The following is a 53,940-nucleotide window of genomic DNA, read 5'->3' on the forward strand; positions in this document are numbered from 1 at the left end:
GAGGTCGAGCAGCCGGCCGATCCAGGCGCCGGGGACGTAGGCATGCTCCAAGGAGACTCCTGCGCCGGTGAGGGCCGCCGGCCGGAGCCGGAAGGTCACGCCGGTGAAGATCGGCGCGTACGAGCGGACCATCCGCGTCAGAGCGGTTCGCCGAGCGGGCCGTACTCGTCTTCGAGGCTCTCGGCCCAGTGGGCGGCGAAGTCCGGCTGCCTGCCGTCGGCGTCGGTGAAGCCGTACTCGCGGTACAGGCCCCAGGTGGCCAGTGCCCGGCCGGACTTGGCCATGACGTCGGGGTCGGCGGCCAGTGCGGCCACCGCCCGCCCCAGGTAGGCCGGGGTCTCGGAGTGCGCGAAGTTCGGGTCCTGGGCGGCGCCGTCCAGCCAGTTGGCCTCGGTGACGCCGAAGTGGTCCAGCAGGGCCTCGGAGCGCAGGAAGCCGGGCGTGATCGCCACGGCTGCGACGCCGTGCGGCTTCAGCTCGGCGGCCTGCGCGAAGGCGAGGCGGATCACCGTCGACTTCGCCAGGTCGTAGAAGAACGAGCCGCGGTAGCGGGCGGTGTTGCCGTCGGTGACCTCCACGACCAGGCCGCTGCCACGGGCGACCATCAGCGGCAGTGCGAACCGGCTGGTGATCACGTGGGTCTCCACGGCCCGGCGCAGCAGCCGCAGGCCGGTCTCCAGGTCCTGCTCCCACAGCGGGTGCTCCCAGTCCGTCAGCGGATCGCCGCCCCACACGGAGTTGACCAGGACGTCGAGCCGCCCGTCCCGCTCGGCCGCGATCCGCTCGACGAGCGCCCGGACCTCGTCCGGCCGGCTGTGGTCGGTGCGGACGGGGATGCCCGTACCACCTGCCGCGGTGACCCGCCCGGCGGTCTCCTCGATGGTCTCCGGGCGGTCCAGGTCGGAGCGCCCGTCCGTGCTGCTGCGCCCGGTGACGTACACCGTGGCGCCGGCCGCGCCGAGTTCGACGGCGATGCCCCGCCCGCCGCCGCGGGTGGCTCCGGCGACCAGTGCCACCTTGCCGGCCAGGGGCCGCGGGTCGGTCGTCATGCTTCCTCCGGGTTGTCGTGGTGGGCGGTGTGCGGGGCCAGGAGGGTGGCGAGCTCGTGCGCGAGGCGCTGGGCGAGGGTGCCGTGGCGTTCCAGCGCCCAGGTGAGGCCCGCGCCTGCGGTGATCGCCTGGACGGACCCGGCCAGGGCTGCCGTGTCGGTGCCGGCCCGGAGCTCACCGGTGGCCGCGGCATCCGCCAGGAGCCGTTCGATCGCCCGGCGCTGCGCCAGGTGTGCTGCCAGGGCGTGCTCGTGGAGCTGCGGGTCGGTGAGGTCCGTGCACAGGAAGGCCAGGTGGTTGGCGAAGCGCTCGGGCGTGTCCATCGGGGCGAGCCATTCGGTGACCAGGGCCGACAGCGCGTCGAGTGCCGTCCCGTGCTCCGTGCGCGCCCGCTCGGACACGGCGTCGGCGTCCTTCACGGACTGTTCGGCGAGCGCCGCCAGGAGACCGCGCTTGGAACCGAACCGCTGGACGAGGGTGCCGGGCACCAGCCCGACCTCCCGGGCCACGGCAGCCAGCGTCAGCCCCGCAGGGCCGACCCGTCCGACCACCTCGGCGGCCGCGCGGAGGATCACCACGTCGTCGATCCCACGAGGGCGTCCGGCCATTCCCACTCCCGCCATTAATAAATGCCTGTTCATTCATTAAAGCGTCCGACCCGTGGGACGGCAAGCCGCGCCGGCTCCGGCCGGGCAGGGGGACCCCCTGGCGAGCCGTTCGCGGCCGCTCGATTATGATCAGCCGAGTACAGCGTCCCTTCGGAGGTCGCCGGGCGCCGTCCCGGTCGGCCTCGGCGGCCGGAGGCGACTCATCTCACCGGAGCGGGGCCAGTGAGAGCCTTCGGACCACTGTCATCGTCGTGTCCCGAACTTGCCGCGCTCTGCAAAGACTTGGGAAAACGATGACTTCTCTGTCCGGGCGCGGCCGCACCGCTGTCACCGCCGTCCTGTCCTCCGCCCTCCTGCTGAGCGCCTGCAGCGCAGGCAGCTCCGCGAAGGGCGAGGCGGACCTCCACGAACAGCTCCCCGAGGCCGTCAAGAAGGCCGGCGTGATCCACGTCGGCGCCTCCCTCACCGCCGCACCGGTGGTCTTCCGCGGCCCGGACGGCGGGCCGGACGGCCTGGACCCCGACCTCGCCGCCGCCATGTCCAAGGTCCTCGGCGTCAAGCTCGAGTTCCAGGACGTCGGCCCGTTCAGCAACGTGCTGCCCGGGCTGCTGGAGAAGAAGTACGACATCGCGATGTCCGGCATCACCGACAACCTCAACCGCCGCCAGGGGCTGGACAAGAGCGGCAAGCAGGTCAACGACGGGGTCGACTTCGTCGACTACTACATGGCCGGCATCGGCATCATGGTCGGCAAGGGGAACCCCGAGAAGATCGCCAAGATCGACGACCTGTGCGGACACGGCGTCGCCGTGAAGAAGGGCACCACGCACAACGACCTCGCCGTCCGGCAGAAGGCCGTCTGCGACGGCCTCGGCAAGCCGCTGAAGGTCCTCGAGACCACGGACGACGCCGCAGCCATGGACGACGTGCGCAGCAACCGGGCCGACGCCTACGTCACCGACTACCCCAAGGCGCTCTACAACTCCCAGGCGGTGGCAGGCGGCCAGGCCTTCGACATCGCAGGGCCGCAGCTCCAGCCCAAGCCGTACGGCATCGCCCTGCGCAAGAGCGACCAGCAGCTGCGCGACGTCCTGGCGAAGGCGATGCGGCGGCTGGTCGCCGACGGGACGTACGAGGAGATCCTCACCCGGCGGAAGCTCACCGTGGGCGCCATCCAGAGCCCGGTGGTCAACGGAGGCACCAGCTGATCCGGCAGTCGGGCACCCCGTGAGGGGCGTGGGGGCACCTCCCGGCCGAAGGCTGGGGGAGAACCGCGCGAACCGGAGGGAGCGGCGCCGCACCCACCGACTCGCGCGGTTCCCCGATGCCGGGGCTCCGTGTATCGCGGGCATATCGAAAATCGCATACGCCACCGCAACGGCCCTCCGGCTCCAATGGGGGCATGAACCACACCGCATCCCTGCCGGCACCGCCCCGCCGCACGCGCAGGATCGTGCTCACCGGCCTGGCGGTCCTCGGTCTGGCGAGCGCCGCGTTCGTCGTGCGGCGGCCGCTGATGATGTCCGCTCCGAGGTGCATGGCCGGGCGGTGGCACGGCTGCTTCGACACGTTCAACGGTGTGGTGCTCATGACGCTGGTCACGTTGCCGTTGGCCGCGCTGGTGGCGTGGGCCCTGGCGCGCCGTCGGCGTGCCGCCGGCGTCGCGTCGGCGTGGCCGATGTCGCTGGCCGAGGTCGGCATGGTCCACGGGACGGTGCCGTTCCTCTGGTTGACCATGATGCCGGGCGCCGGGGCCGGTACCGTCCCCGGCCGGGTGAGCCTGGTACCGCTGCGGGACCTGCTCACGATGGGGCCGCTCGGGACGGTCGGCAACCTGCTGGTCTTCGCGGCGCTGGGGTTCTTCGCCCCGATGCGGTTCGCGGCGCTGGCGTCCGTGCCGCGGATCCTGGCACTCGGGGCGGGCTGCTCGGTCCTGGTCGAGACCGCACAGTACGTCCTGCAGCTGGACCGGGTGTCCTCCGTGGACGACGTCCTGGTCAACGCCGCCGGCGCCGTGCTGGCCGCACTGGCGTCGCGCCGCTGGTGGCGCACCGCGGCGGAAGCGCCGTCCGGGCGCGAGTAGTCGCGGTACGGGTTCTCGGCCCGGCGCGGACCTCCCCGCCTGCTCCGCCACGCCTCGACCTGGACCGGTGCGCACACGTCCTTGCATACGTCGGCGATATGTCCTGCTGCTTAGGCTTCGGGCATGCGCGTACTGATCGTGGAGGACGAGCCCTACCTGGCCGAAGCCGTCCGTGACGGCCTGCGGCTGGAGGCGATCGCCGCCGACATCGCCGGCGACGGCGACTCCGCCCTGGAACTGCTCGGCGTCAACTCCTACGACCTCGCGGTCCTCGACCGCGACATCCCCGGCCCCTCCGGCGACGAGGTCGCCCGGCGCATCGTCGCCTCCGGCAGCGGCATCCCGATCCTCATGCTCACCGCCGCGGACCGGATCGACGACAAGGCTTCCGGGTTCGAGCTCGGCGCCGACGACTACCTCACCAAGCCGTTCGACCTGCGGGAGCTCGTCCTGCGGCTGAGGGCGCTCGACCGCAGACGCGCGTACGCCCGGCCCCCGGTCCGCGAGATCGCGGGGCTGCGGCTCGATCCCTTCCGCCGGGAGGTCTTCCGCGACGGACGCTACGTCGCGCTCACCCGCAAACAGTTCGCCGTGCTGGAAGTCCTCGTCGCCGCCGAGGGCGGGGTCGTCAGCGCCGAGGAGCTGCTGGAACGGGCCTGGGACGAGAACGCCGACCCCCTCACCAACGCCGTGCGCATCACCGTCTCCGCCCTGCGGCGGCGGCTCGGCGAACCGTGGATCATCGCCACGGTGCCCGGCGTCGGCTACCGGATCGACGCCGGCACGGACACCACCGCCCCCGGCAGTGCGCATGCCTAGACGTCCGGGGCTCAGCGTCCGACTGAAGCTCACCCTCAGCTATGCCGGATTCCTCTTCGTCGCCGGCACCCTCCTGCTGGCCGTGGTGTGGATGTTCCTGCTGCGCTACGTGCCCGACAACAGCCAGGGCCTGCTCGGGATCTCGCCCAACCGCTACCTCCTCGTGCACACCTTCGCCCCCGCTGCGGCCGTGGCGATGGTCTTCCTCCTGGTGTTCGGCCTGGTCGGAGGATGGTTCCTGGCCGGCCGGATGCTCGCGCCGCTCACCCGGATCACGGCCGCGGCACGGACGGCCGGGAACGGGGCGCTGTCCCACCGGATCCGCATGGAGGGCCGCCAGGACGAATTCCGTGAGCTCTCCGACGCGTTCGACTCGATGCTCGAACAGCTCGAGTCCCACGTCGCCGAGCAGCAGAGGTTCGCCGCGAACGCCTCCCACGAACTGCGCACCCCGCTGGCGATCTCGCGGACGCTCCTCGACGTCGCCCGCAAGGACCCCACGCGGGACCGGGGCGAACTCGTCGAACGCCTGTACGCCGTCAATGCGCGGGCGATCGACCTCACCGAGGCCCTCCTGCTGCTCAGCCGCGGCGACCGCGGTGACTTCCCGCGCGAGAGCGTCGACCTCTCGCTCGTCGCCGAGGAAGCCGCCGAAACGCTGCTTCCCCTCGCCGAACAGCGCCGGATCACGCTCGACGTCACCGGCGGGGCGGCCCGGACGAGCGGCTCCGCGGAGCTCCTGCTGCGGATGGTGACGAACCTCGTCCAGAACGCCGTCGTCCACAACCTCCCCGCCGGCGGCACCGTGACGGTCCACACCGGGACGCACGGCGACACGAGCGTGCTGCGGGTCGAGAACACGGGCCGCCGGCTCCCACCGGAACTGGTACCGACCCTCACCGAACCCTTCCGGCGCGGAACGGAACGCGTACGCACCGACGAGCACGCCGGCGTCGGCCTCGGCCTGGCCATCGTGCACAGCATCGTCCGCGCCCACGGCGGGACCCTCGACCTGGCCCCCCGACCCGCCGGCGGTCTCCTCGTCACGGTCCGGCTCCCCGGCACGCCGTAGGTGCGCCCCCGAGCCCGGCGCCGCTACGGGCGGGTCGCCTCGTACCCGGGCACCGGGGCCGCGGTGGTCCGGGGCGCCGGGCGCACGGCCAGGGTCGGACAGGCCAGCCCGGCGAAGACGGCCGCAGCGTACGAGCACTACCGGCGCGCCGCGAAGTCCACCGCCAGCCTCGCCGAGCAGCGCCACCCGGAGTCCCGCGCCGGCCGGGTCGGGCCGTAGGAATTGCCCGCCGCCCCGGGTGTCAGGGGATGCGGATGGTGAGCGCCGCGGTGTGCACCTGGCCGCCGGTCTGGAACTGGAGGAAGAGCCGCCAGTTCCCCGGGCTGCCGAGCATGGCGTGGAAGGTCAGCACGGGCCCGCCGCCGTTTCCGGTCACCGGGTTCATCGGGTGGAGGTGGGCCAGCGCCTGGTCCCCCTCGTGGAAGGCGCTCAGGTGGGCGTAGCTGTCCAGGTACGGCTGGAGGTCGGTGACCGGCCGGCCGTCCGCGCTGACGGTGGCGGTGATCCGGTGGCTCCCGCCCGCCGCCGGCGCCACCTGCAGGGCGACGGTGTGGCCGTCGGCGGTGGCGCTGCCCGCCGCGGCGGGCAGGGGAGCGGTGGCGGCGGCGCCCGGGACGGTCACCGTGCGGCTGAGGACCGTCTCGCGCCCCTTGCGCGGGCCCGTCGCGGGCGTGAACGCGGCGTACAGCCGCCAGCTGCCCGGGTCGAGCGCGGCCAGGTCGGCCGTCCACCCGCCGTCCGGTGCCATCGCCGGATGCAGGTGCTGATAGCCGGTGAGGTCCGAGCGGATCGCATAGAAGTGCACCTTCTTGGTCTGGACGTCGGCGAAGTCGGTGACCGTCCGCCCGTCCGGCCCGGTGACGCTGAACGGGTACCCCACCGGCCGCCCGGCCGGAAGCTCGGCGACCGCCGACTCCAGGCGGTAGCCGCCCACCTCGGCAGCGAGCCCCTGATCGGCCGCGGGCACCACGGCCACCGGCGGAACGGCCGTCGCGGCGCTGCCGGGGGACGGCGGCGCGGTCCGTGCGGGCGCAGGGGACCGGGCCCACGCGGCGAGCGCGAGGACGAGCACCGCGGGAATCGCGGACGCCAGGGCCCAGCCACGGGAGTACGGGCGAGGAGACGCGGCCATCGGGGCCTCTTTCCGGTAGAACGGCACTGCCGAGATGCAGGGCACGGGCGACTGCGCACACCCGCACAGAACAGGAGATCCGCAGCAGGCCCCCGAATAACCGAAACCGCCCGCCCGCGGCATGCGGCCTGGGTGGCCCCAAAACCGGTTGTCCCCTCGATCGGGCGTGCGGCACAGTAGGTGCATCGCGCCGGACGACCAGGAAGGAGCGCGACCGTGAACACCACCACCCGTGGCCAGTCCTATCAGCGCTCCTCGAGTTCCCAGTACAGCGGGACGTCCTCGTAGCGCGCTGACCGGCCCCTGTGGCCGGGCCGCCCGAGGGGACCGCTCCCCGCCCGGGCGGCCCTTTTTCGTGCCGCCCACCCGTGCCGGATGGTGCAACTGGCAGCACGCCTGACTCTGGATCAGGAAGTTCGGGGTTCGAATCCTCGTCCGGCAGCGCAATACACCAGGAGAGTTGGCCGAGTGGTAAGGCAGCGGCTTGCTAAGCCGTCGTCGGGGTCACACCCGCGCGCGTTCGATCCGCGCACTCTCCGCGCAGCACGAGCAGCAGTTCACGGAGGGGACCGCGGCCGGCAGGCTGCACCGGCCGCGGTCCCCTCCGCCAGGGGCGAGCTGGGCACTGGAGAGCCCAAGGGTCTGTAAAACCCCCGCTTCGGCTGTGGCGGTTCGAATCCGCCCTCGCCCACCACACCTTCGACCACGAGCGCTCAACGAGCCGGTCTGCCGACCGGGGGCCGTGAGCGTGTCAGTCGAGGTCGATCGGCCCGCGTGCGAGAAGCGGGTGCCCTCCGGCATCCGGAAGGACGACGAGAAACCGCCACCGGGTGTCCTCGACGAGGGCCAGCCCGGCCGTTGCGGCCGAGCCCAGTGCCTCCGCGGCGGGCCCCGCACCGTCGGTCAGCCGGTCGAGCTTCGCGTAGTCCTTCATCAGATCTGCGGCCGGGCCGCTGATCCACAATCGGACCTTCGCCCCTTCGCGGAGTGTCGCGAGCAGGTCGTCGCGGAGTCGTCCCGGCGCCGCGTTCAGGACCCGCTCGTGAAGGCGCTCCTGAACGCACGGCTGTGTCGGGGCAGCGGCAGCCAGCCGGCGGCACCGCCGACAGGACTGCAGGGCGTCGGGTTGGAACAGATGCAGATAGCGCGTGATGCACCGGGCCGATATGCCGCACAGCGTCCCACGCGCGCCTGTCGCATGGTCGACCCCTGGAACACCGTTCACCTGGCACGCGCCGAACCGGGCCGGCTCTCGCGCCGTGGCGAACGACCAGCCGTTGTCCGGGGCAGAGATCATGCGGGCGAGCATGCCACAGCCATGCACCTTCCCTTGAACCGCCACCACCCTTGCCGATGAGCCTCCGGCCACTCGGGTGGCCGAGGCCGATCCCGTGACTGCGGGCCGGACGGTGGCGCTACCGTGAGCGGATGAGTGAGGAACCGACTCCGCAGGTGTTCTCGAACCGCTGGGCCGACGCCGTCGGTTCCGACGGTGCCGTCCCGGCGCGTGATTTCTGCAACTGTGTCGCGCAGCGTGGCAGCAGGCCGCGGCGGCGGGTCGAATTCCATTCGGACCGTCAGGACACCACGGCGCCGGGATGGATACGCCTGCTGGAACTGGTAGAGGAGGCGGCGGCCGACGGGCGGGAGGTCTTCAAGCCGCTGGTGGAGCTCACGGCGGAACAGCGGCGACAGGTCGTCACCCTGCCGCCGACCATCGCCAAGCTCACCTCGGTGAAGCACCTGGTGCTGTACGGCAGCAACCTGGTGCGGATCCCGCCCGAGATCGGTGCGATGACGAGCCTTGAGGAGTTCACCCCGTACACCTCGTACCGGCTGCACTGGTTCCCGTACGAGATCACACGGTGCCCGAAGCTGGAGCGCAGCACGGTGAGCACCCGCGCGCTCTACGGCAACTACAAGCACCGGCCGCCCTTTCCGCTGTTGTCGGCCGCAGCGGCTGACGCTCGGGGCGTCGAGGACCTCGACCCCGGTGTGTGGGGCGCGGCCGCGATCCGCACGTGCAGCGTCTGTGACCGACCCACCGAGGCGGTGGACCTCCGCCAGGTCTGGATCTCGCTGCGGACGTCGGGCGCCGACGTCCTGCCGCTGCTGGTCAATGCCTGCTCGGCGGCGTGCATCGATGCCCTGCCCGTGCCGGCCGAGGGCTACGTCCGGGTGCCGCACACCGGCGGGCCGGGCGTCGACCAGCCGCCGGCCGACTGATGGACCCGCTGACGCCCCCGGGACAGTCCGAATAACCGGATGCGACCGGACCGGGCCGGTCCCTACGGTGGGGGGATGGAGTCGGTTCTGGTCAGGCCGATGCGCGAGGACGATCTCGCCTCGGTGGAACGCGCATCCGCGGTGACGTTCTTCGAGGCGGAGCGGAGCACCCGGCGGGTCAGCGACCCGGAGGCCAGGCCGCGTTCGGCAGTTGCCTCGCAGCAGTGGATCGACCGCATGCGGTACTACCTGGGCGTCGACCCGGGAGGCTGCTGGGTCGCCGTGGCGGAGGAGTCCGGCGCCTCCGAGGTCGTGGGCTTCGCCGTCTCGCAGAACCGCGGGCCCCTGTGGATCCTCGCGACCTACGGCGTGCTGCCGAGCCACCAGGCCCGCGGCATCGGGAAGCGGCTGATGGACGCCGCGCTCCGTCACGCCGACGGACGCCCCGGCATCTTCTCCTCGAGCGTCCATGCGGGTGCCACCCGCCGGTACCGGCTGGCGGGATTCTCCCTGCACCCGGAGATGCGGATGGTAGGCACCGTCGACCGGTCCACGCTCCCCGCGGTCCACGGCCTGCAGGACGGCCGGGCCGACGACTTCGAGTGGATGGACCGGCTGGACCGGGACCTGCGCCTGGCCGGCCACGGCCCCGACCACGGCTACATGCTCGACACCCTGCGGCTGGTCGTGTCCCGGGACACGGCGAAGCCGGGATACGTCTACATCGACGACCGCGGGCGGGCCTCGCTGCTGGCCGCCGCCCACCCGGAGACCGCACGGAAGCTGCTGTGGGAGGCCCTGGCCTCCTCGCAGGGCGACACCTTGGTCAACTGCATCACCACCCCCAACGAATGGGCGATCGACGTCGGCCTGGCCGCCCGCCTCGACATCGGCCAGGAGGGCTACATCGCCGTCCGCGGCATGCCCGTCCCGGCCCCCTACCTCGCCAGCGGGCACTTCCTCTGAAGCCTGCGGCTCTCCGCCGTCCGCGGGGCTGACCCGGCTTCGTGGCAGGGCAAGCGAGCACGGTGGTGCTGATGTACGGACTTCCCGGGGCGGGCAGGACCACCTACGCCACGGGACCGGTGCGACGGGGCCACGCCCGGCTCTCGATCGACGAGGCGGTCCGGCAGCGGCCCCGGCCGGCGCACCCCCAGGGGTGAGCCGGCCGGGCCCGGAACGCCGGCGTCAGGGCGTGCTGCGCACCACGGGAATCCACAGTTCGGCATCGGCATGCGCGCCGTCCGGCGACAGCCGGGTACTGAGGATCTCCGGGCCCGGCCTGCTCTCGTACGGGTTGGACGGGAACCACTGGGTGAACACGTCCCGCCACATGTACTGCAGGGCCTGCGGGAACGGCCCCGAACTGTCGAACACCGCCCACGTCCCGGCCGGCACCGGGAGCGCGTCCAGACCCTCGGGCGCCGGACGGCCGGTCACCGCCGCGTGGTAGTAGTCGACGTCGATCCCCTCGGCGCGCCCCGTGGCAGGCAGCACGCTCACCGACACCACCCCGGCCGGCTCCTGGTCGCTGAGCTGCGCGATCTGTTGCACGGTCTCCTTGCCGAGGCCCCGGATGAAGGCGGCGATCGCCGGATTCACCCCCTCGTGCACCAGCGGGACGGTCACCCTGCACCCGACCACCCGGAACTCCTCCTTCTCCACGATCCGGTACCGCATACTGCTACTCCCTTCGACGACGAGGCGGAAGGACATCCGGGGCTGGGACTGCAGCGCTGCGCCGGTCTCCCTGGCCTCACGCGGCCCGACGCCGTGCATGGCGCGGAACGCCCGGGCGAACGCCTCGCCGGAGCCGTAGCCGTGGCGCACCGCGATGTCGAGCAGTGTCCGTCGCCCGGCCAGCACTTCGGCACCGGCGAGGGTCAGGCGCCGCCGCCGGACGTACTCCGACAGCGGGATGCCCGCCAGTGCGGAGAACAGCCGCCGCAGGTGGTACTCCGACGTCGCCGCGACACGGGCGAGTTCGGCCGCCTCGATCTCCTCGCCGAGGTGGCCCTCGATGTACTCCATGGCCTGGTTCAACCGCTCCAGCACCCCGGTCTCCTTCCTGTTCTGCCGTCCACGCTAGGCCGCCGCGCCGGCCGCCCACCCGACATCCTGTGCCCGTTCCGGTCTGGTCGCCGACCGCGCCGAGTGGCGGGGCCGCCCGGGCAGGCGTGCAGCAGGTAGTGAACCGCAGCGACCGCCCGGGCCATGACCGCGGGCCGCTGCGACCGCACCCCACTGTGACGGAACGTCACGGAGCCGGAGCGAAGCGCGGGTTCGTTGTCACAGCGAGTGAGCACAGTTGTGCGGCCCGCTGAGCGGGGGAGAATGGAGGGGCGGGGCGGACACACGAGCCCGCCCTTCCCTGCGCGCAGCGCCGAGGGCGCCCTGCCGCCGGTCCGGCTGCCCCGGGTCGGCCACGGCGGACAGCGCGCCCCAGCCCCGGCGCGTCGCGATCCGAGTCACGGTCACCGCCGTCGACGCATCCGTCCTCTTCGGGGTGTTCTTCGGAAGAAGTGTTCCGAAATGGCTTTGTCGTACGAAGAACTCCGCCATCTGTCGCGTGAGGTGGGGTTCGAGGAGAGCGAGGTCGACGTTGCCGCCGCGGTGGCGATGGCCGAGTCGACCGGTCGGCCGGAAGCGGTCGGCGACGAGAACCCGGCCAACGCGAAGTGGGGTCCCAGCATCGGCCTGTTCCAGATCAGGTCGCTCCGCCGCCCGCAGGACTTCGGGTTCCCCGACAGCCTGAGGGTGGAGGCGGCGCTGCGCGGGCCCACCTACAACGCCAAGGTCGCACGTGCGATCCAGACCCAGGCGCACGGCTGGTCGCCGTGGTCGACGTACACCAGCGGCCGCTACCGGGACTTCCTGCCGAACGGCGGCTCCGTCGGGCCGCGTCCGTCCAGGTCCGGCCTGCGCAGGTGCCTGGAGCTGCTGATGACCGAGGCGGGATACAAGGAGGGTTCGAACAACCACAACAAGTACGCCAAGGAGCTCATCGACGCCGGCAAGGCGCCGGCGTGGTGGCAGAACCAGCCCTGGTGCTACGTCTTCCAGTCCTGGGGCACCTGGCGCGCGGGTCTCGAGGACTACTGCAAGCTGTCCGCCTCCTGCCCGGACGGAGTGCGGTACTACAAGCAGAAGGGCTGGTGGTCGGAGTTCCCGATGGTCGGCGCCGAGGTGTTCTACGGCGCGGCCGGCGAGCAGTACGGCCCCGGCGGCTCCCACATCGAGCGGGTCCACCGGTTCGACCACGAGCACATCTGGACGATCGGGGGCAACACCAACCTCACCGGTGCGAGCAACGGCGACGGCGTCTACAAGCGCGGGCCGATCCGCCGCCGCGAGGTGCGGGTGTACGGGTACGGCTGCCCGCCGTTCCCGGAGGGGCGGCTCTCCGCCGACCCCCGCTGGGGCGGCCGGACCTCCGCCTCGTACACCGATCTTCCGCCGGCCACGTCGGGCCCGGACGCCCAGGACCCCAGGCCCTGGGTGTACCTCGGCCAGCTGGAGCACGCCATCGCCGCGGACGTCCTGGCGCCGACCGGCCACCGCTCGTACAGCTGGGAACAGGTGCTCGTGGTCGAGAAGGCGCTGGAGGGCGAAGGGCTGCTCGACTCCCGCTGGGCCGACGGCTCCTGGGGCACCCTGACGCTCCGGGCCTACGCCGAATGGCAGGAGCACTGCGGCTTCGCCGGAGCCGACGCCGACGGACACCCGGACCTCGAGTCCATGCAGAAGCTCGCCGACAAGTACGAATTCCGGGTCGGCAACTGACGGGCTGTCCGCAGCCCGGTCGACGGCGAAGGGAACAGCCGTGATCACCATAGGAACCTGGAACGTGGAGAACTTCTGCCGGCCCCTGCCGGCCGGCACTCCGCCCAACCCCGACAAGTGCGCCGCGAAGGACCAGGCGGCCTACGAGGCCAAGGTCGAAGCCCTGGCCGGAGTCGTCTCCGAGATCGCGCCTGACCTGCTCGGCGTCCAGGAGGTCGGCAGCCAGGAGGCCCTCGACGACCTCGTGGCCGCGCTGCCCGGCACCTGGAACACCGCGGTGTCCGACCACCCGGACCCGCGCGGCATCCGGGTCGGCGTCATCAGCCGCAGCCCGCTGCTGGACGTCCGGCAGCGGCTCGCCTTCCCCGCCCACCTCGGCGGTGTCCAGGTCGACGACGACGGCACCACCATCGACGAGATGGGCCGCGGCGGCCTCGCCGTCCGCATCGAGCCCACCCCCGGCCAGAGCGTCCACGTGGCGGTCTGCCACCTCAAGTCGAAGCTGCTCACCTTCCCCGGCGGCGGGCACAGCACCCACGACGAAGGCCTGCGCGCCCGCTTCGCCGCCTACGCGCTGTTCCGCCGTGGGGCCGAGGCCGTCACCATGCGCGACCTGGCCGACGACCTGCTGCAGGGCGACGGCAAGACGCGCGAGGTGATCGTGCTGGGCGACTTCAACGACGACTGGAAGGCCGCCACCACCCAGATCCTCTACGGCCCGCCCGGCTCCCAGATCGGCACCGGCGGCTTCGCACACCCCGACCAGGGTGACGCCAAGCGGCTGTGGAACCTCGCACCGCGCATCCTCGAACAGGGCGGCTTCTCCCGGGTCTTCGAGGGCCAGCACGAACTGATCGACCACATCATGATCAGCCACGCCCTGCTGGCCAAGGTCACGGAGGTCTCCACCGGCAACGAGAAGCTCCCGAACGTCACGGAGGCCCACCCGGCCGCCGCGCACGACAAGCCCTCCGACCACTCACCCGTCATCGCGAAGTTCGACCTGTAGCCCTGCCGCGGGGCCGGCGCCGACGTCCGGGCGGCGTCGCCCTGCGCCGGCGGTGCCGCCCGTGCCATGATGCTCGGCATGTCCGGTCGAGCACTGAGCTTCGGGACCATCGCGGAAGCCTATGAACGGCACCGGCCGGGGTACCCCGCCGAACTGTTCGACATGGTGACGGCATACGCCGGCCGTCCCCTCCTCTCTGCTCTCGAGATCGGTGCCGGGACGGGCAAGGCCACCCGTCTGTTCGCCCGACGGGGCGTCACCGTCACCGCCACCGAACCCGACGGGGCCATGCTGGCCGAGCTGCGCAAGCACGTTCCGCCGAGCGTCCGAACGGTGCAGGCCGCCTTCGAGGACCTGCGGCCCGGCGAGACGTACGGCCTGGTCTACGCCGCAGCCGCACTCCACTGGACGAACCCGGAGGGCCGGTGGCCGCGCACGGCCGCACTGCTGGAACCGGGCGGCGTGTTCGCCTCGTTCGGCGGCCCGGTCCGGTCGGCCGACCCGGCCGTGGAGGAAGCCGTCCGCACCGCAAGGGCACCGTACCTGGACACCGACGAGATCCCGTCCCCGGACGGGACACCCCCGGAGCACGACATGCAGTGGCCGGGCACGGAACTGCAGCGCTCCGAGTGGTTCACCGACGTCCAACAGCACGTGATCGCACGGCGCCTGACGCTGAGTGCCCACGACTACGTCGGCCACCTGTCCACCGTCTCCGCCTACCTCGTCCTGCCCGCCCCGCACCGGCAGCAGGTGTTCGCCCGCATCCTGCAGACCCTCCCCGACACCGTCGAGCTGTCCGCCGACATCACCGTCCACCTCGCCCGCCGCCGCAACGGGCTGTAGCACCCCGCAGCGTCCGGGCCGGCCGGCTGCGATGCCGGAACGGCAGCACCGCTCTCCGGCCGGACGTCGCCGTGGTGTCCGACGCGGCGTACTTCGTGCAGCGCGGCTCGACGGTGTACGGGCCCTGCCTGACCCGGGTCGTCCCGTCCTCGCCGCTGTCGTGGGGACGATCTTCCGCGGGCGGGTGATCCAGGGCCTGCGGGCCGGGCCGGCGGGGCGACGCCGATCCGGTGTGCGGGCTGCGCGAGGGCGTCGGGCTGCGCGTGGAGCTGCACCCCCGACGCCCCGCGTTCCGGCGGTTCCCGCGTTCACCGCCACCCGGCGGATGCCTGTCCGGTCCGAGTCTGCGACACTCCGGTGTGGCGCGACTGCCGGTCGTGCCGGTCGTGATGGCGTATGTGTGCAGCGTGACGGTTGTCTCTTGTCGGCACGCGAATGCCATGGTTTGATCACGATGTTTCTTGTGGGTGGCCACCGCCGATGGGGCGCCGCACCGGAGTGTGTCGGCATCCTGCACGCGGGGGCCGTGTCGGGGGTGATGGGGCTGTTCACGGATGCTGATCCCGTCGGAGGCGGTGACGAGCCGACTCCGGCGGAACTACGGGACCTGCAGGCGCGCGCGGACGCCCTGGCGCGGGACGTCGCCGCGATGCGGGAGCGGCTGAGACAGCAGCCGGGCCTGCCGCGCGCCGTGCGGGCGTCCCTGCCGGGTGCAGTGGACGACGCCCTCGCTCAGGCGGCACGGCGGATCGGTACCGCGGCCGAGAAACTGGCGCGGGTGCGTGCCGCCCAGTGGCAGGGGTCGTGCACGGCGTGGTGGGGGATCTGCCCCCGCTGCGGGTCGGCGCTGAGGGCGGAGGGCAGCCGGTCCTGGTGCGAGGGGTGCGGCGCCGGATGGGGCTACGACCGGTCCCAGGGCCCGTGCGGCGAGCCGGGGACCTTCCTGGCGATGGACGAGCAGGGCGGAACGGTCGTCGTGTGCGCCGCGCACGGCCGGTACATGCAGGAGCGCCTCGACGGCGGCCTGCTGCTGGAGATCCCCACGGCGTAGCCGCCGCACGCGGTCGGTCCTGGACGGCCCCCGCTGCCCCGGGCACGGCCCCGGGCAGCGGGGAGACGTTCGTCACTCGGGGAGCGAGGGCTCCTCCCTCGGCGCCGACGGCAGGGTGCGCAGGCGGACGACGGGGGAGGGGAGCAGCCCGACGACCACGGCGGCGGAGGCGGCGGCCGCGACGGTCAGGGCGCCGCGGGCGCCGATCCGGCCGGCGAGGAGGCCGGCGGACAGGCCGCCGAGGACCGCCGCCTGCGCTCCCCGGCCACCGCCCCGCGCGAACCCTGCGCCGTTCCCGTCAGTCCTCCTCGTCGTCCAGGTCGGTCTCGTCCAGGCCGTGGGCGCTCAGGAGTTCGGCGGCCTCCTGGTCGGCGCCGCGGGCCTTCAGGGCTCTGACCAGCACCAGGATCTCCTCCCAGGCGTCGCCCGGGTCGTCCAGCACGTCGAGTGCGGCCCGGGCGGCCTCTTCGGCGGCGGCGGGGTCGCCGAGCCGCAGGTGCACCTCGCCGAGCTCGGTGAGCACCGCGTTGAGCGCTCCCTCGGTCTCGGCCGGCGGCCGGCGTTCGAGCAGGGTGCGGGCGGTCAGCAGCCGGTCGGCGGCCTCGCGGTGGCGGCCGGCGGACCGCAGGTGGCGGGCGTACTGGAGCAGGAGCTCGGCGACGGTGTCCGTGTCCGCCTCCTCCGCGACGGCGGGGCCGCCGTCGGCCGCCTCGCCGAGGAGATCGTCGAGGACGCTGCCGGTTTCGCCCAACAGGCCGGCGAGGGTGTCGGAGGCGGGGCCCGTGCCGCCCCACGGGTGGCGGCGCAGTGCCTGCGCGAGGGCGGAGAGCCGGTCGGCGTCCCGGCCGGCGGCGGCGAAACCGCGGGCGGCGGACAGGTACCGGGCGGCCGCCTCCGGGCCGTGGCCCAGCCATTCACCGAGGCGGGCCTCGAGTTCGGGGCGCGGTGGCAGGGCCGGAGAAGCGGTCTGCGGATCCTGCGAGTCCAGGAGTTCGCCGAGGGCTGCCGCGGCCCGGCGCCACTCGCCGTCCTCGCGGTGGGCGCGGGCCAGCAGCCAGCGGCAGACCGCAGCCTCGCCGGCCAGCCCGAGGCGGTCCAGTTCGCGGACGGCCTCCTCGGCGGCCTCCGCGGCCTCCGCGTTCCGCTCGTCGGCCAGCAGTGCCTCGGCGGCTGCGACGCGGGTGCGGGCGGCCCCGGCGAGGTCGCCCGCGGCGGTCAGTGCCGCGACCCGGTCGACCAGCCGGCGGACCTTCTCGCCGCCGCGGTCCTGCAGGCCCCGCTCGAAGACGGACAGCGGGGTCGGCTCGCCGATCGGCCCGGCGTTCATCCACTCCCGCATCCGGGTGCTCTGGTACGTGTTGCCGTTGCGGGTGTCGAAGCGGGCCGCGACGGACAGCGCCCGTGCCCGCAGTTCCGCGGCGAGGTCGGCGACCCGGGCGTCCGGGCGGCGCCGGCCCTCCACCGCGGGGAAGCGCAGGGTCGACGCACCCTCGCCCCCGGCCTCCACGGCGGACAGGACGGCTGCGGCCGCCGCGGCGAACTCCATCTCCGCGAACGGGGTGCGCGCGCGGTCCAGCCAGGACAGGTGGCGCTCGACGAGGTCGAGGCCGCGTCCCAGGTTCCCGGAGTACACGCAGAACAGCACGTTGGAGGCCAACTCGCCCAGGTGGTGCGGGTTGTCGCGGATGCGGCGGTAGGCGCTGCGGTGCGCCTCGGCGGCCTGCTCGCCGAGGCCGGTGCGGACGTAGGGCAGCAGCAGCTCGGAGTTGATCCACTGCGGCTGCTCGGTGCAGCCGGAGCGCCGAGCGGGCTCGCCGATACGGATCGCCTCCTCGTCCCGGCCGAGCGCCACCAGCGTCCGCACCTGGCTGCTGGGCACGCAGCCGGAGCAGTCGGACAGCCCGTCACGGCGGGTCAGCGCCATCTGCTCGTAGAAGTCCTGCGCCTGCTCGAGGTCGCCGAGGCTCTCGGCGACCAGGCCGCGGTGCTGGAGGACGGCGTGCATGCTGTGGCCGCCGCGGCGGTAGCGCCGCTCCATGTCGTCCAGCAGGTCGAGCGTCCGCCCGAGCGGGACGTCGGGGAACTGCTGGACGCTGTAGACCATCCACTTGAACTGCCAGAGCAGCGTGTGCTCGTGGTGGCCGGCGAAGCGCTCGGGCTCCCGGTCGTAGGCGGCCAGGCACCAGGAGAAGGTGAGGAACGCCCTGGACGGCACCCAGCTGTGCTGGAACACCGACGTGGCCGACATGCGGACGCCGAAGGCGAACTCCACCAGCCCCAGCGCGTCGGCGTGGCGGATCACCTCCTCCAGCGCGGCGAACTTCGCCGGGCCGGCCGGCATGCCGTGGGTGCTGCGGTAGAGCTCCTGCAGTTCCTGCTCGGTACGGCTCATGCGGCACCCCCGGCGACGGCCCGGCCGATCAGGCCGAGGAAGGACTGGTTGAGCGCCGCGGTGTCCGCCGGGCGCAGCGGGTGGTGGCCGAGCAGCAGGGCCTGGACGTACAGGCCCTCCAGGCACATCTCCTGCAGCCCGGGGTCGGTCAGCGTCAGCACCTGCCTGGCCAGCGGGTTGCGGTGGTTGAGCACCAGGCGGGGCCGGGGCTCGGCGGCGGACTGGAAGCTGCCGAGGATCGCCGCCCAGGTCTCGTCCACCTGCTCGCGGGCTCCGCGGACGTCCAGCTGGAACGCGGTGTCCTCGTCCAGCAGGTACAGGGCGGGCAGGCCGGACGGCTCGAAGGAGCGCACCAGCAGGTCGCAGCCGAGCCGGGCGAGCACCCGGTCGGCCCCGGCCAGGACGGGTGCCAGCGCCTGCTCCTCGGCCGCGTCCAGCCGTTCCAGGTGCGTGGCCAGGTCGGCGGCGCGCAGCTGCTCGACCTCCAACTGCCGGTCCGTGGTGGCGAGCCGGTCGATCAGCTCGGCGTCGTAGACGTAGCCGGCGTTGACCACGGCCAGGCCCTGGGCGGCGGCCACCGGTGCCAGCTGGCGGAACTCGTCGAGCAGCGGGGTGAACCGCAGCAGCCCGTAGCGGTCGGTGAACTCGGCGAGGGTGAGCGGGCCGACGTTGGTCTCCATCGGCCAGAACTCCGTGACCAGGCGCAGCATCTCGTCGTCGTGCAGCGCGAGCGCCTTGACGCCCAGGTGGTGCACGCGCAGGAACGCCCGCAGCCGGGCCGGCTCCTGCACGCTCAGCCGCACCAGCCAGCCGCGCAGCTGCTCGCCGAGCGCGTCCCGGGTGGCCTCCAGCAGCGAGTCCTCGTACAGCGCCTCGCGGCTCGCGGTGGGCCGGAGTTCGGCGGTGTCCACCACGCAGCGGACGAAGAACGCCCACTCCGGCAGCAGCCGCTCGGCGCCCTCGGACAGCAGCATCTGCTTCAGGTACACCCGGTGGGCGGCGGGGACGGCAGGGTTGGCCGGCATCGGCAGCACGAACGCCACCCCGCGCAGGCCGGCCTCGGCGACGGCGACGTCCACCACGTCGAACGGCGTGAAGCCGAAGACGTCCTCGCAGTAGGCCTCCAGCCGGGCCCGGCGCGCGGCCGGGCTCTCCCCGTCGGGCCGCTCCCACGGGGCCCGGCCGCCGGTGACGGTCTCGCCGTCGACCGTGACCGGGTGCGGCAGCTGCGCGCCGTAGTGGGTGACCAGCCCGGTCACCGCGCGGCGGGTCAGCAAGTGCTCGCAGCCGGGGCGGGGGCGCAGGGTGACGGTGGTGCCGACCTCCTCGCGCTGCCGGTCGGCCGGGGCCCGCTCGACCTCGTAGCCGCCGTCGGAGCGGCCGCGCCACAGCACGGTGGGCTCGCCGGCGCGGCGGGTGGTCACCTCGATCGCGTCCGAGACCATGAAGCAGGACAGCAGGCCGATGCCGAACTGGCCCAGGAACTCGTGCCGGGCGAAGCCCAGGTCGTCGCGCTTGGAGCTGCGGCCGATGGTCGCCAGCAGCTCGTGGACCTGGGCCTCGCTCAGGCCTATGCCGTTGTCGCTGACGGTCAGCGAACCGTCCCCGGTCGCGTCGCCGGAGGTGATGGCGATCCGGCCGCTGTGCGGCGCCGTCCCCGCGGCGTCCCGGCGGACGGCGGTGATCGCGTCGACCGCGTTCTGCAGCAGCTCGCGGGCGTACACCTGCGGGCTGGTGTACAGGTGATGGCTCAGCAGATCGACGATTCCCCGCAGATCGACGCGGAAGGTCTGGCTCACGGACATGCTCCCTGATCTTGGCTGGGATGCACCTTAGGGCCGGCCGCCGACACAAGGGAGTGAATTTCGACCGCCCGTTCGCGGTGCGGTGTTCCGGGCCCGGCCCGTCGAGCCGTTCGAGCGGCTCCGGCCACGTCCGATGCCCGGCCTGCCGGGCGGTGTGCAACCGGTCGGCCGACGCGGGCGTCGTCCCGGTGGAGGCGTCGGCGGGACGGGGGCACTGATGGATCGACAGCTGGTCGTCGAACACGAGGAGTTGGTGCCGGTCGGCCTGGACGGCGGCCGGTCGGTGGTGGAGGTGCTCCCGCCGGCGCCCGGCGGGCCGGCCCGCGCGGTCGTGCTGCGGCTGGTGATGCCGCTGGGCCGTCCGGTGGTACGGACGCGGCTGCTGCACGAGGCCGCGGACGGTGCGGTGACGGGGGTGGAGCTCACACCGGTGGTGCGTGTCGGTCGGCAGTGCGTCCTGGAGTTCCCGGTGGAGCCCGTGGACGGCGGGGGCAGTGCGCGGTTCGAGCTGGACTGGCAGGTGCGGCGCAGGGCGGGGGAGCGCGAGGTGCCCGGGGACCAGCAGCTGATGACCCGTGTCCTCCTGGTCGCGCCCGATCCGGACCACGGCGACGAGGTCCTGGCCTCCGGGATGCTCAAGCTCCTCTGGTGCGACCCGCTGGGGCCGGAGACGGCCGGCCTCCTGCTCCTGCGGGCGGCCGACGGCGGTGCTGTGCCCGAACCGGCCGGCGACGCCCTGAGGGAGCTGGTGGCGGTGAACCGGGAGCCGTGGCCGGCCTGCCCGTACTGCGTCCTGCACTGGGAGTTGCGGCTGCTGGAGGCGGCCGACCGGGCGTGGGACGCCGCCGAGGGCTGCGGCAGCACCCGCCTCACCGAAGCGCTGGCGGCGCTGGACACCACGACCGAGGGCCGTACCCACCGCAGGCCATGTGACTGCCGGCGGCAGAACCCCGGGGCCCGCGGCCTTCCGCCGGAGATCCCGGAGGACGAACTGCGCCGCGACCTGGCCGCCGCCCGCGCCCGCCGGCTCGCCCGCCGTGCGGGGCTCGGGACCGGCTGATGTTCAGGCCGCCCAGGTCCGCAGGACGGCGGCGAGGTCGGCCGCGGTGGAGCCCGCGCGCCCCAGTTCGGCGGCCATGGAGGTGACCCGCTCCTGGTCCAGCCTGACCGCGACCCCGCTGGCCACCAGGTAGCCGTGCGCGACGGCCACGGCCACCCGGAGGTTGGAGCGCTCCAGCCAGGGCAGCCGGCCGAGCGTGTGCGCGAGGGCCGCGGCCCTCGCGAAGGCCCCGTCGTAGACGTCCCGCCCGGCGACCACCGCCCGGTGCCGCTCCACGGCGGCGATCGCCACGCCGTAGTCGACCGGAGCGGGATCGCCCACCCCCGCCCGCTCGGCCACCTCGAGGATCCACGCGAGATCGACGTGCAGGATCACGCCGCCTCGATCCCGCGGGCCGGACGGCCGCCGCGGTCGGCGGCCCCGCCCCTGCGGGCGCCCACCTGAGTCTTCGCCATACCGCCGAAGATAGCAGGTGATAGCAGGCGGCCGCCGACGGCTCGCCACCCGGGAGGCGCGGGCCGCCGGCGGAGTGGTGCACCCGCACCCGGGCCGCCTCGCGCGAGACGCCGAGCAGCTCGGCGAGGCGCTGGTGGCTCACCCGGCCGTCCCGCCGAGAGTGGTCGGCCGTCGCGGCAAGCCGGTGGCCGCGGCCCCGCCGGTCACGGCGGAGCCCCGGCCCGCGAGGTGCCGACGGGCAGCGGGTCGTCAGCCCGGCCCGCGGCGCTGCTCGCGGCCGCGGGGCGCTCCGGCCGGATCCCCGTCGCCGGTCCCGGGGACGTCCGCCGTCCGGCGGCGCACCGCGCCGAGGTAGTGGACGGTGAACTTGACGGCGGCCACGATCAGCACGACCGGGATCACCCAGTTGAGCCAGTCGTCCCCTCCGGTCGTGTGCACCGCGATCGCCCCCAGCACCGAGATCAGCGCGAAGGTCAGTCCCCACACCGCGGTGAGCACCCGGTTGACGTGCCGGAAGACCGGGTTGTCCCAGTACTCCTCCGGGACCGACTCCCGCGCGTACTGGGCGGTGAACGGGTCGAACAGCAGCGAGGCGAACGCCACCACCGCCAGCACGCCGGAGGAGATGACCTGCGCGTACGTCTCCAACCAGTCCAGGTCCTGCTGGTCCAGGACGAGCGCCAGCACGGTCATGACCGCGAAGAAGGCGATCCCGACCACGTTCAGGAGCTTCCATCCCCGCCGCCCGCCCGTCGGCCAGCCCAGGACGACGCCGGTGACCAGGGCGGCCAGGGCCGCGTACTCCCAGGTGCTCGGGCCCGCCACCACGTCGAAGACGACCCAGGGGGCGATTCCCGCGAAGTACCCGATGCTGCGGCCGGCCGGACGTTCTCCCCGTCCTTCGCCCAGGTGTCCCAACAACTTCCCTCCAAGCTCCGTGGACGGTCCCCCTCCTCGATCCTGGGCGACGCGCGGACCGCCTGCACTCCCGGGCACCCGGAGCGGGCCGCCGCCGCCCGGCGGGCCGGTCGTCCGTCGTTTCGCCGCATCCGGGTGTGCCGCGGCCGATCCGGGCAAGGCGCGGTGCACGAGGCGCGGCGCCGGTCACGGGGCCGCCGCCGTTCACCGACGCGAAAGGAACGATCTGTCGTGACTGTGACCTCCCGGCTTCCCGGTCCGCTCCACCAGCGCTGGGACTGGCAGTTGCAAGGCGCCTGCCGAGGCTCCGACGCGGGGCTGTTCTTCCACCCGCCCGGAGAACGCGGCCGGGCCCACGACGAACGGGAGGAAGCCGCGAAGCGGATATGCGGGCACTGCCCGGTGCGGGCCGAATGCCTGGCCCACGCCCTGGGTGTCCGCGAGCCCTACGGGGTGTGGGGCGGCATGGGCGAGGACGAGCGCAGGGCCTTCATGGGCCCCGCCCGGCCCGCACGTCCGGACCGGGCGCAGCCCGCGTCGGGCGGACGCGCCGGGCCCGGCGGCAGGCGCCCCGGCGGTCACCGGCCGGCCGGGAGCCCGCCCGGTTCGTAGTCGTACAGCCAGCCCGTCGCCCGGGGGTAGAACCGGGGGAAGACGAACGGCATGACCAGGTTCCGGAGCCGGGCGGTGACCGGGCCGGCGGTCTTGGCGTCGCGGTTCGCGCTCGCGGCCTTCGCCATCCTGCCGATGCGCCGGTCGCGGAGCCCGTCGTAGGCGGCCAGGGCGGCGGGGACGGTGGCCGCCCGGTGGAGCTCGCGGGCGAGGACCACGGCGTCCTCGATCGCCATGGAGGCCCCCTGGCCCGCCCCGACGGGGTGCGCGGCGTCGCCGATCAGCACGGTCCGGTCGTCGTGCCGGCGCGGCACCGGAGCGAGGACGTGGTGCAGGGTCGCGGCGTCGATCCGCTGGGCGGCCCGGAGGACGTCGAGGGGCCGCTGCTCCGTGCGGTACAGCCCGCTCAACTCGGCGATGCCGACCGCGGCGAGGTCGGGCGCGCGGGGTGCGGCCACCTGGGCCGACCACCAGGTGGTGCCGTCGGGCGCGGGCAGATGGATGAACACGCCGCACTTCGCGAAGGTCATGTTGAACGTCCCGGGATCGCCGTGGACCCCGTCCGAGACGCCCGAGACGCTGTAGAGGCCGGCGTAGGCGGGCTCGGGTGCGGACGGGTCCAGGCCGCGGCGGGTCGCCGACCGGATCCCGTCGGCGCCGATCACCAGGTCGGCGTCGGCGAGGTCCGGGTCGGCGGGTGCCGGTCGGTGGCCGGTGACGATGCGGGCCCCCGCCCGCCCGGCCGCGGTCCGCAGCACCCCGACCAGGTCGGCGCGCATCAGGGTGACGCTGTGCAGCGGGTCGTCCGCCGCCCGTCCACGGGGTACGTCGCCGAGCAACCTGCCCGTGTCGCCGGCCCACATCCGCTGCCGGGCGACCGGGAAGCCGGCGGCCCGGACCTCGTCCAGACATCCGAGGGCGTCCAGGCCGCGGAGCCCGTTGACCGCCAGGCTCACGAACGAGCCGACCGGCCCGGCCGGGTCCTCGTACGCCTCGTGGACCGTCACCTCCGCGCCGATCCTGCGCAACGCGACCGCGACCGCGGCCCCGGCCACCCCGGCCCCCACCACGACGACCTTCATGTCCCCTCCATGAATTCTGATTCATTGAATCCAGATTCACTGAACTCGCCGTCAGTATGCTGGGGGCCGGATCGCCGGTCAAGAAGGGAAGTGCCGCATGGGCGTACGCAAGGCGAGGGCAGCCGAAACCAGGGCGGCGCTCCTGGAAGCCGCCCGCCGGCAGTTCGTGGAACGCGGCTACCTGAACACGAAGATCACGGACATCACCGCCGACGCCGGGCGGGCCACGGGCTCCTTCTACGCCCACTTCGCCGACAAGGAGGAACTCCTCCAGGCGCTCCTCGCCGAGGTCCACGGCCAGGCGCGGGAACACGTCCGGGAACACGGCGGCCATCCGCGCGACCACGACCTGGCGGACCGGGAACAGCTCCACACCCACCTGGAGGCGGCCTGGCGGACCATGCGCGACAACCTGCCGGTCGTGATCGCGCTGTTCGAGTCGACCATGGCCGACGCCCCGCACTCCGGCCGGGCGTGGCAACGCCTCACCCAGGACACCGACATGCTCCGCGACCACCTGGAGTACATGCGCGACCGCGGCAACCCCCTGCCGGGCGACCCCACCCTCGTGGCCGCGGCCATGGGCGGCATGCTCTCGATGCTCGCCTACGCGCTGCTCACCTCGGAGTCGGCCGGCAGGCCCGACGAGGAGGTCGTCGACACCCTCACGGACCTCCTGCTCCACGGCCTGACCGGGCCCGGCCGCCCCGATCGGGACGGCACGGGCGCCGGGTAGGAGCGCGGAGCAGGGACCACGGCACGGCTGCTTCTGGACGGCCGTGCCGGCCCGGAGCGATTCCCGGTGTTTTCTAACGCGTCATCCGCTCGAGCAGAGGTCGTCCTGCGGGCAGAACATGACCCAGACGCTGTTGTAGCCGGATCGGACGGTCACACTGACCGGGTCGGGGCCGGCGTTGACGTACGACCCCGGGTCGGCCGTCGCGGTGAAGGTGACGGTGGTGCCGACCGGGAAGGACGCGGCGCAGGAGCCGGTCGGGTACTCCTGGTAGGTGTCGCTGTACGGCTCCCACGCCTCCTGGTGGCAGTTGATGCCGGCCGGCTGGCTGGTGATGGTGCCGCCGCCCCAGCCGTCGCTGACCCAGGAGTACAACTGGCCCTGGTCCGGGGTGGCGGCCCCGGCCGCGAGCGGGGCGGCGGTGCCGAGGGCGGCCGCGGTCGCGAGGGCGGTGGTGACGACGATCGTGCGCCGGGCGGCGACGGTGCCCAGTCGGTGCAGGGCGGGTCGAATGCTCACGACGGCCGCCTCCCGGGGTCGTACGGGTGACCCGCAGGGGCGGCGCGGTGGACGGGTGACGCGGTGGTGTCGGGGTCGGTGTTCATGGGCGGCTTCCTTGTTGCTCTGGGCGAACCCCGCTTCCCAGTGTCCCCTCGAACCGGCCCGTGCAACACCCCTCTCCGGGAGCCAACTCCCTGTTGCCCCCACGAACACTGAGCATGACCTGGGCACAGTTCCCGGGACGGGCGGGCCGGTTCGTTGCTTGAGGGCTCAACACCATTGCTTGAGGGCTCAACAGAGGACCTGTCCACATGTCGCCCCGGCCCGGACGGTCAGCGGCCGTCGATCAGGGCCTCCGCGAGCTCGGGGGAGAAGACACCGGCGGCGGGGGAACCGGCCGGGCACTGGGCGGAGTTGCCGTCCGAGTCGCCCGGGCTCTTGATCCAGAGGCGGTACTCGGCGGTGCCGGCTGCGCCGCTGCCCGCACGGGAGGTGACGCCGAGCTTGCGTCCGGCGGGGTTGCAGAAGCCCACGTGCCCGCTGCCCGGCACACCCGGGGTCAGGTAGCCGCCGTTGCCGTTGCGCGAGGTGTCCACCACCCAGCGGGAGACGATGCCCCGGTCGGCCTTGAGCCGGGCGGCCAGCCGGCTGCCGTAGTCGTCGGAGACCGCGTCGGAGTCGAAGTTGGAGACGTTCACCGCGAAGCCGCGGGTCATCGAGACGCCGGAGCTGTCGAGCAGTTCCGCCATCCGCCCGAGGCCGATGCCCCGGGTGTCGTCCAGGTCCGGGCCGAGCGTCCAGGTGGCGTTGCCCGCGTCCAGGTACGTCTGCACGAGGCCGCCCTGCTGCTGCAGGCGCTGTGCCGCGTACCGGAGCATGTCGAACCGCGCCTGCTCGCCGCCCTTCATGCAGCCCGCGTCCGAGGACTGGGCCACGGCGTCCGGCTCCAGGACGACGACGGCGGGGCGTCCGGCGATGCCCCGGGCGAATTCGTCGATCCAGGCCTTGTACTTGGCCGGGTCGCCGGCGCCGCCCGAGGAGGCCCCGCCGCAGTCCCGCCCGGGGATGTCGTACGCGACCAGGACGGGCAGCCGGCCCTGGGCGGCCGCGGCACCCACGTAGCCGCCGACCTCCGCGCCGATGCCGGTGGCCGGGTTGCCGTCGGCGTCCCAGTCGCCGAACCACTTCACCGTGTTCCGGTCCGCGATCGCCGACCCGATCTTCGCGGCGCGGCCGTCCGCGGGGTGCTTGCCGACCCAGGTGGCGGCGTTGTTGCCGGGGTCGACGTAGAAGCCCTCGCGGGCGGTGGAGGTGGTCAGCGAGACGTTGTCGAAGGTGAACACCGTCCTGGCCGGCAGGCCGCCGAGCTGGAGCGTGATCGCGCCGTCGACCGTGTCGACCTGCGAGGTGAACGTCCAGCTGAAGTGCTTGGACGCGGTACCGACGGCGGCGTCCTCGGCCAGCGTCGTCGTCCAGGGGCCGTCGTTGAGCTGGACGGTCGCCTTGATCGCCGCTGCGGCGGTGGCCTTCGCGTCGAACGAGAGCGTGTAGCGGGCGCCCTTGCGCAGCCTGAGGTCGGCCTGGCCGACCATCGCGTCCCAGAGGTTCACCGGGCCGCCGGCCGACGTCCTGGACTCGACCGTCGCCGTCAGGGCGCCGCCCGTTGCGGCGAGAGCGGCCTTCTGCGACCACCAGGAGGCGGTCCCGGAGGCGAACGTGCCGTTGAGGGCGAGTTCACCGTAGACGGCCTGGGAGGGGGCGGCCGAGGAGGAAGGTGCGGCGGTGCCCAGCAGGGCGGCCGCCACGGCCGCGGGTACGGTCACGGCGCGGAGCCGGCGGCGGGTGGTCGTCATCCTCACGTCCTTGCGTCGGGGTCTTCCGGTGTGCCGATCACCTGATGGGTGATCAACGGACCACCCTACGGACGGAATCGCGTCGTGCAGGGCGGGGTTCACTTACCGACGGACGCAGGGAGCGTGCGGTCGGGAACGGTCGGCCGGGAAGACCGCCGGTAGAGCGGGTGCGCCGTACAACTGTCGAGCCGGGCTCCCGCACCGGCCCTCCGGGCGAAGGGCACCCGGCGGTCCCGGTGGCGCGGGTGTCGGTGGTGGGCGGTAGGAACGGTCCGTGACCACCGCATTCAGTGACGCGCTCCTGCAGGCCGCCGAGTACCACGCCGTGTGGGGGGCCGAGCAGCTCGAAACGCTCAACACCCATGTCCCGGGCGGGCCGTGGCCGGCGGCGCCGCCCTCAGAGCCCGCGGGCGACGGTGGCGAGCACGGTCTCGACGGCGAGCCGCACCCGGTCGGCGGGGAGGTCGTGCAGCGGGCCGTCCACGAGCAGGTCGGCCAGGCCGTGCACGGCGGACCAGGCCGCGTACTCCGCGCCGGGCCGCCGCTCGGGCGGGATCGCGCCGACCTCGACGAGCTCGTCGAGGCGGGCGGCGAGCAGGGTGTACGGGTCGGTGCTGCCGGCCCCGGGATCCGGTCGTGGCAGCCCGCCGCCGTGCGCGGCGGCGCCGGAGAAGGCGGTGCGGAACCAGCCGTGCTCGGTGAGGGCGAAGTCGACGTAGGCGCGGCCGATGGCCGCCAGCCGGGCCCAGGCGCGGGGGACCGGTTCTTCCTCGGCGACCTGGTCGGTGCGGCGGACCATCAGCAGGCCGAGCTGTTCCATGCAGCGGGCGGCGACGGCGGCCAGCAGCTCCCGGTGGTCGGCGAAGTGCCGGTAGGCGGCGTTGTGGGAGACGCCGGCCTCGCGGCTGACTGCGCGCAGCACCACGGCCGACGGCCCGCCGGCACGGGCCAGCGCGACGCCGGCGGTGACCAGGGCCTCGCGGAGGTTGCCGTGGTGATATGTCCGTTTCTCCAAGGTTTCACCGCCTTCGGGGCCAGGTGTTGACAGTGTCCACTTTGGGTGGAAACGTGTCAATCACCGCATGTTGTCGCTGTCAACATGCCCGGCGGATGGAGCCGCTCATGCCCGCCCTCACCCCTCGCCGCCGCGCGCTCGTCCTGGCCACGGTCTGCCTCGCCGCCTTCGCGATCAACCTCGACACCACGATCGTGAACGTGGCCCTGCCGGACCTGAGCCGGGAGCTGGGCGCCACCACCCGCGACCTGCAGTGGGTCGTCGACGGCTACAACCTGGCCTTCGCCGCGCTGGTGCTCGCCGCGGGCTCGCTCGGCGACCGGTTCGGCCGCCGGCCCGCCCTGCTGCTCGGGCTCGCCGGGTTCGCCGCCACCAGTGCGCTCGGCAGCGCGGCCGGTTCACCGGCGGCCCTGGTGGCGGCCCGGTTCGCCATGGGCGCCTGTGCGGCGATCATCTTCCCCACCACGCTGTCGATCATCACCAACACCTTCCCCGACCGCCGTTCCAGGGCCAAGGCGGTCGGCGTGTGGGGCGCCGTCACCGGCCTCGGCGTCGCGGTCGGCCCGGTGGTCGGCGGCCTGCTGCTGGCCCACTTCGGCTGGCCGTCGGTGTTCCTGGCGCTGGTGCCGGTCGCGCTCGTCGCACTGGCCGCGACCTGGGCCTGGGTGCCGGAGTCGAGCGAACCCGCCGCTGCGCGCCTGGACCTGCCCGGGCTGGCCGCCTCCTCGGCCGCCATCGGCATCCTGGTCTACACGATCATCGAGGCGCCGAACCGCGGCTGGGGCGCCCCCGCCACCGTGGCCGGCTTCGCCGCCACCTCCGTGCTCACCGCGGCCTTCGTCCGGATCGAGCGCAGCCGCGCCCACCCGATGATCGACATGACGCTCTTCCGCACCCCGGCCTTCTCGGCCGCCAGTGGCTCGGTCACCCTCGCCTTCTTCGCCCTCTTCGGCTTCATCTTCCTGGTGACCCAGTACTTCCAGTTCATCCGTGGCTACGGCACGCTCTCCACCGGTGTGCGCATCCTGCCGGTCGCGCTGACCATCGCCGTCGGCTCGCTCGGCGGGGTCGCCCTGGTCGCCCGGCTCGGCACCCGCGCCGTGGTCACCACCGGCCTCGTCCTGCTCGGCATCTCCTTCGCCTGGATCGCGGCCTCGCCCGCCTTCATGTCCTACGAACGGATCGTCGGCCAGATGGTGCTGATCGGCCTCGGCCTCGGACTGACCACCGCCCCGGCCACCGAGTCGATCCTCAGCGTGCTGCCGCCGGCCAAGGCCGGTGTCGGCTCCGCGGTCAACGACGCCACCCGCGAGGCGGGCGGCACGCTCGGCGTCGCCGTCCTGGGCTCGGTGTTCACCTCGCTCTACGCGAGCCGCCTCGCCGAGACCGCCTTCGCCGGCCTGCCGCCGCACACCGCCGCGGCCGCCGAGGACTCGGTCGCATCCGCCCTCGGCACCGCCGCGGGCCTCGGCCGGGCCGACCTGCTGACCGCCGTCCAGTCCTCCTTCATGGACGCCTTCCACCTGGCCTGCCTGGTGGCCGCCGGCGTCTGCCTGATCGGCGCGGTCGCCGCCCGGCTCGCCCTCCCCGGACGCCACACCGCCGGCCCGACGCCGGCCGCGGCCCGGCCGGCCGAGCACCGCACCGCCGTACGGGCGGGGCAGCGGCGACCCTGACCCGACTGACCGGCGGACGGCTCGAACGTCCCCGCCGCCGGACCGACGCTCCGCCCGAGGGAGTGTCGGTCCGCGTGCGCGGTGTCCCGATACCGGTCGAGGAGCGCTTCGCGCAGCAGTGGCACCACGCCGGTCCACCGGCCGACCGGCCGATTCAGATGCCGGGGCCGGTGGAGTCGGAGCCGGGGCCGGTGGAGCCGGAGCCGAGGGCCCAGTACTCGGAGTAGCCCACAACGCGGTCGGAACGGCTGACGACGTCCCTGGCCGTCCGCCCGCCGAGCATGCCGGTCCGGGCCGCGAAGACCGGCAGCAGGACCCGCAGGGCGCGGCGCCCGTGGAGCGCGACCAGCAGGGCTGCCTCGTCGGCCGGTCCGGGGCGGTCCACCGGGCGGGCCGCCGTCCGAGGGGCCGGGGGCAGCGGGTGGAGCCGCCTCCGGCGGGCGAGCTCGCGGCGGCCGGCGGCGGTCCGGGGGCCTGCGGCGAACAGTGCCAGGCACGCTGCGACGACCGGTGCGCCCAGGACGGCGGAGCCGTGCAGGATCGCGGCCGCCGCAGCGCCCGCGGCGCCAAGTGCGACCACGTACGCCGCGGTCCTCCGGAGGCGCCCGCAGAGCAGGTGACGGGCGACCAGCTCCCGCCGCAGCCCGCGCCGGGCCCGGAGCACCACGGGCAGCGCCGCCACGTCGGCGAGCGCGAGCGGTCTCGCCAGAGCGCTGCGCACCGCCCGGTGCAGTGGTGTCGGCGTGCCGGGCGGCTTCGCCGACCCCTGGAGCCGCAGCCGTCCGCCGCGGTCGGCGTCGAGCGGGCCCGCGAGCCGGTATTCGACGACGGCGACCACGAGGGCGGCCCTCGAACCCCCACGGAGTGCCGCGAGGTGCGCGGTGGTCAGGCCGTCCGTCCGGCCGCGCAGCGGCCACAGGAGCAGGAGTGCAGCAGTGACGAGCCCGGCCAGTGCCCAGGCCGCCCAGAACGTTCCCATCATCGACCTCCGGGTGCGGGAAGGGGCGGCGGCGGGGGAGCACTGCAGCGACCGCTGCCGTCGGCTTGAACGGACGAATTCCCGAACTGGACTCCTCCAAGCCGGACTTGAGCACCATCAGAGGTTTCTTCCGACGGCGGCCGCGCCGGTCGCGTACGCGTGGGTGCCGCGTGATTCCTACCCGCTGGTACGCTGCCGCGCGGCATCGATGCCCCGGCACCGTCCGCAGACCACGACGACCGGCCACGACGCCCGCCGGCGTCCGAGACGCCTGGAGGCCCCGTGCGAGTGCACCACCTGGACTGCGCCACCATGTGCCCCATCGGCGGCCGACTCCTGCTCGGCAGCGGCGGACCGCTGGTCGGCAGATTGTCCGCACACTGCCTGCTGATCGAGGGCCCGACGGGGCTGATCCTGGTCGACACCGCATTCGGGGCCGACGACGTCGCCGACCCGCGGCGGCTCGGCCGGCAGTTCCTGTCGGTCGTCAGGCCCCGGCTCGACCTCGCGCGCACGGCACTGCACCAGGTCCGCGCGCTCGGGTACCGACCCGAGGACGTGCGCCACATCGTGCTGACCCACCTCGACCTGGACCACGCGGGCGGGATCGGCGACTTCCCGCACGCCCGGATCCACGTCCTCGACGACGAACTCCGGGCCGCCCGGGCCCGGTCCACCCGCGCAGAACGGGACCGCTACCTCCCGGCGCAGTGGGCGCACGGCCCGCTCTGGGTGGAACACCCGCGGGAGCGTGCCACCGAGAGCTGGTACGGCCTGCAGGGGATCCGGATCCTGCCGGGCGAAGTGCCCGACCTGCTCCTGGTGCCGCTGGCCGGCCACTCCCGCGGCCACTGCGGCGTCGCCGTCCGCGAGGCCGACGGCTGGCTGCTCCACTGCGGCGACGCGTACTTCTCGCACACCGACGTCGACCCCCGATCCCCGCGCCGCCCGCTCGGCCTGACGGCCTTTCAACGCCTGGTGGCCGTCGACGACCGCGCCCGCCGCGAGACCCTCGAACGCCTCTGCGACCTGCGCCGCACCCACGCCGACGAGGTCCGGCTGATCTGCGCCCACGACCCGTTCGACCTCACTGCCGCGGCGGGCCGCTGATCGGTGTGCGCCCCTGAGCCGACCACCCGAGTGCCCTTGAGAACGGCGGGGGGCGTCCGCCCTGGTCAACGGGGGGCGGTAGGCCCCGTCGGGCCGGACGCCTCGGCCCCGTGCCGAACGCGGTGGCGGCCACGCCACAGGAGCAGCCCGAGCTGTGGGAACGGGTCCGCGCTGCCGCAGAGGTGACGGGGGAGCGGCCGCCGGACGAGCTCCACCTGGTCGCCGAGGCCAACGCGGCGGTCGCCGTGGCCGGGGCGCTGCTTCCGAAGGCCCGGCCGACCGGGATCAGTTCGCGGACGCGGAAGGCCCGGCGGGCCGTGCCAGATCTTCCAGATGTGCGCTCAGCACGTCGAGGCACGCCCGGGCGTCCAGGATGTCGGGGTGCAGTACGCCGCTGAGGCCGAGGCCGTCGAGCAGGGCCGTCAGCCGTTCGGTCTCCAGGCCGAGGTCGAGCCCGGGGCGCAGGGTGCCCGATGCCTCGAGCCGGGCGAGCACCCGGTGCACCAGCTTTCTGGTGCCTTCGGCGGCCCGGTGCGTCAGGTCGCCGAAGGCGGGGTCGGTGCGGGCGGCCGTGTTGAAGTCCAGGAAGACGGTGACCTCGGCGCGGCGGCGTTCGTCGAGCGGCAGGAGCTCGGCCAGGAGCCCGGTTGCGAGCCGGAGTCGTTCCGGCCGGGGCAGGCGGTCGAGGTCCCCGATCCGGCCGAGGTGTTCGAGCAGCCGACCGCCGACCCGGTCGAGCATCGACTGCATCGCGAACCGCATCAGGTCCTGCTGACCGGCGAAGTAGTGGCGCAGCGAGCCGATGTTGAGTTCGGCCTCGTCGGCGACGGCGCGCAGCGAGGTGCGCTGGAGTCCGTCGCGGACGACGACGCGGAACAGCGCATTGACGACGAGGCGGCGCCGTGCCTCCGGATCCACGTACCTGGGCATGGAACCTTTCTATCACGGCTGTGATACAACGGGATGTATCACAGCCGTGATAAAACCGATGGAGGGTTCCTCGTGGAGACGTTCCTCAATCTCATGCTGATCAGGTTCGGCCTGGTCGTCGGCGGTCTCGTCGTGCTGGCGCTGCTGGTCTTCGCCGTCGCCCTGCACTTCAAGCGCAGGGGCAGGCTCGACGAGGTGCGCCGGTACGCGGACCCCGTGGTGAAGGCCGGGCTGCGCGCCGTCGCCCGGCAGCTCGAGAGCAGGAGCAGCGGCAGCGGCAGCTCCTGGTCGCGGCGGACGGACGGCCGGCGGTGACCGGCCTCGCCGTGGAGTCGTCCGAACTCCTGCACCACCTGCTGCTGGACCGTGCGGTCAAGGTCGCGATCGTCGTCGTGGCGCTGGGTGTCCTGGCGCTGGGGATGGTGGTGATCTGGCGGAGGGCCGGACGTGGAAAGGACCGTGACGGCAGTGCCGGCACCGGTCCGCGTCGGCGCGGTGTCACGGTGCGCCGGTCGACACCCAGATCTTGACGGTGCTGCCCGGGTCGATGCGGGCGGCGCTGTCCGGCTCCTGCTTGACCACCTCGCCGCGCGGCCAGATGTTGTCCGGCACGTGGTGCTCCTCCAGCTTGAGCCCGCCGATCTCGGCGCAGGCGCGCGCGGCCTCCACGGTCTTGTACTGGAGTTGCGGCGCCTGCGGGCGTTCCCCGGTCGAGCGGTCGCAGCCGGACAGCTCGCCCACGGCCCTGGGGTCGCCACCCGTGGAGATCCAGACCTTGACGGTGCCGCCGACCGCGATGTCCTCCGACTCCGGCTCCTGCCGGGAGACCTGGCCGGCGGGTGTGAACGGGTCCTGGACCCTGCCGGCCTCCACGAACACCAGGTGGGCGATCTCGGCGCAGACCTCGGCCGTGGAGGCCGTCCTGCCCTTGAGCCAGGGGGTGGGAACCTTGCCGTGGTGCTCCTCGGTCTCGCACACCGAGAGCTCGCCCTTGGCCCGCGGGTCGCCGCCCTGGGACACCCAGACGGTGACGGTCTCCCCCCGCTTGACCGACCCGGTGGTCTCCGGCTCCTGGCGGGTGACGGTGTCCTTGTTGCTCTTGGTGCCGCTGACGGTCTTGCGGTCCACCTTGAGTCCGGCGATCTCCGCACAGGTCTGCGCCTCGGCCGCGGACATGCCGGTGAACGACGGCGGGTCGAAGGTGCCGTCCCGGGACACGTACGGGTCGCACCCCATGAACGCCCCGGTCGCCCTCGGGTCGGGGGTGTAGCTGCTGTGGGTGGTGATGCCCGGAAGCAGGTACTGCGCACCGAGCACGCCCGCGGCCAGCACGAGGACGGCGACCGGGAGCGAGGCCCAGCCGGCGACCTTGAGGGAGCGACGGATCTGCCGGGAGTGCGCCTGCAGCATCCCCGAGGTCAACCGGACGCCCGCCGTGAACGCGTCGGCCGCCCAGGCGTCCGCGGCATCGGTACGCGCCGTGGACCCTCCTGCGGTTCCGGTCCCACCGCCGCGGGGAGCTCCGCCGGCGGGGCCGGCTCCGGCCTCGGAGCCTGCACCGCCGTGCGTGCCCGTCCCTCCGGCGGGCCGGGCGTCCGCGCCGCCGTCCGCGTCGGCCGCGGCACCGATGCCCTCCGCCGTGACGGTGGCGGCGGAGTGCAGGGAGTGTGGCCGGTCGACCAGCGTGGCGGACCGGCCGTCGGCGAGCCGGCGGACGTCGTCGGCCATGGCCCGGGCGCTCCGGTACCGCTCCGCCGGGTCCTTGGCGAGGGCGCGGGCCACGACCGCGTCGACACCCGGGGGCAGCGAGGGGTTGAGCGAGGACGGGACCGGCGGCGCCTGCTGGACGTGCTGGTAGAGCACGCTCATCGTCGACTCCCCGTCGAACGGGACCGTGCCGGTGGCGAGTTCGAAGAGCATGCAGCCGACGGAGTAGAGGTCGGAGCGGGCGTCGGCCGGCTTCCCCCGTGCCTGCTCGGGGGAGAGGTACTGGGGTGTGCCGAGCACGGTGCCGGTGCGGGTCATCGCGGTGGCGTCCGACTGCAGGGCGCGGGCGATGCCGAAGTCCATCACCTTGACCGTGCCGTCGTCCGCCGTCATCACGTTGGCGGGCTTGATGTCCCGGTGGATCAGCCCCTGCCGGTGGCTGTGGTCCAGCGCGTCCAGCACGGCGGCGATGACCGCCAGCGCACGGTCCAGCGGCACCGTGCCGCCGGCGGGACCGGCCGCCCGCTCCCGGACGAGCTCGCGCACCGACCGGCCCGACACGTACTCCATGACGATGAACCGGACGGTGCTGCCGTCGGCCCCGGTGTCCTCGCCCGTGTCGTGCACGGCCACGATGTTGGCGTGGTTGAGCCCCGCGACCCCCTGGGCCTCCCGGCGGAAACGCTCGCGGAAGGACGGGTCGCGGGCCAGGTCGGAGTGCAGGGTCTTCACCGCGACGGTGCGGCCCAGCAGGGTGTCCCGGGCGCGGTACACGGACCCCATGCCGCCCTCGCCGAGAGGTGCCTCCAGCACGTAACGGCCCTGCCCGACCGATCCGATCGGCTCCGGCGAGTGCGCGTTCCCGCTCTCCCCGACGTCCATGTCCCCCGCCTCGTCCCCCTGCGACCGCCACGGTGCGAGGCCCACCGTGTGATTGACGGCCCTTCACCGACCGGTACGGGCCCGGCCTCTACCGCCCGTCCCGCGCTCTGTGCATGTCAGGTGACCGTATCGTGCCGTCCGTCCGCGCGTCGAACCGATACCCGCCACAGGGGCGCCGCCGCGGCCCGGCCCGCACGCAACGGCGGGACCGGGCCGCGGCTCCTCGCACGGCCGGCTCAGCCCTATGGCTGCTGCCCGGGCTTGTCGACGATCGCCCGGCTCAGTACGGCGGTCTCGGCAACCACGTCGCCGGGCTTGCCGAAGGTGCCTGCGCTCACCACGATCTGGCGCTCGCCGAGGTACTCGAAGGTCTTCCGGTCGAAGATCCACTCGACCCGGACGCCGGCGCTCGAGGTGAGGCCCACCGCCACACCGTGCCGTCCGGAGGCGTCGACCGAGTCCTCGATCACTTCGACCCCCGGGATCTTCGCGGCGGCCCGGTAGAGCGCGGCGGCGACGGCCGGCGGGGCGATCTGCTCGCGCAGCAGGTCGCCGATGGTGCCGAAGGGGCGCTGCTCCGTCCAGCGCTCGGTGCGCGGTTCGGAGTTGAGCAGCTTGAACATCTCGTCCGGGTCCGTGGGCAGGCCGGCCAGGTACCGGTACGTCGGACCGTGCAGGTCGGGGCTGGTGTTGGTGTCGAGCGGCAGGGTGCCGTCGGGGTTCGCCCCGTCCCTCCTGAGGGACTCCGGGTCGGTGCCCGAGACCAGGGTGCGGTCGAGCAGCAGGCCCTTCCTGCTGCCGTCGACCGAGAGCCAGACCTCCCGCTCGTGGAGCTTGCCCGGGATCGGCCCGTCCGGCGTTCCGTCCGGGAACTTCACCAGCGACTTCACATGGACGAACTGGCTGTCCTTCACCTCCGGGGCGGGCTTGGCCGCCGCCACCTGTGCGATCCGGTCGAGCAACTGCACCGGGGCGGACGGTTTCACGGGCGTGCCCGACGCCGCCGATGCGTTCGGCGTTCCCGGCGACGCCGGTCCGACCGCCGCGGGCGGCGGCACCGGGCCCGTACCGCCTCCGGTGTTCAGCACCACGGCCAGCGACAGCGCGCCGGCCAGGGCGGGCAGGGCCACCCAGCCGATCCGTCGCACGGGCCGGGCGGTCGTGGCGTTCTCCCTGTTGATCTCGCTCATCAGATGTTCCCTCAACAGCTGGTGGCGGTCGGCGGGAAGCACCGGCCCGTCCTGCTCCGGCATGCCGTTCATGAGACCCTCCCCTGTGTCGACCGGACCGCTCCGACGCGGCCACCCCGTACCTGTCCGCTGCCCCTGGCGGGTTCCGTGCGATCCCGCATCGCGGCCAACTCGTCCTCGGCCAGGGTTCGCAGGCGGGCCCGCGCCCGGGAGAGCCGGGACCGTACGGTGCCGATCGGCACCCCGAGCGCCTCGGCGGCGGACGCGTAGTCGAGGCCGGACCACACGCAGAGCGCGAACACCTCCCGCTCGCCGCGTCCCAGCCTGGACAACGCCCGGCGGGTCGCCGCCAGTTGGGCGCTGTCGTCGAGCCGTTCCACCAGCTCCTCGGTGAAGTCCGGCACGGTCTCGCGCACCGGCATCCGGGCCAGCGCGGCCCGGTGCCGGCGGGCGGCACGCGCGGTGTTGCGCAGCACGTTGGCGGCGATGCCGAACAGCCAGGGCCGTACGGTGCCGCCGTCCTCCTGCAGCTTGCCGCGCAGCCGCCACGCCTCCAGGAAGGTCAGCGAGACGGCGTCCTCGGCGGCCGCCCAGTCGCCCAACGCCCGCAGGGCGTACTGGAAGAGGCCGTCCGCATGGTCATCGAAGATCTCCCCGAAAGCGCTCTGGTGCCCGGCGCGCAGCCGGGACCGCAGTGACAGTTCCACACCCCTACCTGTCCGCTCGCCCGGGGGAGTTCCACGGGCAGGGCGACGTCTTTCGGCGAGTTCCCGGCTACCGGCCCTCGAGGGCGGCGACGAGCCGCGGCAGGTCGCCGCCGGCCGTGATGAGGGCCAGGTGGTCGTGGAAGTCCCGGCTGTGGACGATCAGTCCGTCGCGGACCCGCAGGACCTGGATGTTGGCGGCCTCGAAGGTCCTGCCGGTGGTGCGGTGGTGCACGTGGTAGTCGAACTCGGCGACGACCACCTCCGGGTCGTCGGTCTCCCGGACCACCACGTTCGCGGCCCGGAGTTCCAGGGGCGAGTGCTCGGCGACCGCGGCGAACCGCTCGTCGAGTGCGCCGCGCCCCTCGATCCGGCGCGGCCCGACGGGTTCGAAGACGGTCTCCACCACGGCGTCCTCGGCGTAGAGCCGGGCCAGCCCGGAGAACCGCCCCGTGGTGATGCCCTCGAGCAGTTCGAGGAAGACGTCGCGCGGCGACAGCGTTTCGGACATGATCAACCCCCATCGACAGGCGTCGCTAGAATCGGACTGGCGACTCCGTTTCAAACGATACGGACTGGTGACTCCGGTTGTCCAGGGGCGGTCCGCCATGCACGGAAAGGGAACGAGCGGGATGAGCGATGCTCCGGAGCGGCCGCTGCGGGCGGACGCGGCCCGGAACCGGGCCAAACTGCTGGACGCCGCCACAGAGGTGTTCACCACCCGCGGCGTCGGCGTGCCGACCGAGGAGATCGCCCGCGCCGCCGGCGTCGGCGTCGGCACGCTCTTCCGGCACTTCCCCACCAAGGAGGCGCTGCTGGAGGCGGTGATGGTGCGCAGACTGGAGACCATCACGGCCCGCACCGCGCAGCTGGCCGCCGAGGCCGAGCCCGCCGAGGCCTTCTTCGCATGCTTCCGCCTGGTGGTCGACCAGTCCGCCGGCAAGAACGAGTTCGTCCGGGCGCTCGCCGCAGCCGGAGTGGACGTCCACGCCTCCCTCCAGGAGTCGACCACGGCCATGCGGACCCAGCTGGCCGGCCTCCTGTCCGGAGCCCAGCGAACCGGGGCCGTCCGCCCGGACCTGGGCCTGCCGGAGCTGCTCGCCCTCCTGGTCGGCACCGGCGCCACCATGGAACAACTCCCCGCGGACCCGTCGGCCCGCGAGCGGATCTACGAAGTCGTCTTCGACGGCCTGCGGCCGCACTGACCGGCTCCGCAGCGCTGCACCTGTCCCGGGGTGAGGTACGGGAGACGGCCGCACGGGCGGGTGCCGCGGTCCGGCTCCGACCGGGGACGGACGCGGGCCTCAGCCCGTCGGATTCTGACCGGGCGTCCGATCCCGTACGACCCTGCCCGTCCCCGCACCGTGAGGAAGAACGACAGCATGTCCGTCGAAGGCACCTGGAACCTGGTCATCTCCACCCCCATCGGCAGGATCAAGGCCGTGGTCGACATCCGGCAGCAGGACGGCGTCCTGACCGGCACCGCCCACGGGGCCGGCGAAGAAGTACCGCTCGGCGACCTCGCCCTCGACGGCGACCGGCTCACCTGGACGCAGGCCGTCGCCGGGCCCCTGCGGCTCAACCCGGCCTTCGCCGTGACGATCGCCGGCGACACCCTGACCGGCACCTCCAGGGCCGGACGCCTCCCGGCCTCACAGGTCACCGGCGAGCGCCGCACCCGCCTCGGCGGCACCGGGCACTGACCGGCCGGTCGGTGGCCATTAGCCGTGGTCAGACAACGCTCGTGACCGGCCCGGGCTCGTGTACTCTCCCGGAACAGCGAACTGATGGATCGTCATACTGGGACAGTCAGTGACACATGGCAATCACGGCCCGTGGTGGCGGGGAGAGAGCTTCAAGTCCGGCGTGGCGCTCGCCGTGATCGGGAGTGTGCTCACCATCATCAGCGGCATCGTTCTCGGCTGGTTCTCGTCGGGCGATCCCGGAACCGGCAGCTCCGCACCGCCGCCCGCCGCTTCCGCGCCGGCAACGGCATCGACGGCCCCGCCGCCGGAGGTGGGACCGCAGCCGTCGTCCCCGGCCTCCTCCTCGGGCCCCGCCTCGCAGAAGGCCGAGCCCGCGTCCGTCTTCCTCTCGGACCTGGAGGCGCTCGACGGCCCTCTGGTCGACGAGAGCCAGATCGTGAACGGGCAGCAGTACCCGCACAGCACCGGCCGGCCCGTGTACGGGAACTGCAGCGGGAGGATCAAGCCGGAGGAGATCGAGTACCCGATCGACAGGAGCTGGCGGCGGTTCACCGCCACGGTGGGGCTCGGCAACAAGTCCTCGGCGGGTGTCGACGTGCTTTTCGAGGTCTACCTGGACGGTCGGCTGGCGGAGCCCGGCTACACCGTGAACCTCGCGTCGGACAGGAAGATCGACGTGGATGTCTCCCAGGCGGTCCGGCTCACCCTGCGGATGATCAACACCCGTGGGGGAGAGGATTCCTGCTGGGTCGGTGAGGGGATCTGGGGCGACGCGAAGCTGACCCAGTAGGTGCGGACGGGCGCCCCGCCGGCCGTGTGTGAGGCGGCCGACGGGGCGGTCCGCCGTCCGCTGTCCGTCAGCCGTCGCCCGACGGACCGCCGGCGGCCACGGCCGGGGTACCGAGGGCGACGAGCGCGGTGACCGTGGCGGCCGCGGCGAGGCGCAGCAGGGACGTCGGGCGGTCGTGTCTCATGCCCGCAGTATCGGCAGCGAGGTGGCCGACACCCGGCCCGCCGGCCACCGACCCGTAGGAAGATCACCCGTCGGGCCCGCGCGACCGGGTCGGGGACGTGGCAGTGGGCGCTGCCGCCCCGGGCCCGGCGGGACGGGCCGGTTCAGTCCAGCGCGATCCTCTCGTGCGGGGCGGCCTCGTGTCGTAGTTCGGCCGTGCTCGCCGCGTCGAACCGTCGCAGCACCTCGGTCACCGCGGTCACGCCCTGCTCCAGCGAGTCCCGCACCCGGATGTCGACCGTGGTGGACACGGTCCGGTAGGTGCCGTCCGGGCCCTTCGTCGAGGTGCTACCGGCGATCTCCGCCCAGCCCAGGCCGGCTGCCCGCAGCGCGGCGTCCAGCGCATGGGCCGTGGCTCCCGGTACATCGGCGGGGAGGGTGAGCAGCAGGTCCCAGTGCCGGGCGTCCGTCAGCGGGCTGCGGCCGAACCAGCGGCGGACCACCGTGCCCGGTGCGAGCCCGGCGATCGTCTCCACCGCCCAGCACGCCTCGGCCCGGCTCACCGGGGTCTCCAGCGCCCGCAGCAGCACCTCGGCGCCGGATCCTCCGTACCCGGCCGCCCGCAGCGCGTCCGCCAACCCGCCGACCGCGGCGTACCCCCGCGCTCCCGTGCAGCGCTTCAGCGCCGCCCGCACGCCCGGACCGTCCAGTGCCGGATCGGCGGCCGCCGTGCCCACCAGCTCCGCCGCCCGCGCCAGCAGCTCGTCCCAGCCCTCGAACGGGAAGGCCTCCGCCCCCGGCTGCCGCAGCGAGTACAGCGGCCGGATCGTCCTCGGATCGTCGGGCTGGCCGACCGCCGACCGCCGGCCCTCGTCCGTCCACGTCAGCCCGGTGCCCCGCAGATCGCGCAGCTCGAACCAGTCCCGGGTCTCCGCCCGCACCCCTGCCCCGCCGGGTGCCGCGCCACCGGGCCGCACGAGCCCGAACGCGGCGTCGACCAGCGGCGTGATCACGTCCGCGGTGTCCCCCTCGTCCAGCACCACGAACCGGGCCAGCAGCGCCAGCACCGGACCGGGGTGCCGCAGCGCCGGATCGTGCAGGGCGAACGCCCGCGCCAGCAGTTCCAGCTCGGCCCAGCGCATCACATGCGGATGGAAGTGCGCCTGGTCGTCCCACCCCAGCTCGACCGGCTCGCCCTGCCCGGGAAGCCGCAGCCCCAGCCCGACGTACTCGTTGTCCAGCTCCACGTCGAGCACCAGCGACGGCCCGTCACCGAGGCCGAACTCCGCCCGGTAGGCCTCCACTGCGTCCTCGTCGTCCTCCTCGTCCTCGCCGTCCGAGTCCTCGCCGTCCCAGCCGTCCTCGAAGAGGTACCGCGGCCAGAAGTCCGGCTCGCCCATCCGTTCGTACAGCGCGTCGTCGAGTGGCATGCCGCGCAGCATAGGGGCCGGCACTGTCAGCGGGTGCCGAGGGCGGCACCGGCGAGGAGCGGTGCTGCGCCGGGGTCCTCCCGGTCGTCGCCCGGAATTCGCGACAGAATTCTCCGTCCGGCCTGTCGATTCCTCCGCCGCCCGTTCGTCATACCTGCACGACCGACCCGACACACCAGGAGCACACCGTGAAGTACCTGCTGCTGATCAACACCCCGTCGCCCGGCTCCACCGACGAGCGGCCCGCCGAAGGCCCGACCGTGGAGGAATTCATGGCGTTCGAGAAGGCCGTCTCCGATGCCGGCGTCAAGCTCGACGGCAACGCCCTGGACCTCTCGAACGCCACCACCGTGCGCGTCCGCGTGGACGGTGAGCGCGTGGTGACCGACGGCCCCTTCGCCGAGACCCGGGAGATCGTCGGCGGCTACTACCTGCTCGACGTCCCCGACCTCGACGCCGCGCTCGACTGGGCGGCCCGGTGCCCCGGCGCCCGGCACGGCACCGTCGAGGTCCGCACGGTCTGGGAGCCGAACCAGTCGTGAACGAGCAGCGAGCGGCCCGCTCCGTGGAGGCGGTGTTCCGCGAGGACCGGAGCAGGCTGCTCGCCCTCCTCGCCGCCCGGTTCGGCGACCTCGACCTCGCCGAGGAGACCGCCTCCGAGGCGATCGAGGCCGCACTGGAACGCTGGCCGGTCGACGGAGTACCGGACAAGCCACTCGCCTGGCTGCTCACCACGGCACGCCGCAAGGCCGTCGACCGGCTCCGGCGCGACCGCGCCTACGCGGAGCGGCTGGCCGTGCTGCAGGTGGAGAGCGACCGGGCCGCCGCCCTGCCGCCCGCCGAGCCGGGCTTCGACGACGTCCCCGACGAACGCCTGCAACTGTTCTTCACCTGCTGCCACCCCGCCCTCTCGCCGGAGGCACGCACCGCACTGACCCTGCGCTTCCTCGCGGGCCTGACCACACCCGAGGTCGCCCGGGCCTTCCTGGTGCCCACCGCGACGATGGCCCAGCGCATCGTGCGCGCCAAACGCAAGATCCGCACCGCGCGCATCCCGTTCCGCGTCCCGGAGCCCGACGAACTGCCCTCGCGCCTGCCCAGCGTCCTGCGGGTCGTCTACCTCGTCTTCACCGAGGGGTACGCCGCCAGCTCCGGCGACGACCTGCTGCGCCCCGACCTGGCCGACGAGGCCGTCCGGCTCGCCCGGATCCTCCACCGGCTGCTCCCCGCGGAACGCGAGGTGACCGGGCTGCTCGCACTGCTCCTCCTCACCGACGCCCGGCGCACCGCCAGGACCGGCGAGGCGGGCAGCCAGGTGCTGCTCGAAGACCAGGACCGCGCCCTGTGGGACGCCGACCTCATCGCCGAGGGGCAACGCCTCCTCGTACCCGCCCTGACCGGACCGGGCGTCGGACCGTACGCGGTGCAGGCGGCGATCGCGGCGCTGCACGACGAGGCGGCGGACTTCGAGACCACCGACTGGCCGCAGATCGCCGCCCTCTACGACGTGCTGCAGCGGATCGACCCGTCCCCGCTCGTCGCACTGAACCGGGCCGTGGCCGTCGCCATGCGCGACGGCCCCGAGGCCGGCCTCACCCTGCTGGACGGACTCGCCGACGCCGAGGAACTGCGCGGCTACCACCTGCTCCCCGCCGCACGGGCCGACCTGCTGCGCCGATCGGGCCGCACCGCCGAGGCGGCCGCCGCCTACCGCGCCGCCCTCGCCCTCGTCGGCAACGAACCCGAACGAGCCACTTTCGCCCGCAGACTCGCGGAACTCGCCGGTCACTGACGCCGGGAGCCCGGGGCTACTGCGTCGGGCCGCAGTCCTCGGGGAGTGCGGCGACCACCAGGGCGACGGCCTCCTCCGGGGTCGCGGTGGTGGCGACGTCCGCGCCGTCGATGGCGCGGACGAGGTACGACCCGTCGCGCAGCGGGTCGACGGAGTGCCCGACCCGCTCGTACGGGTACTCGCTGCGGGTGGAGAACCAGAGCATGTAGTGGCTGGTGACCGGTGTCAGCCGGCGCAGCCTCGGGTGGGCGTGGGCGGCCTTCAGCAGTACGTGCAATCCGGTCTCCGCACCCTGCCGCGGCGGCACCAGCAGCAAGAAGTCGAGCCTGTGCCACCAGGCCAACTCGACGGGAGAGAGCGGCTCGCGTTCGTGCGCGACGGCCCAGTCGCCGAACCGGACGAACGGGGCAGCGGCCCGGGTCCGTTCGAGGTCCGCACCGCCCATCCAGGCCGTCACGGCCCTGACCGCCGCCGCCGGGTCGGCCGTCCGTCCGCCGGCCAGCCAGGCGCCCTGCTTCCGGCAGCGCACCAGGTAGCCACCGTCCTCCCGGAGGGCGCGCACGATCACCCGGCGCCCGTCGGCATCCTCGAAGGCGGCATGGCTCCACTGCTGCGGGTCCTGCGCGGGCAGGGTGAGTCCCGACTCGTCCGCCGCGCGCCGCAGACGGGCCACGATCTCGTCGGCGCGGGTCGGTTCGGGGCAGGCGGACGGCTCCGAGGCGATGCCCGGCGAAGAGGAGGTCATACCCCCGAGTCTGCAGGGGAATTCGACCTCGGCACGGCGATTCGACCCGATCTGCGACCATCGGGCCGGCGTCAGCCGACCGCGCCGCGCCAGATGTTGTCGAAGGCCGCTTTCTCGATCGCACGACGCTGCCGTACGGCGTCCAGTTCCCTGACCGCGTCGCTGACCGCGGCGAGCACGGTCGCCACGGCGTCGTCGGCGATGTCCGGCTGGTCGCCCGGCGGCGGGTCGTCGATGCCGGCGGCTGCCCCGAGGGCCGCGAGCACGGGCTCGCGCGACGCCCAACGGTCCACTGCCGCACGGCGCTCGGGCGCATCGGCCGGTACCGCCCCGCCACCCTCCACGTGCCTCCGGTGGAAGCGGTGGTGACGGCTCTGCCCTTCGGCCCGGAGTTCGGCCGCGTACGCCGCCGCGAGACCGCGGCCCCGGCGCCACAGCCAGTCCTCCACCGATTCGAACGGCGGCTGCCGGACGAGCGCGGCCGCGGCCCCGGCCAGCAGCCGATCGGCGACGGCCGGCGGGTCGAGGGGCAGGATACGGGTGTCGGCCAGCCGTACGGCCCCGACGTCGAGGAGGTCGACCAGCTCGGCCCCGGCGAGCGCCAGCGACAGCTCGCCCTGCTCGGGACGGCGGCCGGCCCTCGCCTCCAGGGCGACGACCAGCAGGTCCTGCGGTGTGGTTTCCATCGATGGCCCAACGTCCGGCGGATCGGCGGCGGTGCGACAGCAGTGCGGTGGCGAGCGGAGCAGTGCCTGCTGCCAGTCTGCCCCGCCGGTGTCCGTACCGGGGGCGATTCCCCGGCCGGCCGGCCCGGAACGCGCTGTCGGAATCCCGCCGGCACCTCGTGCCCCACCGCGCGATGCTGACGCACATGACCAGCACCTACCGGCCGCAGCCCATCACCCCGACCACCCTGCAGCAGCTCCGCGTCCGCGACGACGCCGGGCAGCCGATGACCCCGTACCCGGACGGCGAGGGCGGCGCCCCGCTCCGCTGCTGCCTGCGGCCGAGCACCGAGGGAGACCGGATCGCCCTCGTCTCGTACGCGCCGCTGCGCCGCTGGGCGGCACGGACGGGCGCCGAGCCCGGGGCGTACGACGAGCAGGGCCCGGTCTTCATCCACGCCCAGGACTGCGGCGGTCCCGACCCGGACGCCACCGGCTACCCCTGGGCCAGGCCCGGCGCCCTGCGGGCCTTCCGCCGCTACGACAGCCGCGGGCACATCACCGGCGGCCGCATGGTGGAGCTGCCCGAGGACGCCGACGCAGCCTTCGACCACGCCCTCGCCGAGGCCTTCGCCGACCCGGAGACCGCCCAGGTCCACGTGCGGGCCGTCGAATACGGCTGCTACCACTTCCGCGTCGACCGGCCGTGACGGGAGGCACGCCCTCCGAACCGCGCCGGCCTGCGGAAACAGGTGGCAACGGCGGACGCGGCCATGACAGGGTGTCGAGCTGTGACAGGCACCGACAGCACCGACACCCTGACGATCACCACGCTGGCCGAGCGGCCGCACCTGGCCTCCCGGGTCTACGAGATCGACGAGACCTGGCCCGCCTTCGTCCCGCACGACCTGGTGGCCTCCGCCCTGCTGGACCGGGTCGTGGCCGAGTTCCCCCGGTACTGCGCCGTGGCGACCGACGGCGGCCGGGTGGTCGCGCGGGCCCTCGCCGTCCCGTTCGACGCACACGCGGAGGGCCGCGAGGAGACGCCCGACCAGGGGTGGGACCGGGTGCTGTCCTGGGCCTTCCGCGACCTGCGCCGGGCCGCCGCACCGACCGCGGCCAGCGCCCTGGAGATCACGGTGGACACCGCCCACCTCGGCCGCGGCCTGTCCTACCGCATGCTGCACGCCCTCCGAAGCGCCGCCGAGAGCCAGGGCCACGCCGCGCTGCTCGCCCCCGTCCGCCCGACCGCCAAGCACCTCCGGCCGCAGCTGCCCATGGAGGAGTACGTCACGCGAACCCGAGCGGACGGACTGCCGGAGGACCCGTGGCTGCGGGTCCACCTGAAGGCCGGCGGCAGCATCGTCAAGGTCGCACCGGCGTCCATGACCGTCAGCGGCTCGCTCGCCCAGTGGCGGCAGTGGACCGGCCTGCCCTTCGACCGCGACGGCGCCACCGAGGTACCCGGCGCCCTGGTGCCCGTGCACGTCGACCTCGCCCACGACCGCGCGGTCTACGTCGAACCCAACGTCTGGGTCCGGCACCCGCTGCGCCCCGGCACGCCCGCGGAGGCCGCCGCCGGGCGCTGACACAGGACGAACGCCGCCCGGACGGTGTCGGACCTCCTGGTCCGGGTCGGCCCGCAACCTCGAGCCCAAGGCCATCGACACCTCGGTCGCCGTCCCACTCGGAGGGGCGGCGAGGAAGTGTTCGGCCGTGCCTCGTCCCAGGAGGTGCTCGGCGAGGCGGCCGCTGACGAGCGGACGCATCGTCAGATACCGTGCACGGCCATGGGTGAACTGATAGTGATCAGGCATGGCCGGACGGAATGGAGCCTGTCGGGCCGGCACGCCGGCCGCACCGACGTTCCGCTGACCGAGGCGGGCGAGGCTGCTGCCGAGGCGCTCGCTCCCAGGCTGGCCCAACGCCGTCCGGTAGCCGTGTTCAGCAGCCCGCTGAGCCGCGCCATGCGGACGGCCGAGTTGGCCGGCCTGACCGGCGTCAAGCCCGATCCCGACCTGTTGGAATGGGACTACGGCGGCTACGAGGGCCTGACCGCCGAACAGATCCGGGAGGCGAGGCCGGGCTGGGACCTGTGGCGGGACGGCGTCGTCCCTGGCGACGCCGGTCATCCCGGCGAGCAGCTCCAGCAGGTGGCCGCCCGCACGGACGCGGTGCTGGACCGCATCCGTCCGCTGCTGAGCGACGGCGACGTCGCCGTCGTCACGCACGGCCATCTCGCCCGCGTCCTCACCGTGCGCTGGCTCGGCCTCGACGCGGCCGCCGGCCGACTGCTCGGACACCCGCATCCGGGCACCCTCGGCTTCCTGGCCACCGAGGACGGGCAGCCGTGCATCTCCGCCTGGAACGTCCCGTAGCGCCGCCGACCACCCCGCGGGCGCGCCGGCGCCGTGGGCACCTCTGGGAGGACGTCCTCCCAGAGGGTTTCAGCAACTCCCACCGGGCGTCGGACAGTCACTCGGGTACGGCCGCCCTAGAGGGCGCGTTTCCCGGACGGGGTCGAGACGTCGGTCAGGTGGTCGGCGCAGACCACGGCGCGCAGGTCGCCAGGGTGCTGCCCGGCCTGGTGCCGGAGCTCCGCGACGATGGCTTCGACGAGGGGCCGGGGCCGGGCGGTGACCGCGCGGGGGACCTCGCCGTGACGGATGGAACCGGCGGGCGTCTGGTCGGGGGCGATCCGAGCGAGCAATCGGGCAGGCTCGGGCCTGTGCAGGTGAACGCCGGGTCTGCTGGTCACTCGGGTTCCGCTACAGCGTCCTTCTGTAGTTGTACCGCGGCCAGCAGACTCAGCTTGGGCTCTGCCTGGCGCAGCGCCCTCACCGCGGCGACCGAGTCGATGGCACCCGTGAAACCGGCGGCGGCCAGCCGGGAGCGGACCCAGCGGGCGCGAACCTGGCTCTCAGTGGCGGAAGCGATGGACCCGACGAGCGCGGCGGCGCGTTCCAGGCCCGGGCGATCCTCGGGCGAGGCCTCGGCGAGCGCCTGATCGAGGGCCGCCGCGATCGAGTCCGCGTCCCGGATGAGCAGGACCACGTTGTGCTTGGTGTTCACTCCCAGGAATCCAGTCATACCGATCATCGTGCGGTTCGTGTCCGTGTACAGCAAGGAACTTGAGGAACCGCAGAGGTTCGGCCGGGGTGACGCACTGTCACCCGCCGTTTTCCGGGGTGCCGGGGCGGGAGGGGCGGCCGAAGCGGACCGGTACGCCGGGGGAGTACAGCACGCTCACCGGCGGCCCGGCCGGTGTCGGCAGCCCGGCTGCGGTCACCAGCTCGTCCTCGCAGTGGAGGAGTTCCGCTCGGTGCAGCGGCCAGCGCGGGTGAGCGTTGGGCAGGTACACCGTCCGTCCGAAGAAGGCGTTGTGCATGCCCCAGCGGGCGGTCAGAAAGTGTTCGAGGGCGGTCGGGTGTTCGATCCGCTCGCCGATGCGGACCGCGATCCGGCTGCGCGCTCCACGCGGTCCGGGCCAGCGCCGGCTGCTGGTGTAGCTGATGCTGTCAGAGTCGCGCCGGATCGCCATCCCGGCCCACACGTACGGCAGCCGGAACGCGCTGCGGGCGATGGCCACCGGCAGCAGCCGCGAGGCCTCCAGCGAGCGGAACACCACGCCGCGCCGTCCGTACCGGTCCACCGAGTAGAGCCGCACGTTGGTCTCCGGGAAGGTGCCGAGGTACGGGATGCCCGGCAGGTCGAACCAGCCCACCCGGTACATCCGGAACGCCACCAGGCCCACGTAGGTGAGCCCGTCGTGCGTGTCCGGCACCGTCCCGGCCGGCAGCAGCGGCGCGACGTCCGCGGGGTCGGCCGCCCAGTGCAGGAACGACAGGTCGAGCCAGGACTGGGTGAGCAGCGTCTTCGGCACCTCGCGCACCGGATCGGGCGTGATCGGCTCCGCAGGGACGGGGACGGACGGCATGCCATCAGGGTCCCACGCCCTTACCCCGGTCGGCCCGGTCCCCGGCCGGCCGAGTGCTCGGGTCGCCACCGCCGGGGTCGTCGAGCGCACGATGGCCTGGTTCGCCGGCTGCCGCAGGCTGCACCACCGCTACGAACGCAAGGCCGAGCACTTCCTCGCCCTCGTCGGCACTGCGGCGGTCCCCACCTGCTTCCGCCGCTGCCGCTGACGTCGTTCGAGGCTCCTGCCCGGCGGGCGTGCGCTAGGTTCCCTGTCATGACTGAACTCGGACACGATGCCTGGCCGCCTGCCCCGATACGGACCGATCGGCTCGTGCTCCGTGGGCCCGAGGCCCGGGACCGTGCGGCTGTCATAGAGCTGTTCACCTCACCAGAGGTCGGCACCTACATCGGCGGCCCCCGACCGCGTGATGAGTTCGAGCGCACGGTGCCCGAGGTGCCCAGGCGGCGTCCCGGCCTTTTCGTGGTCGATCTGGACGGAGCGATGATCGGCATCGTCACGCTCGACCGGCGCGACGCGGAGCGTCCCGGCCACGTCCGTCCGGATGCCGGGGAGACCGAACTCGGCTACATGTTCCTGCCGGAGGCGTGGGGATGCGGGTACGCCGCCGAGGCGTGCGCGGCGGCACTCGGCCGGTTCGCCGAGGCGTTTCCCGGCGAGCCGGTGGTGCTCTGCACCCAGACCGCCAACGACCGCTCGATGCGCGTCGCGGCGAAGCTGGGGTTCACCGAGGTGGAGCGGTTCGAGGAGTACGGTGCCGAGCAGTGGTTCGGCGTGTGGTCCCCGGTCACGTCGTCCGGTTGAGCTCGTGCGTGACCGCGGGCCGCCGTTCGCTTGCTGCCGGTTGACCTGGAGTCAGGTCGGCCGGCGCGTGTTGGTAGCGTGCCATCGGTCGTGGTGTTACGAGTCGGGGGTGTCGCGGTGGCCGCGGAGGTTGTCGTCAGGACGGGGCTCGAGTACGGGGCCGGCGGCAAGCTCATGGACGTCTACCGGCCTGCGGGCGCGTCGGAGGCTGTGCCCGCGGTGCTGCTCTGGCACGGCCGGGCCCCGACGAACGGGACGTCCTCGCGCCGGTCGCCCGCGCTGCGGCGGAGCTGGGCGTCATCGTCCTGGTGCCGGACTGGCGTCCCGACGCCCCGGACGGCGGACGGACGCACCTGTTGGAGTCGGCCGCCTTCGTACGGCAGAACGTGGCCGACTTCGGCGGGGATCCCGAGCGGATCGCGCTCGCCGGCTGGTCGCTGGGCGGCAAGGCCGCGGTGGGCGTCGCCCTGAATCCGGCCGCATTCGGCGGCTGGAGGCCGCAGACCGTCGTCGGAATCGCCGGTGCATACGGATCGGCGGCACCGACCACCGGCACCGTCCCGATCGACGACCTCCGCCCGGGCGGCAGCCCGGTGCCGCCCGTACCGGTGTGGCTGGTGCACGGCACCGCCGATCCGGTGGTGGACGTCGCACGTTCACGCGAGCTGCGTAAGGCCCTCGAGGAACAAGGCTGGCCGGTGTCGCTCGAAGAGGTCGCGACCGATCACGCCGGCGTCATCATGACCGAGTTCGTCCCCGAGCACGACCGCTGCCTGCCCAGCACCGCCGACCACGCCGTCGAGGCGGGGTCGCGGACCGCCGACGTACTGGCCCGCGCCGCTGGAATCACTGTGCAGTACTCCAGCCGTCGATCGTGACCTTGCAGCCCGTCCCGGCCATCGAGACCCGTCCCGAACCCATGCCGCGGGTCGAGCGGCCGGGTGGACCGCCAACGGGCGAGGCTTCTCGCCGAACGGGGTGTCCTCGCCCTGGCCATACGCTGGTACGGCGGACCGGGGCAGCCGGCGGGTAGCTGCGAGGTACCGCTGGAGACGTTCGTCGCGGCCGTCGACCTGCTGCAATCTCGTGGAGCGGAGCGCGTCGGCGCCCTCGGCCGGTCCAGGGCGCCGAGGCCGCGCTGCTCACCGCGGTCTGTGAGCCGCGCGTCAACCCTTGCGGTATGCCGGGCAGTTGGCCGCGCGCCGCCGGGCAACCGCCGCCCCGATCCACCTGGTGACCCGCGACGATGCTGGACACCGGCCGCGCTTCCCGGGTGAAGGTCCCGCCGCACCCTCGAAGACCTACGCGCACGGAGGGACGGCTCGCGGCGACGCCCTGCTCGGCGAAGCGGCCTGGGCAGCCGTCCTCGCTCTGTTCCATCCGGAGCAGACCAGGGCCGACTCCGGGTGATGTGGGGACTTCCTGCTCGGCGGGACCCGAAAACCACCCCCGAAGGACCTCCGGACTCGACCGACTCGGTCCGCGTCCCGGGCGGAATCGGTCAGGCGGGCGGGAGCGCGGCCAGTGCGGTTTCGGCCGCGAGGGTGCGGGGGTGCTCGGGGCCGAAGTGTTCGCGCCAGGCGGTGGTGCAGCGGGTGAGGTGGTCGCGGGCCTCGGCGTGACGGTGCTGGGCGGCGAGTGCCGTGCCGAGGGTGGTGGCGGCTTCCAGGGTGCTGTGGTGGGTGGGGCCGAGGGGTCCGGCGAGTTCGACGGCCTTCCGGCTCGCGGCCTCGGCTTCGTCGGCTCGCCCGAGGCCGAGCAGGGCCTGGGCGGTGACGGTGGATATTGGCGCCGCGAGCGCGACGCGGACACCGGGGCCGTCCCGGAACTCCGCCTCGGCCTGGATGGCGATCTGCAGGGCGTCCTCGTGCCGGCCGCTGCCGCTGAGGCTGCGGGCCAGCCCGAGGCTCAGGGCGATCCGCATGTCGTTACTGGCCCTGGTGACCTCCCGCTGCCGCCGGAGTGCCTCGCGTGCGGTTACCTCGGCCTCGCCGTGGCGCCCGAGCCCGTTGAGGGCCATGACGAGGGCATTCATGACGGACAGCCAGAGCAGGCTGGGTGTGCCGTGCAGGTCGAGCAGGGTGCGGCACTCGCGTTCGGCCTCCTCGTACTCACCGAGGTGGACCAGGTTCTGGACCCGGTCGGAGGCGACCTTCAGCGTGCGGATGTCGTTCGCGCCGTAGACCCGGGCGGTTTCTTCCTGCAGCACCCGGGACCCGTCGACGGCTTCGCGGTGCCGGCCCTGGGCGGCGTGTGCCCGCAGGTTGGCGTCCCAGGCGGCCAGGGCGCGCTCGTCCGGGGCCGACCGGTGACGCAGTACGACGGCCAGGAGCCGCTCGGCCTCCGCGGGTCGGCCCCGGGCGATCAGCATGCTGGCGAGCCCGAGCCGCACTTCGGCGGTGGCAGCATGGGTCTCGCCCAGGACGGCCGGGCAGTGCGCCAGCAGCTCCTGCAGTTCGGTCAGGGCCTCGTCGTCGCGGTCGAGTTGCCGCAGGACGGCCGCCCGGCCGGTGCGGATGACGAGTGTCCACCCGTCCTCCGCGCCGAACCGCCGGGTGCACAGCTCGATGGCCTGCCGGAACGTGCTTTCGGCTTCGGCCCACCGTTCCTGCTCCCCGAGCCGGCCGCCTTCGTCGTACAACCGATTGGAGAGTTCGAGGTCCCGCCGCTGTGCCCGGTTCCGCAATGCCGCGAACATGCCCACTCCCTCACCCCGCGCCCGATGTGGCGATGATCGTACTCATCCGGGGACGGGGCTGCCGCAGGCGGGCGGCCCCGGCGACGGCATCGCCGGTTCCGGCCGATCCCGACCATGCGTCCAGCACGACCTCGGGAACCACGACGAGCGGCCCTCCCGGGGACTCCACCCACGTGACCGCCCCCGGCTCTCCGTACCTGACGCCTCGACCCGGTGGGACGTCTAGAAGCTCCGCGGCTCCTCTTCGCGCTGGCGCTCGGCCATCATGTCGTCCCACCAGTCGTCCTTGGCCGGCTTGCGCCGCGGTCTGTCATGGTGGTCACGACGCCTGCCGGCACCTCGCGGGGCGTGCGGATACCTGCGCTCCATCCTGGTCTCGTGGACGATCACCACGACGACGAAGGCGGCGCCGCTCAGGACGAGCAGCGAGATCCACGCACCGGACTCGACGAGCCAGTACGACGCAGCCGCTGTCGCGAGGAGCATGACGACGCGTCCGGGCAACGGGAGCTTCTTGAACAGCCGCTTGTACTGCTCCCCGGGCCAGTCGGTCGCCCGGATGAGCGCTGCCAGGAACTCCTGGTCCTCCTGCGCCCTGGAGCCGGGTCTGCTGCGGTTCGGCGATGGATCGTGCGATTGCGGCGGCACTGACGACCTTCCTGCGCGCCTCCCGGACGAGGGTTCTCGCCCGCCGACGCGACCGTACCGAGCGCCCGTTGTGGACGGGGCTCCTTGGCTGCAGGTGGCAGCACCGGGCCGCCCGCCGTCGTAGCATGGGGATTTTGCCCGGCCCGGCCGTTACCCGACGGCCGCGCGCGGCGTTTGCCAGGTCGTGCGGCTTCCACGGCGGCGGTACGGCCGCGAGGAGCCGCGCACAGGGCGACCATCACTCTCCGGGCAGGTGCGGCACAGTGGCAGACGGCAGTCGGCAGGCAGGCCCGGCGATGCGGCCCCAGGTGCGCGAGACGTACGGGCGGGCCGATCTGAGCCGGGATCCGGTCTTCGCCGGAGGGTTCATCAACTTCGGGTACTGGCGGGCGATCGACCTGGCTCTTCCGCTCGACGAGGCGGACCGGGTCCGCAGCCAGGAGGATCTCTACCGGCGTGTCCTGGAGGCCGCCGGACTGCGGGGGGAGCCGCAGGTCCTGGAGGTGGGCTGCGGGCTCGGCATGGGATGCGCACTGGCCCTGCGGGAGTACGGCCGTGCCGCGGTCACCGGCATGGACATCCATCCCGACCAGCTGCAGCGGGCGCGTGCTGCGCATGCCGGTCTGCTCCGGGAGGAGCCGGGGCGGCTGCGGTTCGTCCGAGGGGCCGCCGAGTGCATGCCGCTGGACGACGACGGGTTCGATGTCGTCATCAGTGTGGAGGCGGCCCAGCACTTCCCGGACCTCGCCGCCTTCGCGGCCGAGACGTCGCGGGTCCTGCGGCCGGGCGGCCGGGTGGCGCTCGCCGGCTTCTTCACCGTGGACGACGCGCCCGGCCGGCCCGGGGAACTCGCCGGGCTCCTGGAGACCTTCGCGAACGGCCTGGACATCGCCCGTCCGGTGCAGGCGCTCACGGACGCGATGACCGCGGCCGGGCTGACCGGGGTGCGTGCCGAATCGATCGGGAAGCACGTCTGGCCCGGGTGGGACCTGTGGCTCGGCCGCCGGTGGGCCCCGGGGACGTGGCCGCGGAACTTCCTGCGCGCCTACGAGCGGCACATCCTCGACTACTACCTCGTCACGGCGGAGCAGCCCGGGTAGCCGCGAACACGGGTCGGGGCGGCGGGAGGCTGGGCCGGGCGGGTGGGGGGCGGGGTGTCGTACCGCGGTGTCCGGGGGAGCGGCGTGCGGTCGTAGGACGCTGGTCTCCCGGAGGCAGGCGGGAGAGTGCGTGTGAGCGGGCACGACGGTGACGGTCCCCCGGGTGGTGGGGCTGCG

General features: G+C 73.5%; 57 protein-coding genes, 3 tRNA genes and 2 pseudogenes (1 of these 62 cut by a window edge). 33 read left to right on the forward strand and 29 right to left on the reverse strand.

Annotated elements, in window-relative coordinates:
* The 3 genes in view from AB0M03_RS01695 to AB0M03_RS01705 are tightly spaced (at most 5 nt apart) and all read right to left on the reverse strand, a layout consistent with a single transcriptional unit that may run on beyond the window.
* Positions 1–132, reverse strand: partial view of a hypothetical protein gene (locus AB0M03_RS01695; RefSeq protein ID WP_363487202.1) — the 5' portion only. 45 nt of this gene lie to the left of the window's left edge; 132 of the gene's 177 nt are visible here — the first part of the coding sequence; the start codon lies at positions 130–132; the stop codon falls past the left edge of the window.
* Positions 133–137: 5 nt separating this feature from the next.
* Complete coding sequence (locus AB0M03_RS01700) at positions 138–1,049, reverse strand: SDR family oxidoreductase (RefSeq protein WP_363487204.1); 912 nt, start codon at positions 1,047–1,049, stop codon at positions 138–140.
* On the reverse strand, positions 1,046–1,657 hold the full coding sequence (locus tag AB0M03_RS01705; protein ID WP_363487207.1) for a helix-turn-helix domain-containing protein: 612 nt from the start codon (positions 1,655–1,657) through the stop codon (positions 1,046–1,048). The genes AB0M03_RS01700 and AB0M03_RS01705 overlap by 4 nt, the downstream gene beginning before the upstream one ends.
* Positions 1,658–1,950: 293 nt before the next feature.
* On the opposite strand from AB0M03_RS01705, the gene AB0M03_RS01710 reads away from it, so the two are divergent.
* The 5 genes from AB0M03_RS01710 (at position 1,951) to AB0M03_RS01730 (ending at position 5,850) form a co-directional block, all read left to right on the forward strand.
* Positions 1,951–2,865 (forward strand): ABC transporter substrate-binding protein, encoded by a 915-nt coding sequence (locus tag AB0M03_RS01710; protein ID WP_363487209.1) that lies wholly within the window; start codon positions 1,951–1,953, stop codon positions 2,863–2,865.
* A 194-nt stretch (positions 2,866–3,059) separates the two neighbouring features.
* A complete protein-coding gene (locus tag AB0M03_RS01715; protein ID WP_363487211.1) occupies positions 3,060–3,740 on the forward strand; it encodes a VanZ family protein in 681 nt (226 codons plus the stop codon).
* Between the two features lie 123 nt (positions 3,741–3,863).
* Positions 3,864–4,559, forward strand: a complete 696-nt coding sequence (locus tag AB0M03_RS01720) for a response regulator transcription factor (protein WP_363487214.1) — start codon at positions 3,864–3,866, stop codon at positions 4,557–4,559.
* Entirely contained in the window at positions 4,552–5,631 is a 1,080-nt protein-coding gene (locus AB0M03_RS01725; protein ID WP_363487216.1) for a HAMP domain-containing sensor histidine kinase, read from the forward strand. Before AB0M03_RS01720 ends, AB0M03_RS01725 begins: the two co-directional genes overlap by 8 nt.
* Positions 5,632–5,850, forward strand: coding sequence for a hypothetical protein (locus AB0M03_RS01730; RefSeq protein ID WP_363487218.1), 219 nt, complete (start codon positions 5,632–5,634; stop codon positions 5,848–5,850). It abuts the gene before it with no gap.
* Positions 5,851–5,872: 22 nt separating this feature from the next.
* Here AB0M03_RS01730 and AB0M03_RS01735 read toward each other — a convergent pair whose 3' ends face one another.
* Positions 5,873–6,763: a hypothetical protein gene (locus AB0M03_RS01735; RefSeq protein ID WP_363487220.1), complete on the reverse strand. Its 891-nt coding sequence runs from the start codon at positions 6,761–6,763 to the stop codon at positions 5,873–5,875.
* A gap of 369 nt (positions 6,764–7,132) precedes the next feature.
* On the opposite strand from AB0M03_RS01735, the gene AB0M03_RS01740 reads away from it, so the two are divergent.
* From AB0M03_RS01740 to AB0M03_RS01750, 3 genes are all read left to right on the forward strand, one after another.
* Positions 7,133–7,205, forward strand: a tRNA-Gln gene (locus AB0M03_RS01740).
* Positions 7,206–7,217: 12 nt separating this feature from the next.
* Positions 7,218–7,302 (forward strand) — tRNA-Ser (locus AB0M03_RS01745).
* A gap of 72 nt (positions 7,303–7,374) precedes the next feature.
* Positions 7,375–7,457, forward strand: a tRNA-Tyr gene (locus tag AB0M03_RS01750).
* Positions 7,458–7,514: 57 nt separating this feature from the next.
* Here AB0M03_RS01750 and AB0M03_RS01755 read toward each other — a convergent pair.
* Positions 7,515–8,072, reverse strand: coding sequence for a hypothetical protein (locus AB0M03_RS01755; RefSeq protein ID WP_363487222.1), 558 nt, complete (start codon positions 8,070–8,072; stop codon positions 7,515–7,517).
* Between the two features lie 119 nt (positions 8,073–8,191).
* Between AB0M03_RS01755 and AB0M03_RS01760 the strand changes: the two genes are divergently transcribed.
* Together AB0M03_RS01760 and AB0M03_RS01765 are read left to right on the forward strand one after the other, a co-directional pair.
* Positions 8,192–8,989 carry a leucine-rich repeat domain-containing protein gene (locus tag AB0M03_RS01760; protein WP_363487224.1) on the forward strand — a complete coding sequence of 266 codons (798 nt, stop codon included), beginning with the start codon at positions 8,192–8,194 and terminating at the stop codon, positions 8,987–8,989.
* A gap of 75 nt (positions 8,990–9,064) precedes the next feature.
* Entirely contained in the window at positions 9,065–9,955 is an 891-nt protein-coding gene (locus AB0M03_RS01765) for a GNAT family N-acetyltransferase (protein WP_363487226.1), read from the forward strand.
* A gap of 222 nt (positions 9,956–10,177) precedes the next feature.
* On the opposite strand, the gene AB0M03_RS01770 is transcribed toward AB0M03_RS01765, so the two are convergent.
* Positions 10,178–11,044 (reverse strand): AraC family transcriptional regulator, encoded by an 867-nt coding sequence (locus tag AB0M03_RS01770; RefSeq protein ID WP_363487228.1) that lies wholly within the window; start codon positions 11,042–11,044, stop codon positions 10,178–10,180.
* A gap of 477 nt (positions 11,045–11,521) precedes the next feature.
* Between AB0M03_RS01770 and AB0M03_RS01775 the strand changes: the two genes are divergently transcribed.
* The 4 genes from AB0M03_RS01775 (at position 11,522) to AB0M03_RS01790 (ending at position 15,678) form a co-directional block, all read left to right on the forward strand.
* Positions 11,522–12,772 carry a hypothetical protein gene (locus tag AB0M03_RS01775; RefSeq protein WP_363487230.1) on the forward strand — a complete coding sequence of 417 codons (1,251 nt, stop codon included), beginning with the start codon at positions 11,522–11,524 and terminating at the stop codon, positions 12,770–12,772.
* Between the two features lie 40 nt (positions 12,773–12,812).
* Positions 12,813–13,781, forward strand: a complete 969-nt coding sequence (locus AB0M03_RS01780) for an endonuclease/exonuclease/phosphatase family protein (protein WP_363487232.1) — start codon at positions 12,813–12,815, stop codon at positions 13,779–13,781.
* 78 nt (positions 13,782–13,859) lie between these two features.
* The gene (locus tag AB0M03_RS01785) at positions 13,860–14,627 is read left to right on the forward strand and encodes a class I SAM-dependent methyltransferase (protein ID WP_363487235.1); all 768 of its coding nucleotides are present in this window, start codon (positions 13,860–13,862) and stop codon (positions 14,625–14,627) included.
* A gap of 526 nt (positions 14,628–15,153) precedes the next feature.
* On the forward strand, positions 15,154–15,678 hold the full coding sequence (locus AB0M03_RS01790; protein ID WP_363487237.1) for a hypothetical protein: 525 nt from the start codon (positions 15,154–15,156) through the stop codon (positions 15,676–15,678).
* Between the two features lie 298 nt (positions 15,679–15,976).
* Here the strand turns inward: AB0M03_RS01790 and AB0M03_RS01795 are convergent, their stop codons facing one another.
* Together AB0M03_RS01795 and AB0M03_RS01800 are read right to left on the reverse strand one after the other, a co-directional pair.
* Complete coding sequence (locus AB0M03_RS01795) at positions 15,977–18,070, reverse strand: hypothetical protein (RefSeq protein WP_363487239.1); 2,094 nt, start codon at positions 18,068–18,070, stop codon at positions 15,977–15,979.
* Entirely contained in the window at positions 18,067–19,869 is a 1,803-nt protein-coding gene (locus AB0M03_RS01800; protein ID WP_363487241.1) for an HSP90 family protein, read from the reverse strand. The genes AB0M03_RS01795 and AB0M03_RS01800 overlap by 4 nt, the downstream gene beginning before the upstream one ends.
* Positions 19,870–20,092: 223 nt before the next feature.
* Here AB0M03_RS01800 and AB0M03_RS01805 point away from each other — a divergent pair, with 223 nt between their 5' ends.
* Positions 20,093–20,935, forward strand: coding sequence for a hypothetical protein (locus AB0M03_RS01805; RefSeq protein WP_363487243.1), 843 nt, complete (start codon positions 20,093–20,095; stop codon positions 20,933–20,935).
* Between the two features lie 3 nt (positions 20,936–20,938).
* On the opposite strand, the gene AB0M03_RS01810 is transcribed toward AB0M03_RS01805, so the two are convergent.
* Both AB0M03_RS01810 and AB0M03_RS01815 read right to left on the reverse strand, forming a co-directional pair.
* Positions 20,939–21,310, reverse strand: coding sequence for a fic family toxin-antitoxin system, toxin component (locus AB0M03_RS01810; protein ID WP_363487245.1), 372 nt, complete (start codon positions 21,308–21,310; stop codon positions 20,939–20,941).
* A 330-nt stretch (positions 21,311–21,640) separates the two neighbouring features.
* Positions 21,641–22,312 carry a hypothetical protein gene (locus tag AB0M03_RS01815; protein WP_363487247.1) on the reverse strand — a complete coding sequence of 224 codons (672 nt, stop codon included), beginning with the start codon at positions 22,310–22,312 and terminating at the stop codon, positions 21,641–21,643.
* A 228-nt stretch (positions 22,313–22,540) separates the two neighbouring features.
* Between AB0M03_RS01815 and AB0M03_RS01820 the strand changes: the two genes are divergently transcribed.
* Entirely contained in the window at positions 22,541–22,921 is a 381-nt protein-coding gene (locus AB0M03_RS01820) for a WhiB family transcriptional regulator (protein ID WP_363487249.1), read from the forward strand.
* On the opposite strand, the gene AB0M03_RS01825 is transcribed toward AB0M03_RS01820, so the two are convergent.
* Positions 22,888–24,003, reverse strand: a complete 1,116-nt coding sequence (locus AB0M03_RS01825; RefSeq protein ID WP_363487251.1) for an FAD-dependent monooxygenase — start codon at positions 24,001–24,003, stop codon at positions 22,888–22,890. The two genes, AB0M03_RS01820 and AB0M03_RS01825, sit on opposite strands and share 34 nt — an antisense overlap.
* Before the next feature lie 97 nt (positions 24,004–24,100).
* On the opposite strand from AB0M03_RS01825, the gene AB0M03_RS01830 reads away from it, so the two are divergent.
* On the forward strand, positions 24,101–24,739 hold the full coding sequence (locus AB0M03_RS01830) for a TetR/AcrR family transcriptional regulator (RefSeq protein ID WP_363487253.1): 639 nt from the start codon (positions 24,101–24,103) through the stop codon (positions 24,737–24,739).
* Between the two features lie 81 nt (positions 24,740–24,820).
* Here the strand turns inward: AB0M03_RS01830 and AB0M03_RS01835 are convergent, their stop codons facing one another.
* The 3 genes from AB0M03_RS01835 to AB0M03_RS01845 form a co-directional block, all read right to left on the reverse strand.
* Positions 24,821–25,258 (reverse strand): hypothetical protein, encoded by a 438-nt coding sequence (locus AB0M03_RS01835; RefSeq protein ID WP_363487255.1) that lies wholly within the window; start codon positions 25,256–25,258, stop codon positions 24,821–24,823.
* A 314-nt stretch (positions 25,259–25,572) separates the two neighbouring features.
* Complete coding sequence (locus AB0M03_RS01840) at positions 25,573–27,093, reverse strand: glycoside hydrolase family 6 protein (protein WP_363487257.1); 1,521 nt, start codon at positions 27,091–27,093, stop codon at positions 25,573–25,575.
* Positions 27,094–27,490: 397 nt separating this feature from the next.
* Positions 27,491–28,108: a TetR/AcrR family transcriptional regulator gene (locus tag AB0M03_RS01845; RefSeq protein WP_363487259.1), complete on the reverse strand. Its 618-nt coding sequence runs from the start codon at positions 28,106–28,108 to the stop codon at positions 27,491–27,493.
* Positions 28,109–28,215: 107 nt separating this feature from the next.
* Between AB0M03_RS01845 and AB0M03_RS01850 the strand changes: the two genes are divergently transcribed.
* Positions 28,216–29,784 (forward strand): MFS transporter, encoded by a 1,569-nt coding sequence (locus tag AB0M03_RS01850; protein WP_363487262.1) that lies wholly within the window; start codon positions 28,216–28,218, stop codon positions 29,782–29,784.
* A 154-nt stretch (positions 29,785–29,938) separates the two neighbouring features.
* On the opposite strand, the gene AB0M03_RS01855 is transcribed toward AB0M03_RS01850, so the two are convergent.
* On the reverse strand, positions 29,939–30,763 hold the full coding sequence (locus tag AB0M03_RS01855) for a hypothetical protein (RefSeq protein WP_363487264.1): 825 nt from the start codon (positions 30,761–30,763) through the stop codon (positions 29,939–29,941).
* A 282-nt stretch (positions 30,764–31,045) separates the two neighbouring features.
* Here AB0M03_RS01855 and AB0M03_RS01860 point away from each other — a divergent pair, with 282 nt between their 5' ends.
* Positions 31,046–31,873, forward strand: coding sequence for an MBL fold metallo-hydrolase (locus tag AB0M03_RS01860; RefSeq protein WP_363487266.1), 828 nt, complete (start codon positions 31,046–31,048; stop codon positions 31,871–31,873).
* Between the two features lie 285 nt (positions 31,874–32,158).
* Here AB0M03_RS01860 and AB0M03_RS01865 read toward each other — a convergent pair whose 3' ends face one another.
* Positions 32,159–32,803: a TetR family transcriptional regulator C-terminal domain-containing protein gene (locus tag AB0M03_RS01865; RefSeq protein WP_363487269.1), complete on the reverse strand. Its 645-nt coding sequence runs from the start codon at positions 32,801–32,803 to the stop codon at positions 32,159–32,161.
* Between the two features lie 72 nt (positions 32,804–32,875).
* Here AB0M03_RS01865 and AB0M03_RS01870 point away from each other — a divergent pair, with 72 nt between their 5' ends.
* Together AB0M03_RS01870 and AB0M03_RS01875 are read left to right on the forward strand one after the other, a co-directional pair.
* Positions 32,876–33,118, forward strand: a complete 243-nt coding sequence (locus AB0M03_RS01870) for a hypothetical protein (RefSeq protein WP_363487271.1) — start codon at positions 32,876–32,878, stop codon at positions 33,116–33,118.
* Entirely contained in the window at positions 33,115–33,333 is a 219-nt protein-coding gene (locus AB0M03_RS01875) for a hypothetical protein (protein ID WP_363487273.1), read from the forward strand. Before AB0M03_RS01870 ends, AB0M03_RS01875 begins: the two co-directional genes overlap by 4 nt.
* Here AB0M03_RS01875 and AB0M03_RS01880 read toward each other — a convergent pair.
* The 4 genes from AB0M03_RS01880 to AB0M03_RS01895 all read right to left on the reverse strand — a co-directional run bounded on the left by AB0M03_RS01880 (position 33,302) and on the right by AB0M03_RS01895 (position 37,797).
* Positions 33,302–35,392, reverse strand: a complete 2,091-nt coding sequence (locus AB0M03_RS01880; RefSeq protein ID WP_363487275.1) for a protein kinase — start codon at positions 35,390–35,392, stop codon at positions 33,302–33,304. The two genes, AB0M03_RS01875 and AB0M03_RS01880, sit on opposite strands and share 32 nt — an antisense overlap.
* Positions 35,393–35,634: 242 nt before the next feature.
* Complete coding sequence (locus AB0M03_RS01885; protein WP_363487277.1) at positions 35,635–36,654, reverse strand: CU044_5270 family protein; 1,020 nt, start codon at positions 36,652–36,654, stop codon at positions 35,635–35,637.
* A complete protein-coding gene (locus tag AB0M03_RS01890) occupies positions 36,651–37,289 on the reverse strand; it encodes an RNA polymerase sigma factor (protein ID WP_363487279.1) in 639 nt (212 codons plus the stop codon). Before AB0M03_RS01890 ends, AB0M03_RS01885 begins: the two co-directional genes overlap by 4 nt.
* Positions 37,290–37,356: 67 nt before the next feature.
* Entirely contained in the window at positions 37,357–37,797 is a 441-nt protein-coding gene (locus AB0M03_RS01895; protein ID WP_363487281.1) for a nuclear transport factor 2 family protein, read from the reverse strand.
* Positions 37,798–37,918: 121 nt separating this feature from the next.
* Here AB0M03_RS01895 and AB0M03_RS01900 point away from each other — a divergent pair, with 121 nt between their 5' ends.
* The 3 genes from AB0M03_RS01900 to AB0M03_RS01910 all read left to right on the forward strand — a co-directional run bounded on the left by AB0M03_RS01900 (position 37,919) and on the right by AB0M03_RS01910 (position 39,782).
* Complete coding sequence (locus tag AB0M03_RS01900; RefSeq protein ID WP_363487283.1) at positions 37,919–38,491, forward strand: helix-turn-helix domain-containing protein; 573 nt, start codon at positions 37,919–37,921, stop codon at positions 38,489–38,491.
* Between the two features lie 177 nt (positions 38,492–38,668).
* Positions 38,669–38,989, forward strand: a complete 321-nt coding sequence (locus AB0M03_RS01905; protein WP_363487285.1) for a hypothetical protein — start codon at positions 38,669–38,671, stop codon at positions 38,987–38,989.
* Positions 38,990–39,098: 109 nt separating this feature from the next.
* Positions 39,099–39,782, forward strand: coding sequence for an NPCBM/NEW2 domain-containing protein (locus AB0M03_RS01910; protein WP_363487287.1), 684 nt, complete (start codon positions 39,099–39,101; stop codon positions 39,780–39,782).
* 326 nt (positions 39,783–40,108) lie between these two features.
* Here the strand turns inward: AB0M03_RS01910 and AB0M03_RS01915 are convergent, their stop codons facing one another.
* Positions 40,109–41,374 (reverse strand): hypothetical protein, encoded by a 1,266-nt coding sequence (locus tag AB0M03_RS01915; protein ID WP_363487289.1) that lies wholly within the window; start codon positions 41,372–41,374, stop codon positions 40,109–40,111.
* A 188-nt stretch (positions 41,375–41,562) separates the two neighbouring features.
* Here AB0M03_RS01915 and AB0M03_RS01920 point away from each other — a divergent pair, with 188 nt between their 5' ends.
* Positions 41,563–41,916 carry a YciI family protein gene (locus AB0M03_RS01920; protein ID WP_363487291.1) on the forward strand — a complete coding sequence of 118 codons (354 nt, stop codon included), beginning with the start codon at positions 41,563–41,565 and terminating at the stop codon, positions 41,914–41,916.
* Positions 41,913–43,166, forward strand: coding sequence for a DUF6596 domain-containing protein (locus AB0M03_RS01925; protein WP_363487293.1), 1,254 nt, complete (start codon positions 41,913–41,915; stop codon positions 43,164–43,166). The genes AB0M03_RS01920 and AB0M03_RS01925 overlap by 4 nt, the downstream gene beginning before the upstream one ends.
* 16 nt (positions 43,167–43,182) lie before the next feature.
* Here the strand turns inward: AB0M03_RS01925 and AB0M03_RS01930 are convergent, their stop codons facing one another.
* Both AB0M03_RS01930 and AB0M03_RS01935 read right to left on the reverse strand, forming a co-directional pair.
* Entirely contained in the window at positions 43,183–43,911 is a 729-nt protein-coding gene (locus AB0M03_RS01930) for a DUF6193 family natural product biosynthesis protein (RefSeq protein ID WP_363487295.1), read from the reverse strand.
* A 71-nt stretch (positions 43,912–43,982) separates the two neighbouring features.
* Positions 43,983–44,597, reverse strand: a complete 615-nt coding sequence (locus AB0M03_RS01935) for a GPP34 family phosphoprotein (RefSeq protein WP_363487297.1) — start codon at positions 44,595–44,597, stop codon at positions 43,983–43,985.
* Positions 44,598–44,782: 185 nt separating this feature from the next.
* Here AB0M03_RS01935 and AB0M03_RS01940 point away from each other — a divergent pair, with 185 nt between their 5' ends.
* From AB0M03_RS01940 to AB0M03_RS01950, 3 genes are all read left to right on the forward strand, one after another.
* Positions 44,783–45,286 carry a DUF1203 domain-containing protein gene (locus tag AB0M03_RS01940; protein WP_363487299.1) on the forward strand — a complete coding sequence of 168 codons (504 nt, stop codon included), beginning with the start codon at positions 44,783–44,785 and terminating at the stop codon, positions 45,284–45,286.
* 81 nt (positions 45,287–45,367) lie between these two features.
* The gene (locus tag AB0M03_RS01945; protein WP_363487301.1) at positions 45,368–46,165 is read left to right on the forward strand and encodes an N-acetyltransferase; all 798 of its coding nucleotides are present in this window, start codon (positions 45,368–45,370) and stop codon (positions 46,163–46,165) included.
* A gap of 201 nt (positions 46,166–46,366) precedes the next feature.
* Positions 46,367–46,954: a histidine phosphatase family protein gene (locus tag AB0M03_RS01950; protein WP_363487303.1), complete on the forward strand. Its 588-nt coding sequence runs from the start codon at positions 46,367–46,369 to the stop codon at positions 46,952–46,954.
* Positions 46,955–47,070: 116 nt separating this feature from the next.
* Here the strand turns inward: AB0M03_RS01950 and AB0M03_RS01955 are convergent, their stop codons facing one another.
* From AB0M03_RS01955 to AB0M03_RS01965, 3 genes are all read right to left on the reverse strand, one after another.
* Positions 47,071–47,286: a hypothetical protein gene (locus AB0M03_RS01955; RefSeq protein WP_363487305.1), complete on the reverse strand. Its 216-nt coding sequence runs from the start codon at positions 47,284–47,286 to the stop codon at positions 47,071–47,073.
* Between the two features lie 44 nt (positions 47,287–47,330).
* A complete protein-coding gene (locus AB0M03_RS01960) occupies positions 47,331–47,666 on the reverse strand; it encodes a hypothetical protein (RefSeq protein WP_363487307.1) in 336 nt (111 codons plus the stop codon).
* A 79-nt stretch (positions 47,667–47,745) separates the two neighbouring features.
* A complete protein-coding gene (locus AB0M03_RS01965) occupies positions 47,746–48,513 on the reverse strand; it encodes a DUF2071 domain-containing protein (RefSeq protein ID WP_363487309.1) in 768 nt (255 codons plus the stop codon).
* A gap of 48 nt (positions 48,514–48,561) precedes the next feature.
* On the opposite strand from AB0M03_RS01965, the pseudogene AB0M03_RS01970 reads away from it, so the two are divergent.
* From AB0M03_RS01970 to AB0M03_RS01980, 3 genes and pseudogenes are all read left to right on the forward strand, one after another.
* Positions 48,562–48,721: pseudogene (locus tag AB0M03_RS01970) on the forward strand (IS5/IS1182 family transposase); the annotation flags it as partial.
* A 47-nt stretch (positions 48,722–48,768) separates the two neighbouring features.
* Positions 48,769–49,317 carry a GNAT family N-acetyltransferase gene (locus AB0M03_RS01975; RefSeq protein ID WP_363487312.1) on the forward strand — a complete coding sequence of 183 codons (549 nt, stop codon included), beginning with the start codon at positions 48,769–48,771 and terminating at the stop codon, positions 49,315–49,317.
* Positions 49,318–49,625: 308 nt separating this feature from the next.
* A complete protein-coding gene (locus tag AB0M03_RS01980) occupies positions 49,626–50,195 on the forward strand; it encodes an alpha/beta hydrolase (RefSeq protein WP_363487314.1) in 570 nt (189 codons plus the stop codon).
* 623 nt (positions 50,196–50,818) lie between these two features.
* Here AB0M03_RS01980 and AB0M03_RS01985 read toward each other — a convergent pair.
* From AB0M03_RS01985 to AB0M03_RS01995, 3 genes and pseudogenes are all read right to left on the reverse strand, one after another.
* Positions 50,819–52,015, reverse strand: a complete 1,197-nt coding sequence (locus AB0M03_RS01985; RefSeq protein WP_363487316.1) for a tetratricopeptide repeat protein — start codon at positions 52,013–52,015, stop codon at positions 50,819–50,821.
* Positions 52,016–52,025: 10 nt separating this feature from the next.
* Positions 52,026–52,217, reverse strand: a pseudogene (locus AB0M03_RS01990) (Imm21 family immunity protein); the annotation flags it as partial.
* A gap of 20 nt (positions 52,218–52,237) precedes the next feature.
* Entirely contained in the window at positions 52,238–52,663 is a 426-nt protein-coding gene (locus AB0M03_RS01995) for a hypothetical protein (protein ID WP_363487318.1), read from the reverse strand.
* A gap of 263 nt (positions 52,664–52,926) precedes the next feature.
* On the opposite strand from AB0M03_RS01995, the gene AB0M03_RS02000 reads away from it, so the two are divergent.
* Positions 52,927–53,763, forward strand: a complete 837-nt coding sequence (locus AB0M03_RS02000) for a class I SAM-dependent methyltransferase (protein ID WP_363487320.1) — start codon at positions 52,927–52,929, stop codon at positions 53,761–53,763.
* Positions 53,764–53,940 lie beyond the last annotated feature (177 nt).

This window comes from Kitasatospora sp. NPDC051914, assembly GCF_040680995.1.
Taxonomy (GTDB): domain Bacteria; phylum Actinomycetota; class Actinomycetes; order Streptomycetales; family Streptomycetaceae; genus Kitasatospora.

Coding starts and splice junctions, on each gene's coding strand:
- AB0M03_RS01775 (WP_363487230.1), top strand. CDS start 11,522: ATGGCTTTGTCGTACGAAGAACTCCGCCATCTGTCGCGTGAGGTGGGG.
- AB0M03_RS01760 (WP_363487224.1), top strand. CDS start 8,192: ATGAGTGAGGAACCGACTCCGCAGGTGTTCTCGAACCGCTGGGCCGAC.
- AB0M03_RS01705 (WP_363487207.1), bottom strand. CDS start 1,657: ATGGCCGGACGCCCTCGTGGGATCGACGACGTGGTGATCCTCCGCGCG.
- AB0M03_RS01795 (WP_363487239.1), bottom strand. CDS start 18,070: ATGAGCCGTACCGAGCAGGAACTGCAGGAGCTCTACCGCAGCACCCAC.
- AB0M03_RS01805 (WP_363487243.1), top strand. CDS start 20,093: ATGGATCGACAGCTGGTCGTCGAACACGAGGAGTTGGTGCCGGTCGGC.
- AB0M03_RS01985 (WP_363487316.1), bottom strand. CDS start 52,015: ATGTTCGCGGCATTGCGGAACCGGGCACAGCGGCGGGACCTCGAACTC.
- AB0M03_RS01725 (WP_363487216.1), top strand. CDS start 4,552: ATGCCTAGACGTCCGGGGCTCAGCGTCCGACTGAAGCTCACCCTCAGC.
- AB0M03_RS01855 (WP_363487264.1), bottom strand. CDS start 30,763: ATGGGAACGTTCTGGGCGGCCTGGGCACTGGCCGGGCTCGTCACTGCT.
- AB0M03_RS01960 (WP_363487307.1), bottom strand. CDS start 47,666: ATGACTGGATTCCTGGGAGTGAACACCAAGCACAACGTGGTCCTGCTC.
- AB0M03_RS01710 (WP_363487209.1), top strand. CDS start 1,951: ATGACTTCTCTGTCCGGGCGCGGCCGCACCGCTGTCACCGCCGTCCTG.
- AB0M03_RS01900 (WP_363487283.1), top strand. CDS start 37,919: ATGAGCGATGCTCCGGAGCGGCCGCTGCGGGCGGACGCGGCCCGGAAC.
- AB0M03_RS01935 (WP_363487297.1), bottom strand. CDS start 44,597: ATGGAAACCACACCGCAGGACCTGCTGGTCGTCGCCCTGGAGGCGAGG.
- AB0M03_RS01905 (WP_363487285.1), top strand. CDS start 38,669: ATGTCCGTCGAAGGCACCTGGAACCTGGTCATCTCCACCCCCATCGGC.
- AB0M03_RS01825 (WP_363487251.1), bottom strand. CDS start 24,003: ATGAAGGTCGTCGTGGTGGGGGCCGGGGTGGCCGGGGCCGCGGTCGCG.
- AB0M03_RS01735 (WP_363487220.1), bottom strand. CDS start 6,763: ATGGCCGCGTCTCCTCGCCCGTACTCCCGTGGCTGGGCCCTGGCGTCC.
- AB0M03_RS01715 (WP_363487211.1), top strand. CDS start 3,060: ATGAACCACACCGCATCCCTGCCGGCACCGCCCCGCCGCACGCGCAGG.
- AB0M03_RS01840 (WP_363487257.1), bottom strand. CDS start 27,093: ATGACGACCACCCGCCGCCGGCTCCGCGCCGTGACCGTACCCGCGGCC.
- AB0M03_RS01915 (WP_363487289.1), bottom strand. CDS start 41,374: ATGCCACTCGACGACGCGCTGTACGAACGGATGGGCGAGCCGGACTTC.
- AB0M03_RS01765 (WP_363487226.1), top strand. CDS start 9,065: ATGGAGTCGGTTCTGGTCAGGCCGATGCGCGAGGACGATCTCGCCTCG.
- AB0M03_RS01950 (WP_363487303.1), top strand. CDS start 46,367: ATGGGTGAACTGATAGTGATCAGGCATGGCCGGACGGAATGGAGCCTG.
- AB0M03_RS01965 (WP_363487309.1), bottom strand. CDS start 48,513: ATGCCGTCCGTCCCCGTCCCTGCGGAGCCGATCACGCCCGATCCGGTG.
- AB0M03_RS01865 (WP_363487269.1), bottom strand. CDS start 32,803: ATGCCCAGGTACGTGGATCCGGAGGCACGGCGCCGCCTCGTCGTCAAT.
- AB0M03_RS01850 (WP_363487262.1), top strand. CDS start 28,216: ATGCCCGCCCTCACCCCTCGCCGCCGCGCGCTCGTCCTGGCCACGGTC.
- AB0M03_RS01930 (WP_363487295.1), bottom strand. CDS start 43,911: ATGACCTCCTCTTCGCCGGGCATCGCCTCGGAGCCGTCCGCCTGCCCC.
- AB0M03_RS01785 (WP_363487235.1), top strand. CDS start 13,860: ATGTCCGGTCGAGCACTGAGCTTCGGGACCATCGCGGAAGCCTATGAA.
- AB0M03_RS01885 (WP_363487277.1), bottom strand. CDS start 36,654: ATGAACGGCATGCCGGAGCAGGACGGGCCGGTGCTTCCCGCCGACCGC.
- AB0M03_RS01700 (WP_363487204.1), bottom strand. CDS start 1,049: ATGACGACCGACCCGCGGCCCCTGGCCGGCAAGGTGGCACTGGTCGCC.
- AB0M03_RS01975 (WP_363487312.1), top strand. CDS start 48,769: ATGACTGAACTCGGACACGATGCCTGGCCGCCTGCCCCGATACGGACC.
- AB0M03_RS01895 (WP_363487281.1), bottom strand. CDS start 37,797: ATGTCCGAAACGCTGTCGCCGCGCGACGTCTTCCTCGAACTGCTCGAG.
- AB0M03_RS01830 (WP_363487253.1), top strand. CDS start 24,101: ATGGGCGTACGCAAGGCGAGGGCAGCCGAAACCAGGGCGGCGCTCCTG.
- AB0M03_RS01755 (WP_363487222.1), bottom strand. CDS start 8,072: ATGCTCGCCCGCATGATCTCTGCCCCGGACAACGGCTGGTCGTTCGCC.
- AB0M03_RS01880 (WP_363487275.1), bottom strand. CDS start 35,392: ATGGACGTCGGGGAGAGCGGGAACGCGCACTCGCCGGAGCCGATCGGA.
- AB0M03_RS01940 (WP_363487299.1), top strand. CDS start 44,783: ATGACCAGCACCTACCGGCCGCAGCCCATCACCCCGACCACCCTGCAG.
- AB0M03_RS01720 (WP_363487214.1), top strand. CDS start 3,864: ATGCGCGTACTGATCGTGGAGGACGAGCCCTACCTGGCCGAAGCCGTC.